Consider the following 54,812-nt stretch of genomic DNA (forward strand, 5'->3'; position numbering starts at 1 on the left):
TCTACCGCACCGTCCAGGAGGCGCTGACCAACGTCCGCAAGCACGCCCCCGGTGCCGCGGCGACCGTCCGCGTCAGGCACCGGGACGGCATCCTGTGCGCCACCGTGGCCAACACCGCCCCCACCCGGCCCGCCGTCGCCCTGCCGAGCGCCCAGAACGGTCTGGTCGGCCTGGCCCAGCGCGCGGAGCTGCTGGGCGGCACGGTCACGTCCGGTCCCACGGCCCAAGGGGGCTACGAGCTCCGCCTCGAACTGCCCGTCGAACGGAACCGGTGACCGGTGGCCGGTGACCGTACCGGTTCGGCCGGGCTGTGGGCAGGTCGTGTGGGGCAGGCCGGCCAGTCGGCGGGGTGGTTCCGGCCACCTGGCGGATGGTCCGGCCGGGGGGCCTGCGCCGACTCTGGAGCACGTGAGGCACCGCGTGGCCCAAGAAGGAGGCCGGTCCCATGTCGATCCACCTGACGCTTCTCTCCGCGCCTGGCGGTGACGCCACTCTGGACCCACTGCTCGGCGACGCCCCCCTGGGCGAGCGCGACCTGCGCCTGGCAGACGCCGCGAGAGCAGTGCTCTCTCTCCATGGGCAGGCTGTCCGGACGCCCTCGACCCGTTGCTCGCAGACCGCCGACGCCATCGGCCTGACGGCGGCACCCGAACCCATGCTCCGCGATCTCGACGTGGGCGCCTGGCGCGGCCGTACCGTCCGTGAGGTCGCCGCGGCCGACCCCGACGGGTTCAGCGCCTGGCTCACGGACCCGGATGCCGCGCCCCACGGCGGAGAATCCGTACGCGGGCTGTGCCGCCGGTCGGCGGACTGGCTGAACAGCGTGGCGCGCGGCTCGGGCCACACGGTGGCGGTCACCGAGGCGGCCGTCGTCCGAGCCGTGCTCATCCGCGCTCTGGCCATGCCGGCGAGAACGTTCTGGCATCTGTCCGTGCCGCCCCTGGACACGGTCCTCCTCACCTGGCGAGGCAGCTACTGGGACGTCCGGTTCGGGCACGGCTCCCTCCCGGAGGCACGGCGACGCCTGCTCTCTCGGCCGACGGCCGTCCGCCTGGACGACGGGGACAGCGGGGACGGCGGGGACGGCGGGGACGGCGGGGACGGCGGGGACGGCGGGAAGAAATGCCGTGAGTCGGGTGCGGGTGCGGCACCGTCGTGGCCGGTCGCACAGTTCCCCGCGCCCCCTCGGGGCGCCGTTCAACCGCAGCGGACTTCGCCGGACCCGCTCAGGGCCTGACCCAGAGGCCCCTGCGGGCCGACTCCGTCAGAAAGTGGCTGGGGGGACCAGGGGAACCGGCGCGGCCTGACCGCCGCCCCGCACCCCGGTCGCCCCCGCACTCCCGTGGCCCGGACGGTACGGTCTCCCGTCCTGGCCACGGAATCTGTCCGAGCCCCTCGAAGGCGGGCCCCGTCAGTACGGCCCGTGGGTCCAGCGGCCGGCCGTCATCGTGGCGTGCACCGGCATCGCGCGCAGCGTGTCCGGGGCCGCCGTCAGCGGATCCACGTCCACGACCACCAGGTCCGCGGGGTCCCCGACCCTGATGAGCCGGCGTCCGCGGGCCGCCGCGGCCAGCGCGTCGGGCAGCGGCAGGCGCTGCTCCGGGTGCCAGGCGGCCCGGTCGTCGTCGGTCCGGGTGACGGCCGACGCGACGGCGAGCCAGGGGTCCAGCGGCGAGACGGGGGCGTCGGAGCCGAACTCCAGCCGCGCCCCGGCGGCCAGCAGGCCGGCGTAGGCGAAGGCGCGTGCGGTGCGTCCGGCCCAGTACCGGTCCGCCACGTCGCGGTCGTCCGTCGCGTGCCGCGGCTGCACCCCTGCCGTGACCCCCAACCCGGCGAAACGCGGCAGGTCCTCGGGGCTCAGCAGCTGCGCATGCTCGATCCGGCCGCGGCAGCGCACCGCCTCGAAGGCGTCCAGGGCGACGGTGTTGGCCCGGTCGCCGATGGCGTGCACGGCCGGTTCGATGCCGTGGGCGGCGGACCGGCGCATGAGCCGTACCAGTTCGTCCGGCGCCGTCTGCTCGATGCCGTGCGAGCCCTCGGTGTTCTCGAGACCCGGGTAGGGGTCCCGGCACAGCGCGGTACGGGTGTTGAGCGAGCCGTCCGTGAAGAGCTTGAGCGGGCCGACCCGCACCAGGCCGCCGGACGCGCCGATCTCGGAGCCGGTGTGCAGCCCGCGCGCGACGGCCGCGTCCAGGTGGCTCGGGTAGACGGCGGCGGACACCCGTACGGCGGGCGGGGCCTGTGCCGAGCGCCGCTCCCAGGCGCCCACGGTGTCGCCGTACTGGAAGTCGATGACCCCGGTGACCCCGCGGGCGGCGGCGGCCCGGCAGGCGTCGGCGATCCAGGCGTCGAGTGTCGCGGCCGGCACGTCGGGCAGGGCCGAGAGGACCTCGTGGCCCTCCGCCTCCCGGATCAGTCCGGTCGGGTGGCCGGCGCGGCCGGCCAGCGCCAGGCAGGCGGAGTTCAGCCACACGGCGTGCAGGTCTGCGCTGACCAGGGCGACCGGCCGGTCCGGCAGGGCCGCGTCGAGAAGCCCCTTGTCCGGGGCGTCGGGCCAGAGGCCGTCCCGGAAGCCGTACCCGAACAGGACCGTTCCCGCGCCTGGCGCCGTACGGCCGTGCGCGCGCACCCGGTCGGCCACCTCGCGCGCGGAGGCGGTGCCGGAGAGGTCGAGCCGACGGCGCGCGCTCGCCCACTCGGCGAGGTGGACATGGGCGTCCCACAGGCCGGGCAGCAGGACGCGCCCGTCCAGGTCGAGGACCCGCTCGCCCGCGACCGGCCCGGCGGGCGGCGCGGCCCCCGGGTCCGGGACCACATGGGTGACCCTGCCGTCCGCCACCCGCACCCCGACCAGTGGTCCGCCCGCCCCCAGCCGCACCCGGCCAAGCGTCAGCGCCGGCCTGCGCGGTGTGCCTGCGACCTCCGTCATCGAGCCTCCGTCCGCCCTCAACAGCGACAGCAAAACAAACCCAGGGTTCCTTACTCGGCTGCGGTCTGTGCCGGACTCCCCTGGACCCGCCGAGTCCTTACGGAGATCTTTCGTGACCTCCTGGCGAGGAAAGGACCTCGCCGCCGGCGACGCAGATCCGGTGTGAGACCGAACCGGGTCCCACGTCACCGCCGGCGGCCGCTGTGCCGCCACGTCAACAGGAGCACAAGGGAAATGACGATGGGCAAGAAGTCGAAGACCGCCGCCGCGGTCGCCGTGACCGTGGCCGCCGCAGCGTCTCTCGCGCTGAGCACCCAAGCCGCGTCGGCCTACTCCGGCGGTGCCCACGGTGCCGTGTTCGTCCAGACGGACGGGGTGAACGGCAACGCCGTGGTGGCCTACAGCCGTTCCGCGGACGGAGAGCTGCGCCAGAGCGGCGTGTACCGGACCGGTGGGCTCGGCGGTGTCCTCGACGGGTCGGCGGTCGACCACCTCGCCTCACAGGGGTCGCTGACGTACGACAGGGCGCACGGCCTGCTCTACGCAGTGAACGCCGGCAGCGGCACGGTCACCGTGTTCGTGGTCCACGGCGACCGGCTGGTGCGCCGTCAGGTCGTCCCGTCGGGAGGCGACTTCCCGGTCGGCGTGGCCGTCCACGGCGACCTGGTGTACGTGCTCAACGCGCTGGGCGGCGGTTCGGTGCAGGGCTTCCGGAACGTGCGCGGCTCCCTGGTGAAGGTGGACGCCTGGCACCGCTCCCTCGGCCTGGACCCGGCCGCCACACCGCAGTTCACGCACACCCCCGGGCAGGTGGCCTTCACCCCGGACGGCCGCGCGCTGGTGGTGACCACGAAGGCCGGCGCGAACACCATAGACGTGTTCCCGGTGGGCCGGTCCGGCATCGCCGCCCGTCCCGTGGTCACCCCGACTCCCGGCGCGGTGCCCTTCGGCTTCACCTTCGACGCCCGCGGGCGGCTGGTGGTGACCGAGGCGGGCACCAACTCGGTCGCCACCTTCCAGGTCCGCGCGGACCTGCGGCTGACCAAGGTCTCCGAGGTGGCGACCGGCCAGGCGGCGACCTGCTGGATCGTCCGCGACGGCGGGCACGTCTACGCCTCCAACGCGGGCAGCGGCACCCTGTCCGGCCTGCGGGTCGGCGCGGACGGCACGCTCACGGCGGTCGGCACCACCGCGACCGGCGCCGGGACGGTGGACGCCGACGTCTCCTCGGACGGCCGGTTCCTGTACGCGCAGACCGGCAAGGAGGGCGGCGTCGACGAGTTCCGCGTCAACCAGGACGGCTCCCTGACCCGGCTCGGTTCGGTCGTCGTCCCCGACGCCGTCGGCGGCGAGGGCATCGCCGCCTCCTGACGGCAGGCTGCTCGCCGCCGCGCCCGGGAACCGGTCAGGTCTCCAGGACGGCGGCGAGCAGCCCCTCGTAGTCCTCGCCGCAGGGTCCGCAGGCGCGCAGGTGCGCGGCGACCCCCGGCCACCGGCGCTCGGGATCGCCTCCGGCCGCCTTCAGGTCCGCGTACACGTGGAGCAGACTCAGGGCCTCCGCACAGCCCACGTCCTGGGGGTCCGTGGTCAGGAACCGCTCCAGCGCCGCCCGTACGGAGAGCCGGTCCGGGTTCGTCATGACCGCCTCCCGGGGATCACGTCCAGGTAGCCGTGGGCCACGAGGTGGTCGCGCAGTCTGCGCCGGGCGTCGAACATCGTCTTGTAGACGGCGTTCCGGCTGCTCCCCAGTTCCAGGGCCAGCGCGTCCAGCGGCACGGCGTCCAGGACCAGCGCCACGAAGACCCTGCGCTGGTGGTCGGTCAGCACCTCGTCCGCCGCCGTGCGCACTGCGGCGGCCAGGGCACGCGCCTCGGACGACTCCGCGGGACCGGCCCCGAGCCGGTCGGGCAGCCGCTCCCAGTCCTCGCCGTCGAGTTCCACCCGCCGTGTGCCCCAGAAGTGACGGCCGGTCTTCGCCGACACCTCGAGGACGACGAACCGGTAGGCCCAGGTGGTGAAGCGGCTCTCCCCCCGGAAGTCACCGATCTTCCGGGTGATGGCCAGGAGGGCGTCCGCCGCGGCCTGGTGGGCGAGGTCGTCGGTCTCGGGGCCGTCGAAGCCGAACCGGGAGCGCCGCTTCGCCAGTTCGCGCTTCGCGATCCGCAGCAGTTCGCCGTGCAGCCGGGCGCACGCCGTCTCGTAGACCGTGCCGGTCGAGGACAGTTCCCGCACCCAGGACGCCGATTCGGGATCGAGGTCACGCGCACCGCCGGCCGGCGTCACGGGCGCGGTCCGCGCGGGCTCGCCCTGTTCGTGTCCGACCGCAGACGCCATGCGCCCCATCGTAGACGCGCCGGTGCCGGCCGCGGGCGGGGGCTCAGGGTCGCGGGTGTCCCGCCACGGTGACGGCCGATGCCACGTCGTCCTCGGCGTGGCCGGCCGAGATCGCCTCGTCCCAGCGCTTCAGCAGCGCCTCGGTGAGCGGCAGTTCCAGCTCCCGGTGGTCGGCGGCGGACAGGGCGAGGGCCGCGTCCTTGCCCGCGTGCCGCAGCGGGAATCCCGGGGCGAAGTCGCGTTCGACCATGGCCCGGCCCTTGGCGGTCGCGTAGGCGGAGCCCAGCGGGCTCTCGGCGAGGGTGTCGAGGACCAGGCCGGGATCCAGCCGGAGGGCGCCGGCCAGGCTGAGTGTCTCGGCCATGCCCTCGACCAGGACCGCGAGCCAGTTGTTGAGCACGATCTTGAAGCGGCTGCCGTCCCCGGGGCGGTCGAACCACAGCGTGCGGCGGCCCAGCTCGTCGAACAACGGCTGTACGCGGGGCCGCAGTGCGGGATCGCCGGAGGCGAGGACGAGCAGCTCGCCGCTGTCCGCGGGCCCGGAGCTCCCGGAGACGGGGGCGTCGACGAAGCCGACGGCCCCTCGCGCGAGTTCCGCCAGCCGCAGGGTCGCGGCGACGCCGACCGTGCTCATCTGGATCCAGACCGCGTCCGGGGCGAGCTCGGCCAGGGCGCCGTCCGCACCGGTCATGGCGCTCTCCACGGCGGCCCCGTCGGTGAGCATGGTGATCAGGTACTCCGCCCGCGCGGCCGCCGCGGCCGGGGAGCCTGCCACCTTCGCACCCCGGCCGGCCAGCGCCCCGGCCTTCTGCCGGGTCCGGTTCCAGACCGTCACGTCGAACCGGGCGCGCAGCAGGCTGCGGGCGATGGGGGCGCCCATGGCACCCGTGCCGAGCACCGCGACCCGCGTCCTGTCCGCCCGCGTCCTTTCCCTCCCCGCGCCGGTCCGCTGGGTCATCACACACTCTCCGGGGTCGGGCCGGCCACCGAGGTGGCCTCCGCCACGATCGCGTCGATGTCCTTGAGGTCGGTCTCGTCGAGCGAGAGGTCCGCCGCGGCGAGGCTGTCCTCGACGTGGTGGGGGCGTCGCGCGCCGACGATCGCGACGTCCACTCCCGGCTGGGCCAGCGTCCACGCGATGGCGAGCTGGCTGACCGTCATGTCGCGGAAGGCGGCGAACTCCTGGAGCGCGCGGACCACCGCGAGGTTGCGCCGGTAGGTCTCGCCGCGGAACACCCCGCTCTTCGCCCGCCAGTCGCCGGCCGGGAAGACGGTCTCCTCGCTGAGGGTGCCGGTCAGCAGGCCGTGCGCGAGCGGGCCGTAGACCAGGACGCCGATGCCGTGACCGCGGGTGTACGGCAGGACGGTGTCCTCGATCTCCCGGCGGAAGAGGTGGTACGGCGGCTGCAGGGTCTCCACCGGCAGGACGCGGGAGAACTCGGCCATCTGCTCGGCGGAGTAGTTGGAGACGCCCACGTGCCGGATCTTGCCGGCCTCGACCAGTTCCCGCAGTGCCCCGGCGGTCTCGGCGAGCGGCACCTTCGGGTCGGGCCAGTGGACCTGGTAGAGGTCGATGCGGTCGACGCCGAGCGCGGTCAGGCTGGCGTCGACGCCCGCGCGCAGGGCGGCGGGGCTCGCGTCCCGGGCGACACCGGTGCCGGTGTCGCGCAGGCCGCCCTTGGTGGCGATCACCAGCTCGTCGCGGTGCTCGCGCAGTTCCGTGCGCAGGGCGTCACCCAGCAGCCGTTCCGAGGCGCCGAATCCGTATCCCTGGGCGGTGTCGAAGAAGTTCACCCCGAGCTCGCGGGCCCGCCGGACGGCCTTCCTGGCGTCCTCCTCGGCGAAGGCACCCCAGTCCCCGCCGAGTTGCCAGGTGCCGAAGGCGATGCGGGAGACCCGCAGCCCGGTCCGTCCCAGTGCAGTGTCACGCATGATGTTCCTCCGTCTGTGATCCGTGTCCGATCCGTCTGTGATCCGTGTCTGATCCGTCTGATCCGTCTGATCCGTGCGTGGTGAGACGTGTGCTGTCGGCCGGTCCGGGGGGGGCCGGGCTCAGGTGACCCTGGCGCCGATCACGTGCCCGATCCCGTAGACGGCCGCGGCGGCGAGGGCGCCCACGAAGAGCTGGCGGGCCCCGGAGACCAGCGGCGACCGGCCGTTGAGCAGACCGATGGCACCGCCGACGGCGAACAGGGCGCTGCCGGCCAGGGCGACGGCGAGCAGCAGGGCGGCCGCTCCCGAGAGGAAGAGGTAGGGCAGCACGGCCATCAGCGCGCCGACGGCGAACGAGGCGAGGCTGGACAGCGCCGCCGACCACGGCGACCCCAACTCGTCCGGGTCCAGTCCGAGTTCCTCGCGGACCATGGTGTCCAGGGCGGTGTCGTGGTCCCGCATGATGGTCGTGGCGACATGCCGGGCGTCGGCCGCGTCCAGCCCCTTGGCCCGGTAGAGCCGGGCGAGCTTCGCCTCCTCCGCGTCCGGATCGGCGCGCAGCTGGTGGGCCGCCACCGCTATCTCCCGCTCGTAGGCCTCGCGCTGGCTGCGCATGGAGATGTACTCGCCGGCCGCCATGGAGAACGCTCCGGCGAGCAGCCCCGCGAGCCCGGCGAACAGGACGGCAAAACCCGGGACGCCGGACCCGGCGAAGCCCATCACCAGGGCCGTGTTCGAGACCAGGCCGTCGTTGACGCCGAACACCGCGGCGCGCAGTGCGCCGGACCGGTCGCCGGGGCGCGACCGGCCGGCACGGTCGGCGCCGCGCCCGCCCGCGTACTCGACGGCCTTCTCGTTCTGCACCGCCGCCGCACCCGCGGGCGCGGTGTACGACAGTTCACCCGATGTCAGCGACATGGCCGGCTCCGATCCTCGATGACGGTTATCGCGCTCGGTGAATACCCCTTCTTCCGTTATTCACCGTCGTACATAGCAACGCCCGAGATGTCCGCCGCTATCCCGCCTAATGGAGAAAGTCACAGATGGGGTTATCTCCGGAAGAGATGGGTCGCCGCGGTGGCGACCGTGCCCGGCGTGACTCCGGTCCGTGGCCGTGATGGCATGTCGGCATGGAGTTGCGGGAGTTGCGGGCGTTCGTCGCGGTGGTGGAGGAGGGCGGGCTGTCGGCCGCCGCCCGGCGGCTGCATGTGAGCCAGCCCGCGCTGTCCCAGACGATCAGCGGGCTGGAGCGGCAGCTGGGGGTGCGGCTGCTGGTGCGCGGGAGCAGCGGCGTGAAGGCCACCGAGGCCGGGACCACACTGCTGGGCGAGGCACGGGCGGTGCTCGCCCGGCACGACCAGGCGGTACGGGCGATGGCCGGGTACGCCGGTCCGGGCGGCGGGGCACTGCGCATCGGGATACCCCTGGAGCTGCCGTCCGGGCTGCTCGACCCGGCGCTGGCCGAGCTCGCCGCGGCGTATCCGGAGACGCGGGTGCAGGCCCGGCACCTGTCCACGGCGGAGCAGCTGGCCGCGTTGCGGGCCGGTGAGCTCGACGTCGGCTTTCTGCGGGAGCGGCCGTCAGGGCCGGAGTTCGACGCGCTGCTCGTCGTGCGGGAGAAGCTCGGCGTGCTGGTCGCCGCCGCGCAGGCCGCCGAGCTCGCCGGACCCGACGGCATCCCGCTCGACGCGCTCGGGACCCTGCGGTGGGTCGGGTTCCCGCGCGCCGGCAGTCCCGCCTGGTACGACGAGCTGACCGCGGTGCTGCGCGGCCACGGCCTGGATCTCGGCCCCGAGCCCCCCGAGGGACAGGCGCTGATCGCCGACGTGAAACTGGCCGCGGTCGCCTCCGGGCAGGCCTTCGCGCTGGCCCCGCCGGGCTGGCAGCAGCCGCTCCCCGAACACGTGACCTGGTCACCACTGGCCGGAACGCCGCTGGTGCGGCGCACCTGGGTGGTGTGGCCGGCCGACTCCCGCCGCCGGGACCTGGGCCGCTTCGTCGCCGCGCTGGACCGGTCGGCGGAGTCGGTGCGGTCGATGCGGTCGATGCGGGAGTAGGGAGCAGGGAGCAGTACGGGCGCGGGCGCCGGCGAGGAACGTCGGCACCCGCGCATCCCCTGGGGGTCAGATCCCCCCTGTGGGTCAGACGGCCGTACGGCCGCCGTCGACCGGAAGGATCGCGCCCTGCACGAAGCTCGCCGCGTCGCTCACCAGGTAGGCGATCGCCTCGGCGATCTCGCGCGCCTCCGCGGGCCTGCCGGCGGGGGCCTGGGCGGCCAGGGCGTCCAGGTCGTCGCCCATGACGGCCGTGCCCTCGGTGCGCGTGGGGCCGGGCTCCACGGCGTTGACGCGCACCCCCTGCGGGCCGAACTCGGCCGCCCAGGACTTGGTCAGCAGGTTGACCGCCGCCTTGCTCGACGAGTACAGCGCCATCCCCGCGAGCCCGTACTCGGCGACCATGGTGCTGACGTTGACGATGGCGCCCTGCCCGCGCTCGGCCATGGCCGGGGCGAGCTCGCCCACCAGGTAGAACGGCGCCTTCACGTTCAGGTCGTAGACGGTGTCCACCTGGTCGGCGGGCGTCTGTGCCGTCGGCCCGAACGGGAAGACGCCGGCGTTGTTGACGAGGATGTCGACGCGGCCGCCGCCCAGCGCGGTGGCCTCGCGGGCCAGGCGCCGTACCGAGTCGGCGTCCCTCAGGTCGGCCGCCAGGAAGTCCGCCTTGCCGCCGCGCTCCCGGACGGCGCCGACCACCCGCTCGCCACGGTCCGCGTCGCGCCCCGCGACCAGGACGTGCGCACCGCGCTCGGCGAGCAGTGCCGCGGTCGCGGCGCCGATACCGCTGGTCGCACCGGTCAGCAGGGCCACACGTCCGGTCAGGTCAGCAGAACTCATGAGGGGTCCTTAAAGTGTGGAAAGTGGGGCGAATCCATCGTCCCGCCACCTCGTCCGTGAGGCGACGGGAGTCCATAGCGGCAGCGGCGTTCCGGGGATTCCGCTCGCCCCATCGGCGGATCCGATGCCCCCTATAAGCGCCCCTTCCGGAGGCGGTGCTCATGGCGGCTCTTCGCCGGCCGTATGGCCGTGGCGCGACCGACCGCACACGTCCCGCGGTTACATGACCCGTACGGCTCGGGGCCCCGGCGGCCCGGAACAGTGCGGACCGGCACCGATCCTCAGGTGAGGCAGCGACGAGCGAACCGAACGCAGAACCGAACGCAGAACCGCACGCGAACACGGGCGCGGCGTCTCAGGCGGCGCCGAACGCGTCCGAGGAGAGCAGCACGTACGACGTGATCGTCCTGGGCGCGGGCCCGGTCGGGTCCGGGGTCAGCGAGCTGCTGCACGCGGCCACCATCGCGGTCGTCGGCGAGGTCCCCCTCACACGCCTCCGGCACGCGATCGCCCCGTTCCCCACGGTCAGCGAGATCTGGGTGTTCCTCGTCGCGGCGTACCGACGGCAGCGGGAGCAGTCGCACGCCTGAGTGGGGCGTGAGCGCCCCGGCAATGGGCGCTGGGGGTACCCGCGGCCGAAGGCTGGGGGAGGAACTGCGCGGCCAGCCGAGACGCGCCGCATCCCCCGACGGCACATCGTCGGCCCACCCGCCGGTGACGGGCCGTCATCTGTGGAAGAGCGCGTTCAGGTCCGTCTGCGAGATCTGGTTGTCGGCGTAGGAGAAGGTCCCCCGCTCCGCCAGCTCCCGGGCCGCGGCGAGCAGTCGGGCGTACATCGCGCGGGCGATGCTGCCGCCCACCGTGACCCGGCGCACGCCGAGTCCGCGGAGGTCGGCCAGCGAGAGGGCGCCGCCCGTCAGGCCCATCACCACGTTCAGCGGGCCGTCGATCTCCCGGACCAGGGTGCCGATCGTCCCGGCGTCGGCCGCGCCCGGCACGAACGCGCAGTCGGCGCCCGCCGCCAGATACGCGTTCGCCCGCCGTACCGCCTCGTCGAGCGGTCCGCCGGTGAGCAGCACGTCGGTGCGGCCGACGAGGACGAACGGCTCGCCGGCCGCGTCGACCGCCTCGCGCGCGGCGCGGATCCGCTCGGCCGCGAGCTCCGGGGCGTACAGCGGCCGGGAGCGGTCGCCGGTGAAGTCCTCAATGTTGCCGCCCGCCGCTCCCGCCGCGAGCGTCATCGCGATCGTCTCGGCCACGGTCCCGGGCGCCTCGCCGAACCCGTCCTCCAGGTCGGCGCTGACCGGGACGCGCACCTCGGCGGCGATCTCCCGGATCCGGTCCACCATCGTCGCGCGGTCGACCCGGCCGCCGCCGTAGTCGTGGTCCGCGCGGCCCAGGGAGAAGGCGATGCCCGCGCTGGTGGTGGCCACGGCCGGGAAACCGGCCGACTCCAGGACGCGGGCGCTCCCCGCGTCCCAGGCGTTGGGGAGCAGGAAGCAGCCCTCCCGGTGCAACTCCACGAAGCGTGCGGCCCGTTCCCGGCGTTGAGTCTCCACGCCGGACATCCTGTCAGCCGGCACTGACAATCGGGCGTCAACGGCCCGCGCCAACGGCTCTGCGTCAGCGGCTTGCGTCAGCGGCTCCCGGCGAGATCCAGGGCGATGTCGGTGATCATGTCCTCCTGGCCGCCGACCAGCTTGCGGCGGCCCACCTCGACCAGGATCGCCCGGGTGTCCAGGCCGTGCCGGCGGGCGGCGGCCTCGGCGTGCCGCAGGAAGCTGGAGTACACGCCGGCGTAGCCGAGGGTGAGGGTCTCGCGGTCCACCCGCACCTCGCGGTCCTGCAGCGGTCGTACGACGTCGTCGGCCGCGTCCATCAGCGGGAAGAGTGCGCAGCCGTGCTCCCAGCCCATCAGGTCGGCGACCGCGACGAACGCCTCCAGGGGGCAGTTGCCGGCCCCGGCGCCCTGCCCGGCCAGGGAGGCGTCGACGCGGGTGACACCGTTCTCGACGGCGACGACCGAGTTGGCCACGCCCAGGCCGAGGTTGTGGTGGGCGTGGATGCCGAGTTCGGTGGCCGGGTCGAGGAGGTCCCGGTAGGCGCGGACACGGTTCCGGACGCCGTCCATGGTCAGCCGGCCGCCGGAGTCGGTGACGTACACGCAGTGCGCGCCGTAGGACTCCATCAGCTTGGCCTGGCGGGCCAGTTCGGCGGGCTCGGCGAGGTGGGACATCATCAGGAAGCCCGCCACGTCCATGCCCAGCTCGCGCGCGGCGGCGATGTGCTGGGCGGAGATGTCGGCCTCCGTGCAGTGGGTGGCGACACGGACCGAGCGGACGCCCAGGGAGTGCGCCTGCTTGAGGTCGTGGAGCGTGCCGATGCCCGGCAGGAGGAGGGTGGTCGGGATGGAGTCCCGTACGGCGTCGACGACCGCCTCGATCCACTCCCAGTCGGTGTGCGCGCCGACGCCGTAGGTGACGCTGGAGCCGGACAGGCCGTCGCCGTGCGCCACTTCGACGGCCCGAACCCCGGCCGCGTCTAGGGCGGCGGCGATGGTGCGGGCCTGGTCGACGGTGTAGCGGTGGCGGACGGCGTGCATGCCGTCCCGCAAGGTGACGTCCTGGACGTACAGACGGGTACCGGTCATCGGGACGCCACCTCCGGGGCACGGTGGGCGGCCATGCGTTCCGCGGTGCGCAGCGCGGCCGAGGTCATGATGTCGAGGTTGCCGGCGTAGGCGGGCAGGTAGTGCGCGGCGCCCTCCACCTCCAGGAACACGGAGACCTTCACCGCGTCGCCGCCGGGGGCCAGGGTGCGCAGCGGGTCGTCGGCGCCCACCCGCTCGAACTGCACCTGCTGCTTGAGGCGGTAGCCGGGGACGTAGGCCTGCACCCGGGCGACCATCTCCGCCACGGAGTCGGCCACGCGCGCGTCGTCGCAGTCGCCGACCAGGCAGTGCACGGTGTCCCGCATGATGAGCGGCGGCTCGGCGGGGTTGAGCACGATGATCGCCTTGCCGCGGGCCGCGCCGCCGACCTTCTCGATGGCGGACGCCGTGGTCTCGGTGAACTCGTCGATGTTGGCGCGGGTGCCGGGTCCGGCGGAGCGGGAGGAGATGGACGCGACGATCTCGCCGTAGTGGACCGGTGTCACGGCGTTGACGGCGGCGACGACCGGGATGGTGGCCTGGCCGCCGCAGGTGACCATGTTGACGTTCGGGGCGTCCAGGTGGGCGTCGCCGTTGACGGGCGGCACGACGTACGGGCCGAGCGCGGCCGGGGTGAGGTCGACGACCGTGCGGCCGAGGGCGCGCAGCACCTCGTCGTGGCGGCGGTGGGCGCCGGCGGAGGTGGCGTCGAAGACGATCGACACGTCCTCGAACCCGTCCAGGCCGACCAGGCCGTCGACGCCCTCGTGGGTGGTGGCCACCTTCAGGCGCCGGGCGCGGGCCAGGCCGTCCGAGTCCGGGTCGATGCCGGCCATGGCGGCGATCTCCAGGCTCTCCGACAGCCGCAGGATCTTGATCATCAGGTCGGTGCCGATGTTCCCGGACCCGATGACGGCGGCCTTCGTGGTCATGCGCCGGCCCCTTCCGTGGTGAAGGCGACCCCGACCGTGCCGAGGCCCTCGATGCGGGCGGTGAACTCGTCGCCCTCGGCGGCGACCGCCATCGGGCCGAGTGCGCCGGTCAGGACGACGTCGCCGGCCCGCAGCGGGTCGCCGAGACCGGCCAGGGTGGCGGCGAGCCAGCGGGCGGCGGTGAGCGGGCTGCCCAGACAGTCCGCGCCGGTGCCCTGCGAGACGGTCTCGCCGTTCCTGGTCAGGGTCATCCGGACCCCGCGCAGGTCGACGCGGTCCAGCGGGACCGGGGTGCCACCGAGGACGAAGAGCCCGCAGGAGGCGTTGTCGGCGACGGTGTCGACGATGGTGATGTCCCAGTCGGCGATCCGGCTGTCCACGATCTCCAGCGCGGGCAGCGCGAAGGCGGTGGCCCGCAGCAGGTCGGCGACGGTCGGGTCGCGGTGGGGCAGGTCGGCGGCGAGCACCAGGGCGACCTCGGCCTCGACCTTGGGCTGGAGCAGCCGCCCGGCCGGGACCGGCTCGCCCTCGCCGACCGCCATGTCGGCGAAGAGGGCCCCGAAGTCGGGCTGCCCGACCCCGAGCTGGCGCTGTACGGCGGGCGAGGTCAGCCCGATCTTGCGGCCGACGAGCCGGCGGCCGGCGGCCACGCCCCGCTCGACGTGCAGCCGTTGCACCGCGTACGCGGTCTCGATGTCGCCCTCGGGGAGCAGGGCGCGGACGGGGGCGCAGGGGGTGCCGGTGCGGGTGGCTTCGTCGAGGACGTCGGCCACCTTGGTGACGAGGTCAGGGCTCATGCCGACAGGTATAGGCGGGTGCCCGGAAACGCGGCAAAATATGTTCCGTGGCACGGAACGGGAGTCCGGGAAACATGCTCGACAAGGCGGTGGCGCTGCTGGACTGCTTCCGCCCGGAGGGCGGTGCGTTCCGCCTGACGGAACTGGCGGCGCGCTCGAAGCTGCCCAAGACCACCGTGTTCCGGCTCTGCGCCGACCTGGTCAGGCTCGGCCTGCTGGAACGGGACGCGGACACCTACCGGCTCGGCGGCGCCCTCTTCGAACTGGGCTCGCTGGTGCCGCGCCGGCACGACCTGCGGGAGGCCGCGCTGCCGTTCCTCCAGGACCTGTTCGAGGCCACCCACGAGACCGTGCACCTCGGCGTGCGCGAGGGCCACGAGGTCGTCTACGTCGAGCGCATCCACGGCCACGACGCCCTGCGGCTGCCGTCCCGGATCGGCGGCCGGCTGCCGCTGACCTGCACCGGGGTCGGCAAGGCCCTGCTGGCGTTCTCGGGCGCCGAACTGGTCGAGGAGGTGCTGGCCGCGCCGCTGCCCCGCCTCACCCCGCACTCGATCACGGACCCCGGCCGGCTGCGCACGGCCGTCGAGCAGGCCCAGGTCGCGGGCCTCGCGTACGAGGAGGAAGAGGCCGCGCCCGGGGTCAGCTGCATCGCGGCCCCCGTCTTCGCCGGTTCCACCGCGGTCGCGGCGCTCTCGGTGGCCGTACCCTGCGGCCGCTTCCGCCCGGCACAGCTGGCCCCCGCAGTACGGACGGCGGCCCTGGGCCTGTCCCGGGCGCTACGCGGCGTCAGGCCCCCGACCGGAACGGCGTGAACACCGCCGTGACCGGTACTTCCCCCGCAGCCCCTAGACGATCTGCCAGGGGTTGGTCTCGTAGCAGTCCACGAGCAGGTCCGTGACGGCCGAGTCGACGACCAGCGCCGTCCCGTCGATGCTCGCGACCGGCACGGCGGGCGAGATCGAGTTGGCCAGGAACGCGGAACACCCCGCGAAGCCGGACGCGCCGTCCACGAAGTCCCCGAGCCGTACCTCACGCCGCTCGGTCGGGATGCCCTTGGCCTCCAGTCCCCGCTGCAGGAGCTGCATCGTGATGCCCGGGAGCATGGCGGCCTCGGGCCAGACGACCCGTTCACGGTCGTAGATGCCGATGTTGGAGAGCGACGCCTCGCTGATCCGGCCATATCGGTCGGTGAACAGCGCGTCGTCGTAGCCGGCGAGCACCGACTGCCGCCGTCGGTGCGTGAGCCCGAACGTCCCGGCGTGCTTGACGTGGGGCAGGTCCCGCTCGTACTCGACCGCCTGCAGTCGTACCGACCCGGTCTGTGCCTCCGCCGGGGCGCTCGTCAGCACGGCCAGGTCAGGTTCGACGGGCTCGCCGCGCACCACGTCACCGAGTCTTCCGGTGAAGGCGACCACCCGGACCGACACCGCTTCCGGGCCTCCGTCGAGGGCGTGCCGCACACAGCCCCGCACCCGTTCGGCGTCCAGCCCTCCGCCGAACAGTTCACGGGCGCTCTCGTCCAGCCGCGTCAGGTGCAGATCCAGTCCCCGGACCGCGCCGCCCCGCACCTGCATCGACGTGAAATGCGCGTAATTGGCCCGCGCGAGCAGCTTCAGATCCTCGCTGTCCGCTTCCGCACCGTTGATCTCCACCCGGTCGATGACGATCCCCCCTCCCGCCGCACGTCCGGCCCCTGGGCCGCATCCCGGCCACCATAGGTGAGTACAAAGCCGGTCCGGAAGCGAGCCGGTTCGGCTGCAGCACCGTCGCCCGACTCGACGCCGATGGCACGGCGTACTGTCGTGCCCGTCCGGCACCCCGCCGTCGCCGGTGCCCGTTGTACGACCGAGGAGGAACTTCCCCTGTGACCTGCCGAGTCGTCCTCGTGGCCCCCGCCATCACCCCCTCGCTGCGGCGGGCCCGATTCGACGACGGCGACTCGATCGAGAGGCCCGGGACGGTGGCGCTGTCCCTGCCGGCCGCGGGCGGGGAGGTCAGCTCGCCGAGTGTGCGCTGCCGGGAGACGGCGGCCGCGCTGGGCCTCGACGCCTCGGTGGAGCCCGAGCTCGCGGGCCTGGACGCGGGGCGCTGGCGGGGGCGGACGCTGGAGGAGGTCGGCACCGCCGAACCCGACGCGCTGCTCCAGTGGCTGACCGACCCGGCCGCCGCGCCGCACGGCGGCGAATCGGTAAGGGAGTTGTGCGCACGGGTCACCGGCTGGCTGGACCGGACGGCCCTGACCGCCGGCAGGACGATCGCCGTGGTGGAGCCGGAGGTGGTGCGGGCCGTGGTGCTGCACACGCTGGGTGCGCCCGAGGCCGCGTTCTGGCGCGTGGACGTCCCGCCGCTGTCGGCGACGGAGATCACGGGCGGGCCCGGACGCTGGAACCTGCGGCTCGGCCAGGCCGGCGGCTAGGTACTGGTCCGGTGGGACGCCGGAAATGCGGTGGAGCGGCGCGCCGCGTCCTGCCTAGGGTCGCGCCATGACCACCCGCACCTTCCGCGTCACCGTCCGCGGCGTCTTCGACGGCCTCAGCGCCGAGCAGCGCGCCGAACTGCTCTCCCGTGCCGCCGAGCACGACGTGCTGCGCGCGGCCTTCACGCCCGAGGGCCACCTCAGTTACGACATCACCGCCCGTCCGGCCTTCACCTTCCGCTTCCAGGACGCCGGGGAGGAAGAGGAGGACATCCGGGCGGCGACCGAACGCGCCGAGGAGGCGGCCGGGGCGTGGCTCACCGAGCGCGGCTACGGCTACAAGAACCTCAGGTCCAGCGCGGAGGACCTCTCCCAGGCGCCCCTGAGCAAGCGGCAGCGCCGGGCGGCCGCGCAGCGGCAGGACTGACCCTGGCTCCAACTCCCGTTCCAGCGCCGCCGGATACCGCCACGGCGGCCTGAAGTCACCGTGGTTCAGGTCACGTCGAGATGTGGGCGGATTGTGGGGAGCCTGTGCCGCGGGCGTGGCATGCTCGGGGGCCACACCGAGTTACCGACCGGTTCTACCCATCGGTAATAAAGATCGGTGTCTCTTCGCCACCCCCACCCTCAGGACTGACCTTGCGCAGACGCACAAGGCTCGGGCATGCCCTCATGCCCGGCTTCGCCATGACCGCCCTCCTCCTCGCCGCCGGCTGCGCCTCGCCGCCGCACCAGGCAGCCGCCGACGGCCGTGCACGGGAGGCCGCCCAGGTCTCCGACGGCTCCAGCGCCGCCGCCCACGCGGACGGCCGGACGCTCGCCGTCGCCGCCGCACCGGCCGCCGCGGCGACCACGGCCGCGGGCTCGACGGGTGCGGGCAGACCGGCACACCGCACCACGCTCACCGTCACCTCATACGACGGCAAGACCCGACGCGCCGTCATATCCGCCGTGAAACAGGGTCGTTCGGCGGGCAAGGGGAAGGCGGGCTCGCCCGCCGTCTCCCCCAGCCCCGCGGCGCCGTCACCGTCACCGTCGGCATCGGCATCGGCATCGGCATCGGCATCGGCATCGGCCCAGCAGGCCGCCGTCGGTGACGTCATCGCCAGCGCCCCCGCGCCCGGCGCCCCGGACGGGCTGCTCGCCAAGGTGACGAAGGTGCTCGGCGAGACCGACGCCGGCACCGAGGTGCAGACCGAGCCCGCGACCCTCGACGCCCTGCTCGGCGACGACACCGCGAAGGGCACCGTGCCCGTCGACCCGGCCGCCTTCGAGGTCGACAAGCTGCTGCCCGACGTCAAGGTCTCCTGGTCCAGGACCGGTGACGTGCACGTCGGCCCCGAGGGCGCCCACGTGCCGCTCGGCAGCCTCCGCCTGGACGTCAGCACGGAGGTGCCGGCCGCCGAGGGTGCGCCCGCCTCCGCCGCGGCCTCGGTCTCCGGCTTCGTCCAGGTCGCCCCGCAGGTCGACTTCGCCTACGGCGGCGCGGGCACCGGCACCGCGCCCGGCTCCGCCTACCTCGGGGTCTCCGGCGACTGGAACTCCGGCTGGGCGGTCAAGGGGCGGGCCGGGGCCACGGCGACCCCGCTGCGCATCCCGTTCGCCAAGCTGCACGCCGACCCCGTCCTCCAGGTCGGCGCGGTCCCCGTCGTCGTCAATCTCGACCTGACCTGCTACCTCCAGGTGAGCGGCGACGGCAGGATCACCGTCGACGTGGAGCAGAACCTGAAGGGCGGCTTCAAGGCGGGCGGCACCTTCGGCACGGCCCAGGGCTGGACGCCGGTCAGCAGCTCGACCATGACGAGCACGCCGATGCGCAGCTCGGTGACCACATCGGGAAGCGTCCGGACCACGCTGGGCGCCGAGGCCTCCGTCGGCCTCTACGGCAGCGTGGGCGTCACCGCCGACCTGGCGCCGTACCTGCGCGGCGAGGCCACCGGCACGGTCACCGCCACCTCGGCGACCCCGGGCGCGGATGCCCAGGGCGCCTGGAACCTGTACGGAGGTGTCGACCTGTCCGGCACCCTCCGCCTCCAGCTGTCGGTCTTCGGCACACCGGTACTGGAGCGGGGCATCCCGCTGGGCACCCTGCACCGCGAGTGGAAGCTGGCGGGCGGCACTTTCTGACCCAGGTCAGTCCGCGCCGCCCGGTATCCAGCCCTGGCCGCGCAGCACCGCCGAGACGTCCGGCGCCCGGTAGTGCTCCCCCTTGAGCACCTTGCCGTCGGCCCGGCGGGCCACCTGCCCGTCGGGCCCCAGCTTGCTCATGTTGGACCGGTGGATCTCGGCGAGCACCTCGTCGAGGTCGATCCCGTGCACCAGCGCGGTGCCGTACGCCACGTAGACCACGTCCGCCAGCTCGTGCGCGAGCCGGTCGAGCGGCCCCTCGACCGCGACCTCGGCGACCTCCGCGGCCTCCTCGGCGAGCAGCTCCCCGCGGTGCGCGGCCAGTTCGGGAGAGACCTCGGTCGGCGTGGTGCGGGCGGCCAGGCCGAAGGCGTGGTGGAACTCCCGGACGAGCCGGGCGGGCGAGGCACCGGGGACGGAACTGGTCATGCGAACGACTCTAATGCCCGCCACCGACAGTCCCGGTCCGACGCCGTGCCCCGGCCCCGGCCCTGGTCCCGAGCCCGGTCCCACCCTGGCCCCGACCCCGGCCCTGGTCAGGACGGTGCCCTGCTGGCAGGATCGCGCGCATGTCCAAGCTGCTCCCCCGTATCGGCAGACGCCGCGCCCTTCAGTGCGCGACCGCCGGCGTCGTCGCGTTCGGCCTGCTGCTGTGGTGGCTGCTGCCGCTCGGTGAGAAGCCGCCGACCGGGACGATCGTCTTCAGCACCGGAACGCTGCGCGGCGTCTACCAGGAGTACGGCGAACGGCTGCGCACCGAGCTGCGCAAGGACATGCCGGGCCTGAAGGTGAAGCTGGTGCAGAGCAACGGGTCGTACGAGAACGTACGGCGGGTGGCGACCGGCCACGCGGACTTCACCATCGCGGCGGCCGACGCGGTGGAGACGTACGAACTGAACGGCGGCCAGGACGCCGGACGGCTGCGCGGGGTGGCCCGGCTCTACGACGACTACGTCCAGCTCGTCGTACCCCGCGACTCGGGCATCACCGGCGTCGCGCAGCTGCGGCACAAGCGGGTGGCGATCGGGCTGCCCAACTCGGGGGTGCGACTGATCGCCGACCGGGTGCTCAGGGCCGCCGGAATGGACCCGGCCAAGGACATCACACCGGTGTCCGACGGCATAGACACCGGCCCGGACCAGCTGCGGGACGGCAAGATCGACGCGTTCTTCTGGTCGGGCGGCCTGCCGACCAAGGGGCTGCTCGACCTGGCGAAGAAGTTCAGCTTCACGTTCGTCCCGATCGGCGAGAGCCTCGTCACCAAGCTGCACACCGAGGGCGCGGCCTCGCTGTACTACCGGGCGACCAACATGCCGGAGTCGGCGTACCCGTCCGTGCAGCAGGGCACGACGGTGCCCACGATCGCGGTGTCCAACGTCCTGATGACCCGCAAGGACATCGACCCGCGGCTCACCGAGTGGGTGACCCGCACGGTCATCAAGAGCCGTGACGACATCGGCAACCACGTCCACTCGGCCCAGCTGGTGGACCTGCGAACGGCGATCTACACGGACCCGCTGCCGCTGCAGGAGGGAGCGCGCCGCTACTACCGCTCGGTGAAGCCCTGAGGCACCCCGTCAGGGGCACGGGGAAGAGCACGATCGGCCCGCCCCCGCCCGCAACTGGAACGCCACCGCACCCACCGCTCTCTCCCTTCCCTCTCTCACCCACCCCGCGGCACAGCCACCGTCACCCGCAACCCCCCCGGCTCATGGTGCTCGTAGGACAGCGAACCCCCGCCCGCCGCCAGCAACGCCCGCGTGATGGACAGCCCCAGCCCCGACCCCTTCACGTTCTGATGCCGCCCGCTCCGCCAGAACCGGTCCCCCACGCGCGCGAGTTCCTCGTCCGTCAACCCCGGCCCCGAGTCGGTCACCACGACCGTGGACACGTCGCCCTCGGCGCGTACGGTCACCTCCACCAGCCCCCCCTCCGGCGTGAACTTCACCGCGTTGTCGATCACCGCGTCCAGCGCGCTGGACAGCGTGACCGGGTCGGCCCACCCGGTGGTCGGTGTGCAGTCCCCGGTCAGCCGGACCCCCTTCGCCGCGGCGGCCGGCGCCCACGCGGCGATCCGCTCCTCGGCCAGCCTGCCGAGGTCGGTCGTCATCAGGTCGGCATCGGCGTGCTCGGCCAGCGCCAGGTCGAGCAGGTCGTCCAGGACCTGCGCGAGCCGCTTGCCCTCGGTGCGGACCGAGGCGATCTCCTCGTTGTCCTCCGGCAGTTCGAGGGCGAGCAGCTCGATGCGCAGCAGCAGCGCGGAGAGGGGGTTGCGCAGCTGGTGGGAGGCGTCGGCGACGAAGGCGCGCTGCTGCTCCAGCACGTCCTCGACGTTGTCCGCCATCTCGTTGAACGCCCGGGCAAGCCGTCTGAGTTCCGGCGGACCGCCGGCCGCCGCGACCCGGGACTTGAGTCGGCCGCTGGCGATCGCGTGCGTGGTGGCGTCGAGCACCCGGACCGGCCGCAGCACCCACCCGGTCAGCCGCAGCGCCGCGCCGACGGCGAGCAGCATCGCCGTGCACTCGCCGGCGCCGATGACCAGCCAGTCGCGCAGGGTGCGGGAACGCATCGGGCCGGTGGGCGAGTCGGTGACCACCACGGCGACGACGTCGCCGTCCCGGATCACCGGTGAGGCCACCACCAGCCGGCTGCGCTGCCACGGCCACACCTGTGCGGGATCGTGGCTGCGGCGGCTGAGCAGGGACTCGTCGAACGCCTCCCGGACCTCGCCGGTCGTCGGCAGCACCCAGTCGTCGGGCGCGTTGGCCATGGAGGACGCGTTCCGGTAGAAGACGCCCGCGCGGATGCCGTAGACGCCGTAGTAGCTGGCGAGTTCGCGGCGGAGGGTCTCCAGGCGGTCGTCCGTGCTCGTGGGGCGTGCGGTGGCGGGCGTGTCGGTCACGAACTGGGCGAGGGCGGCGAACCGCGCGGTGTCGTCGATGCGGTCGACGACGACCTTCTGCTGCTGCGCGGCGGCCGTGCTGACGGCGAGCGGAACGCCGAGCGCGAGCAGCACGGCCGCCATCAGGACGATGAGCAGCGGAAGGAGACGTGTGCGCACCCGTCCCCGCTACGCGGCCGGGGCGACGAGCCGGTAACCCACGCCGCGTACGGTCTCGATGAGCGCGGGCATGCGCAGCTTGGCGCGCAGGGAGGCGACGTGCACCTCCAGGGTGCGGCCGGTCCCCTCCCAGCTGGTGCGCCAGACCTCGCTGATGATCTGCTCCCGGCGGAAGACCACGCCGGGCCGCTGGGCGAGCAGCGCGAGCAGGTCGAACTCCTTGCGGGTGAGCTGGACGACCTTGCCGTCCACGCTGACCTGGCGGGTGGGCAGCTCGATGCGGACGGCGCCGAGCCGCAGCGCGCTGTCGCCGTCGGCGCCGGCCTGGCCGTCCTCGTGGTGGGTGCGCCGGCTGACCGCGTGGATCCGGGCGAGCAGTTCCCCGGTGTCGTACGGCTTCACCACGTAGTCGTCGGCGCCGAGGTTGAGGCCGTGGATGCGGGAGCGGACGTCCGAGCGGGCCGTCACCATGATGACCGGGGTGCTGGTGCGCTTGCGGATCTTGCCGCAGACCTCGTAGCCGTCCTGGTCGGGCAGGCCGAGGTCGAGCAGGACGACGTCGTAGCCGTCGCTCTCGGGGACGAGGGCGCGGAGAGCCTCCTCGCCGCTGCGGGCGTGGGTGACGGAGAACCCGTGCCGGGCCAGGACCGCGGAGAGTGCGGCGGCGACGTGGTTGTCGTCCTCGACGAGCAGCAGTCTCATCCCGGCCCCCTCCGGTTCAGCGGTCGTACGGTCGTGGTTCGTCGTCGGCTTGCCTGCGCAGAACCCACGCGTTGCAGAAAGCGTGCACGCGCGTGCACGAGGAGCAGTCACGCTGATGGACGCCGACGGCGTCAAGTGGGTTCCGGTGGCGCGCGGGTTCCGTTACGCGGCCGATACCCGGGCGGCCGCCGGTGCTACGAGCCGTGTCCGACTGCTACCGGATCGTGATGCTCAGATCTCCCTCAGATGTAATGACGCTGGTCATCCGCGAAAACTACATTCCTCCGCAACCGAGGAGGACGGAGCCCGAAAGCGATGACCGAAGTATCGGTGGCCGAGCAGGACGTGGCCGCGACCGGCGAACTGGTCGTCCTGAAGAGCGTCAACAAGCACTTCGGCGCGTTGCACGTGCTCCAGGACATCGACCTGACGATCGCCCGCGGTGAGGTCGTCGTGGTGATCGGGCCCTCCGGGTCCGGCAAGTCCACGCTGTGCCGCACCATCAACCGTCTGGAGACCATCGACTCCGGATCGATCACCATCGACGGCAGGCCACTGCCCCAGGAGGGCAAGGAGCTGGCCCGGCTGCGCGCCGACGTCGGCATGGTCTTCCAGTCGTTCAATCTCTTCGCCCACAAGACAGTGCTCGAGAACGTGATGCTCGGGCAGGTCAAGGTCCGCAAGGCGGACCGGAAGCAGGCCGAGGAGAAGGCCCGCGCCCTGCTGGACCGGGTCGGCGTGGGCACCCAGGCCGACAAGTACCCCGCGCAGCTCTCCGGCGGCCAGCAGCAGCGCGTCGCCATCGCGCGGGCGCTGGCCATGGACCCGAAGGTCATGCTCTTCGACGAGCCGACCTCGGCCCTCGACCCCGAGATGATCAACGAGGTCCTGGAGGTCATGCAGCAGCTGGCCAGGGACGGCATGACGATGATCGTGGTCACCCACGAGATGGGCTTCGCCCGCTCGGCCGCGAACCGGGTGGTCTTCATGGCCGACGGCCGGATCGTCGAACAGGCCACCCCGGACCAGTTCTTCAGCAACCCGAGCAGCGACCGGGCCAAGGACTTCCTGTCGAAGATCCTGCACCACTGAGGCGCGGCAGACCCCGCTCCCTTTTCACAGAGCTCTTCGCAGACCTCTTCGCAGACCTCTTCACCGAGCTCTTCACAGCCGTCTTCACCACAACGAGGGATGTTCATCATGCAGCTCCGCAAGGTCACCGCCGCCTCGGCCGCCGTGCTCGCGCTCGCCCTGTCCGCCACGGCGTGCGGCAGCGGCAACAAGGACGACAGCGGTTCCTCGGGCGGCGGCAAGATCAAGATCGGCATCAAGTACGACCAGCCCGGTCTCGGCCTCCAGGAGCCCGACGGTTCCTTCTCCGGCTTCGACGTGGACGTGGCCACCTACGTCGCCGGGCAGCTGGGTTACAAGCCGAACCAGATCGAGTTCGTGCAGACCAAGAGCGCCGACCGGGAGAACGCCCTCGCGCGCGGTGACGTGAAGTTCATCGCGGCCACCTACTCGATCACCGACGAGCGCAAGGCGAAGGTGGACTTCGCCGGCCCGTACCTGCTGGCCCACCAGGACCTGCTGGTCAAGTCCGGCTCGGGCATCTCCCAGGGCACGGACCTCAACGGCAAGCGGCTGTGTTCCGTGACCGGTTCGACGTCGGCGCAGAACGTGCAGAAGACGATCGCTCCGAAGGCGAAGCTCAAGGAGGTGAGTTCCTACTCGGAGTGCATCGCCGGTCTGCAGAGCGGTTCCGTGGACGCCCTGACCACCGACGACTCCATCCTCGCCGGCTTCGCCGCCCAGAAGCAGTACAAGGGCCAGTTCCAGCTCGCCGGTCTGAAGCTGAGCAACGAGAACTACGGCATCGGCGTCAAGAAGGGCGACACCGCGACCGTCGACAAGATCAACAAGGCGCTGGAGAAGATGGTCTCCGACGGCTCCTGGGACAAGGCCGTCACCAAGAACTTCGGCCCGGCCAACTACAAGAACGAGCCCGCCCCGAAGATCGGCGTGATCGTCAAGTAAGGCACGGGTCTCACGAGGACCCTCTCGGACGCGCCGCCCGCCACCGCTTCCCCGGCGGCGGCGCGCCACGCCCTCCACGTACGCCACACACCCGGAAGCGCGGGAAATCGTGTTCGACTTTCTTCAAGGCTACGACGTCCTAGGGGCGTTCTGGACGACGGTGGAACTGACCGTCCTCTCCGCCGTCGGCTCGCTGGTCTGGGGCACCCTGCTGGCCGCGATGCGGGTCAGCCCGGTCCCGCTGATGCGCGGGTTCGGCACCGCCTACGTCAACATCGTCCGGAACATCCCCCTGACGGTCATCGTCATCTTCACCTCGCTCGGCCTCGCCGACATCTTCGGCGTGACGCTGGGCGCCTCGGACTTCAAGGTCCAGGGCTTCCGCCTCGCGGTGCTCGGCCTGACCGCCTACACCGCCGCCTTCGTCTGCGAGGCGATCCGCTCCGGCATCAACACGGTGCCCCTCGGACAGGCCGAGGCAGCCCGCGCGATCGGCCTGAACTTCTCGCAGACCCTGCGGCTGATAGTGCTGCCGCAGGCCTTCCGCGCGGTGATCGGCCCGCTGGCCAACGTCCTGATCGCGCTGACGAAGAACACCACGGTGGCGGCCGCGATCGGCGTCGCCGAGGCCGCGGCCCTGATGAAGACCATGATCGAGAACGAGGCCCAGACGCTGGCCATCGGCGCGGTCTTCGCCCTCGGCTTCGTGGTCCTGACCCTCCCGACCGGCCTGTTGCTCGGCTGGCTCGCCAAGCGCCTGGCGGTGAAGCGATGAGCTCCGTCCTGTACGACACCCCCGGGCCCCGCGCCAAGCGGCGCAACGTGGTCCTCTCCGTCGTCTTCGTACTGCTCCTCGCCCTCGCGATCTGGTGGGTCTGGCAGAAGATGGACGACAAGGGCCAGCTCAAGTGGGCCCTGTGGCAGCCGTTCACCACCTCCGAGGCGTGGACCACGTACCTGCTGCCGGGCCTCGGCAACACGCTCAAGGCCGCGGCGCTCGCCATGGTCATCGCCCTCCCGCTGGGCGCGCTCTTCGGCATCGCCCGCATGTCCGACCACGCCTGGGTGCGGATACCGGCCGCCTGGATCGTGGAGTTCTTCCGCGCGATCCCGGTCCTGCTGCTGATGCTGTTCGCCAACGAGTTCTACGTCCGCTCCACCGGCGTCGGCAGCGACGAACGGCCGTTGTACGCGGTCGTCACCGGCCTGGTGCTCTACAACGCCTCGGTGCTCGCCGAGGTCGTACGGGCCGGCGTCCTCGCGCTCCCCAAGGGGCAGACGGAGGCGGCCTACGCGATCGGGCTGCGCAAGGGGCAGACGATGACCGGCATCCTGCTGCCGCAGGCGGTCACCGTGATGCTGCCCGCCATCGTGAGCCAGCTCGTGGTGATCGTGAAGGACACCGCGCTGGGCGGTGTGATGCTGCAGTTCACGGAACTGCTCACGGCACGCGGCACGCTCGCCGCCAACTACGCCAACGTCATCCCCAGCTTCGTCGTCGTCGGCGTCGTCTTCATCCTGCTGAACCTCGTCCTCACCACGTTCGCCTCCTGGCTGGAGAAGCGGCTGCGGCGCAGCAAGCGCGGCACCGGTGCGGTGCTGGGTGCCGAGGACGTCAGCGACCTGAACGCGGCGGAGATCAGCGGTACCTTCGCGACCGGGGCGGGCGGGGCCAACGCCTGACTCCCGGTCAACCCGAACGACGCACACGGAGGCAGCGGCCGCAGGGGCGCTGCCTCCGCCGTTTTCCCGGGCGCCACGGCACCCGCGCGCCCGCCATGCTGACGTGTCACCGGGTGCGCCGCTTGACCGGGTGGCGCCCAGTCTGTTGCATACGTTCTGTGATCGTGCACCCTGCTCCAACAATCTGTTCAACTGTGTCCGTCGGGACGTACGTACGGGCAGGGGGCGCCGCGCCGTGGACCCGGTGATCATCGTCGGAGCGGGGCCCGTCGGGCTCACGCTCGCCCTGGCGCTGGCCCGCCAGGAAGTGCCGTCCGTCGTCCTGGACGAGGGCCCGGGCAAGGACGAGCCGCGCCCGGCGCGCACGGTGGTGCTCCGCGAGGACACCGCCGCCCTGGTGACGCGCCTGTCCGGCACTCCGCTGGAGGACCTGGGCGCCCGCTGGACCGGCTGGCGGTCGATGCGGCGCCGGCAGCTGCTGCGCGAGGTCGTCTTCGACGACGCCGGCGAACCCTCCCCGCTGCACCTCGCCCAGCACGTGCTGACCAACGCCCTGCGCGCCGCGATCGCCGACGAACCGCTGGCCAAGGTCGCCACCGACAGCCGCCTTGACGCCGTCGAGCAGGAGCGCTCCGGCGTCACCGCGCACACCCGGGGCCCCAAGGGCACCTGGTGGCGCGGCAGTTACCTGGTGGGCTGCGACGGCCCCCGCTCGACCGTGCGCAAGCTCGTGGACATCCGCTTCCCGGGCCGTACGGCGGTGGAACGGCACGCGGTCGCCGCGCTGCGCACGGAACTTCCGTGGCCCGGCCAGGCGTTGCTCCATCGGACACCGCCGTGGCGGACGTCCGGGCCCTCGGCCGGGGAGGTGACCGCCCGCCCCCTCCCGGACGGCGTGTGGCGCCTGGACTGGCTGCTGCCGCCCGGCAAGGACCTGGTCACGCCCGAGCTGCTGGTGACCCGGATCCGCGAGACCCTCGCGGGCTGGACGGGCGGCACCACCCCGCCGTACGACCTGCTCGACACCGGCGTCCACACCGTGCACCACCGCCTCGCCCGCAGGTGGCGGGTGGGCCGGGTGTTCGTCGCCGGGGACGCCGCGCACCTGCTCGGCGCGCTCGGGACGCACGGTCTGGACGAGGGCCTGCGCGACGTGGACAACCTCGCCTGGAAGCTGGCCCCGGCCTGGCACCACGGCCCGCACGAGGCGCTGCTCGACAGCTACCAGACCGAGCGGCGCGCGGTGGTCGCCGCCCGGCTGCGCGCCGCCGACCAGGCACTGCCGGTGCTGCGCGGCGGTGGCGGGCTGCGCGGATTCGTCCCCGGCGCGTCCCGGGGGCGCGACGCGCTCCTCACCGAAGGTCACCTGGGGCAGGGTCCGCTCGGTGCGCCGGGGGCGTACGCCGACTCGCCCCTCGCCCCCCGGCACCTGGAGCACGAGATCCCGGTCGGCACCCCGCCGGGGACACCGGTCACCGATGTCCGGGTCACCGCGGAGGACGGCACCTTCGTGCAGCTGCGCTCGCGTCTCGGCCGCGGGGCGCTGCTCGTCGTCCTGATCGCGCCCGGCACGGGGGTCTGGGACCGCAAGCACTGGGTCTCCGCCGGGATCATGCCCCGGCTCGCGGCGGCCGTGACCGCGCTGCCGCACCCCGCCGAGCTGCTGGTCGCCGAGGCCTACCCGGGCGCCCCGGCGCACACGGTGCTGCTCGTGCGCCCCGACGGCCAGCTGGTCACTGCACTCAACGGAGTCCGCCCGGCCGACCTGTACGCGGCGGCCGAGGCGACGCTGGGCGGCAAGGACCGGGAGCAGAGCGAGCAGGCGGAGCAGAGGACGGAGACGGAAGCGCAGACCGGTTCCCCCGCCCGGTGACCGGGCCGTCCACATCGTGACGGTGAGTTGACCGGCCCGCACCGGCATGGTGTACTCCGCATCGTGAACGACACCACTGTGCGCCTGTGGCGGAAGGTCCATGTGGACCTGGTCCGCTATGCGGGCTGCGTGTGTCTTCCGTCCTGCTGACTTCGCATTCCTCTTTCTCTCTCCGGGCGCCGTCTGCGCCCGCTTCTGCGAACCCTCATCAGGATCGGTGCACGTGTCTGCCTCTCTCCCGTCGTCCTCCGTTTCCTCGTCCGCCCCCGCGCCCGGCGCCGCGCCCACCCAGGCGGACCTCCTCGACTTCGTCCGGCGTACGGCTGCCGACGCCGAGCTGATCGCCTCGCTCCCGCTGGACCCGGAGGGCCGCACCTGGGTACGGCTCGACGGCCCCGCCGGCAGCGAGGCCTGGCTGATCGGCTGGCCGCCCGGCTCCGGCACCGGCTGGCACGACCACGCCGAGTCGGTCGGCGCCTTCCTCACCGCCACCGGCGAGCTGAAGGAGTACTCCCTGGCCACCCGGCTGCCCACCGACGGCTGGAAGACCCTGGAACTCTCCGAGGGGGTCGACCGCGAGCGCCGGCTGCCGGCCGGAAAGGGCAGGTCCTTCGGCCGCGACCACGTCCACGAGGTACTCAACGAGTCCACCGAGCACCACGCGGTCTCCGTCCACGCCTACTACCCGCCGCTGCCGCGGATCCGCCGCTACAGCCGCACCGGACAGGTACTGCGCCTGGAGCAGGTCGAGCGCCCCGAGGACTGGCAGTGAGCGGCACGGAACCGGTGGAGGCACGTCCGGTGGGCATCGACGAGCTGCTGGAGCGGGTGCGCGCGGGCTACCGGCGCATCGAGGCGCAGGAAGCGTACGACGCGGCGCACACCGGCGAGGCCCTGCTCGTCGACATCCGCTACGCGGCGCTGCGCGAGCGGGACGGGGTGATACCCGGTGCGCTCGTCATAGAACGCAACGAACTGGAGTGGCGCCTGGACCCGCAGGGCAGCCACAAGACCCCGGAGGCCACCGGCCACGACCTCCAGGTCGTCGTGATCTGCAACGAGGGCTACGCCTCCAGCCTGGCCGCCGCCTCCCTGCACCAGCTGGGCCTGCACCGGGCGACGGACCTGATCGGCGGCTTCCAGGCATGGAAGACGGCAGGCCTGCCGGTCACACCCCCGTCGTCCTAGTCCCTACGGCTCGCCGGTCCCGGTCGGATCCGTACGGCTGTCGATGAGGGCGCCGAGACCGTGGAGCACCCGGCCGAGGCCGGACTCCCAGGCGTGACCGGGGCTGTACGCGGCACCGTGCGCGGTACCCGCCGCCGTGCACGCCGTGCGACACGGGCGCGCCCGGCGGCCGCTGAGGCGATCCGGCGACGGCGTCGCAGAGGGCAGACAGCAGAGGGCAGACAGCAGACGGCAGACGGCACATCGCGGCGCTTCCGGCGGAGCGCCTAGTCCTTCGCCGTCGCCGCCGTCACCGCCGGCACCCGCAGCGCCACCCGTCCGGGAAGGGCCGAAGCCGTCAGGGCGAGCAGACCGGCGGTTGCTACGACCGTCACGTACAGCAGTGGCGTGACGGTCGGCGCGGCGCGGCCCGTCATGCCGACACTGAAGGAGGTCAGTACGGCGAGCGCGATGCCGCTGCCGAGCGCCGTGGCGAGCGTCAGCACGGACAGCACCTCGGTGCGCAGCATGCGCAACACCTGACGGCGGGTGGCGCCGGCCAGCCTGAGCAGCGCGAACTCTCGCACGCGGTCCGCGATCGACATGGCGATCGTGTTGACGACGGCGATGGCGGTGAAGGCGAGGACCAGCCCCATGGCCAGGAAGTTGACCTCGGCGTTGTCCTGCCGGCGGTGGGCCTGGAGCGAGTCGGCGGCGGTCGGCGAAAGAATGTCGAGCCCTGGGAACTCACGCAGCGTAGTCGCGAGTTGTGCTTGTGTACGGGCGGTGCTGACGAGGACGGAGGAGGCGAGCGGGTTGTCCACGTGGTGCGCGACGAGGTCGTGGGCGAAGGTGAGGTCACCGAAGCCCAGACCCCGGGCGTAGACGGCGGCGACGGTGAGCGTGGCGGGCGTGCCGTCGCCGAGGGTGAGTTTCAGGATGCTGCCGGGCCTCAGACGGTGCTGATCGGCGGCGAGTTCGCTGACGGCGACGGTGCGGTCGGTGAGCCCGTCGAGGGAGCCGGCGGTGACCTCGGGGTCCCAGGTGCGGGCGAGGCCCTCGGGGGTTACGCCCTGGGCCGGGTACTTGTCGAGGCCGATGCGGACGGTCGTACGGACCACTTCGGTGACCGTGTCGTGGCGCGCGCGCAACTGCCGTGCCGCCGCAGCCGGTACGCCGGGTCCCCGGGCGGCGACGACCCAGTCGGCGGTGACCCCGGCGCGGGACTGGGCACGGGCGGCGTCGTCGAGGGTGGCCTGGACGAACAGCACGGTGCAGGTCATGCCGATGAGCAGGGTGAGCGGGGTGACGACGGAGGCCATCCGAGCGGCGTTGCCGCGCAGGTTGGCGGTGGCGAGCCGGCCTCCGTGACCGGTGAGCCGCAGCGGGCCGGCGAGCAGCAGTGCGGCCGCCCTGACCAGCAGCGGACCGAGCAGGGCGACGGAGGTGGCGAGGACCACGACGGCGAGGAAGGTGACGGGGGTCGAGGCGGGTTCGGTACGCAGGGAGGTGAGCAGCACGACGAGGACGGCTCCACCGGCGAGCAGCAGCAGACCGGCGGCGATCCTGCCCCGGGCGGGCCGGGCGGGCTCGACGCGGGACTCGGCCAGGGCCTCGGCCGGCCGGATCCGGGTGATGCGCCGCGAGGCGATGCGGGCGGCCGTCCAGGCGCCGGCCAGGGTCGCGGCGAGCGCGGCGAGGGGCGGAACGACTCCGGTGGTGTGCTGAAGCGTGGCGGGTACGGCGCCGAGTGCGACGAACCTGGCGTGCAGCCAGGCGCCCAGCGGCAGGCCGAGGAGTGCGCCGAGCGTGCCGGCGACCACGCCGATGATCAGGGCCTCGCGGCCGAGCACCCGGCGGATCTGTCCCGGCGTGGCGGCGATGGCGCGCAGCAGGGCGAGTTCCCGGTGGCGCTGCTGCACGGTGAGCGCGAAGGTGCCGACCACCACAAGGACCGCCACGAGCAGCGAGGTCCCTCCCATGGCACCGCCCATGCTGACCAGCCGGACCCGGGCGGCGGCCGCGTCCAGGAACTCGGCGGTGCCACGGGCGTCGCCCGTGGAGACCTGGGCCGTGGTGCCGCGCAGTGTCCGCGTCACGGCAAGCTTCAGCCGTTCCGGGTCCGTGCCGTGCGCGGGCAGCACGCCGAACGCGGTGACCTGCCCGGGATGTGCGGCCAGTCTTCGGGCCTCGGCGGCGGAGAAGAAGAGTGCCGTCTGGTGGCGCACGTCGGTGGCCGGGGCGGCGATTCCGGTGATCCGGTAGGCGCGCGGGGTCTGTGTCGACTGCACGGTGAGGGCGTCGCCGGTTCGCAGGTGGGCGCGTGCGGCGAGGTCGCGGTCGACGACCAGGTCGGTGGCGGCCTTCGGGGCCGTACCGGAGACCAGGCGGTACGGAGTGAGCGCGGCGGACTCCCAGGCGTGTCCGTAGGCGCTTCGGCCGCCGGTACCGGTCGGGGTCAACGGCTGGGCCAGGAAGGTCAGTTCGGGCACGACCCGGGCGACACCGGGCGTGCGGGCGAGTCTGGTTTCCAGGCCGGCCGGCAGCCAGGCGCGCTCGGCGATGGGCTTCGCCTTGTGCTTGACCTTGGTCTTGCCGTGCTTGTGCTTGACGGTGGTTCGGTGAACGTACTGGTCGGCGGAGACCACGACGGGGGTTGCCGCGTAGCGCTCGGTGCGGATCGTGCCGCGCAGTCCTGTGTCGAGGAGCGTGCCACAGGCGGAGATCAGCGCGGCCGCACACAGCAGGGCGAGTAAGGCACCGAGAAACCCGGCCTTGCGGGCGCGGACGGTCTTGAGGGCGTAGCGCAGCATCATGGCGTACACGCTCGTCCACGCAGGGCTGTGCGGGCACTGCGGCGGTCCGGCGTCTTGGGGTGGGGTTAACCCCACTCCCCTCAAGACTGTCGTCCCGTCAGAAGTCCCCGCCCTCCAGGAACTCCGTGTCCTCGCCCTCCTCCTCCAGCGCCCGCCGGACGACCCGGAGGGCCATGCCCTCGGAGTAACCCTTGCGGGCGAGCATGCCGGCGAGGCGGCGGATCCGTCTGTCGCGGTCGAGGCCCCGGGTGGAGCGGAGCCTGCGGGCGACGAGTTCGCGGGCCGTCTCCTCCTCCTGCTCGGAGTCGAGCTGGGCGACCGCCTCGTCGATGAGCGCCGAGTCGACGCCCTTGGTGCGCAGTTCCTGGGCGAGCGCGCGCCGGGCCAGTCCCCGGCCGTGGTGCCGGGACTCCACCCAGGCGTCCGCGAACGCGCTGTCGTTGATCAGCCCGACCTCCTCGAACCGGGACAGCACCTCCTCGACGACGTCGTCCGGGATCTCCCGCTTGCGCAGGGCGTCCGCGAGCTGCTTCCGGGTGCGCGGGGTCCCGGTGAGCAGGCGAAGGCAGATCGCCCGCGCCCGCTCAGCCGGGTCCGCTGGAGGTTCCCCCTGCTCGGCCCTCGACGAGGAGGAGGAACCTCCGACCTCACCGGACGGCTCCCCGAAGCCACGCCGGCGCCGCGTCCCGGGCCTCCGCGAGCCACGGCCGGGTGACCCGTGCCCGCGGGGCCTGCCCAGGCCGTCGCCGTACGTGCCGTCCGCCCCGTATCCCCCGTCGGCGCCGCTCGTGCCGTAGGTCTCGTCACCGTCCCCGGCGGAGCCCGGGTCGCCCCCGGTGCCCCTCCCCCGTGGGGCACCGGGGGACGCGTACTCGTGGTCGGCCCAGTCGGTTCGTCGTGTCACGGCGTCAGCTCTTGGCGGTGGCGGCCTTGGGCTTGGTGACCTTGGCGGCGGCCGGGGCGGGCACCGTCTTCGCGGCGTCGTCCGGGGCCGCGGTGGTGGTGACCGCCGCGTCCGCGCCCGGCTCGGCGGCGGGCGTCTCCGGGCGGACACCGACGCCCAGCTTCTCCTTGATCTTCTTCTCGATCTCGTTGGCCAGGTCGGGGTTGTCCTTCAGGAAGTTGCGCGCGTTCTCCTTGCCCTGGCCGAGCTGGTCGCCCTCGTACGTGTACCAGGCGCCGGCCTTGCGGACGAAGCCGTGCTCCACGCCCATGTCGATCAGGCCGCCCTCGCGGCTGATGCCGTGGCCGTAGAGGATGTCGAACTCGGCCTGCTTGAAGGGCGGCGCGACCTTGTTCTTGACGACCTTGCAGCGGGTGCGGTTGCCGACCGCCTCGGTGCCGTCCTTCAGGGTCTCGATGCGGCGGATGTCGATACGCACCGAGGCGTAGAACTTCAGGGCGCGGCCACCGGTCGTGGTCTCCGGGGAGCCGAACATCACGCCGATCTTCTCGCGGAGCTGGTTGATGAAGATCGCGGTGGTCTTGGACTGGTTGAGAGCGCTGGTGATCTTCCGCAGCGCCTGGCTCATCAGGCGGGCCTGGAGACCGACGTGGCTGTCGCCCATCTCGCCCTCGATCTCGGCGCGCGGGACGAGCGCGGCGACGGAGTCGATGACGATGAGGTCGAGGGCACCGGAGCGGACCAGCATGTCCACGATCTCCAGGGCCTGCTCGCCGTTGTCGGGCTGGGAGAGGATCAGGTTGTCGATGTCGACGCCGAGCTTCTTCGCGTACTCGGGGTCGAGGGCGTGCTCCGCGTCCACGAACGCGACCTGGCCGCCGGCCTTCTGGGCGTTGGCCACGGCGTGCAGGGTCAGGGTCGTCTTACCGGAGGACTCCGGTCCGTAGATCTCCACGACGCGGCCGCGCGGCAGGCCACCGACACCGAGGGCGACGTCGAGCGCGGTCGAGCCGGTCGAGATGACCTCGATGGGCTCCATCGACCGCTCGCCCATGCGCATGACCGCGCCCTTGCCGAATTGCCGTTCAATCTGTGCGAGCGCGGCGTCGAGCGCCTTCTCGCGGTCGGTTCCTGCCATGGGTTCCACCCGGTTTGCTTGAGTCGATCGCTTCACGTCAAAGACGCTAACGCCTGCCACTGACAATGCGCCCCGACGCCGGCTCGACCTGTGGACAACTCGGGGACATCTCCGCCGAAACCGTGTCGAACCGCAGCCGGGATCCCCGCCGTGAGCCGTTCCGGAGCCTCCATAAGAATGGATGTTCGATTTTTGTGTCAAGCGCACCACGCGGTACTCCCTCCACATCCCCGCAGGGCGCTCACCCACCGCTCACCCGCTGCCCGTCCCCGCTCCGTCACGGGCTCCGGGCGTACACGGCACGCGTGCCGGAGCGCGCGGCACGCCGGGGGCGGCAGCCGGAAGCGGGACCGCCGGGCGGTGGTCCGCACCACCCGGCGAGGCGTTCACCCGATCGTGAGTTTCCGCCTGCTCGCGCCCGTCGTGCGGCGATGCTCCAAGAGGCGGCCGGGGAGAGCGCCGCCCCTGTGTGCCGTGGGTGGGAGAGCGCATGACACGTGAGACGGGACGACGCGGCCTGGACGAGCAGGCCGTGCTGCTGGCGGCGGGGCTGGCCGACCTGGCCGTGAGCACGGTGGGCACCGCCTTCGGGACGTTACGGGGGCTGCTGCGCCGCTCGGACGCCGGCGCGCTGGCGGCGGAGGCCGAGCACGACCTCACCGCACGGGGGCGCCTGGTCCTGGACCGGTACGCGGCCGTGCCCCCGGCCCACCTGGAGATCCTCGCCCGGCACGCCCTGGCCCGGCACGCTCTGGCCCGGCGGACCGCCGACGATGACTGACCGCTGGGATCCGGCCGCCTTCAAGAGCCGAGTCGACGGCGTGCTGCGCCGGTTCGTCGCCGAGGAGGCCGGCCTGTTCGCGGCGGTCGACCCGCTCCTGGGCCCGGTGGCCGAGCAGCTGGAGGCGGCGGCCGCGGACGGCAAACGGCTGCGGGCGGCGTTCTGCTACTGGGGCTGGCGCGCGGTGGGCCAGCCGGACAGCGACGCGCTGGTGCGGGCGGCGGCCTCCATGGAACTGGTGCACGCCGCCGCCGTCGTCCACGACGACCTCATCGACGACAGCCCCCTGCGGCACGGCCGCCCCACCCCGCACGTCGCCCTGCGTGCCGCCGTACAGGACCGTCCGCGCGCCGACGACACCGCGCGGTCGCTGGCGATGCTCGTGGGCGATCTGCTGATGTCACTGGCCGGGCAGCTGTTCGCGACCTGCGGGCTGCCCGCCGCCTACCTCGCCCGGGCCCGCCCCCTGTGGTCGGTGCTGGCCAGGGAGCTGATCGCGGGCGAGTGCCTGGAGATCCTGCGCACCGGAGCCGGTCCGGACACCACGGCCTCACTGAAGGTGATCCGCTACAAGGCCGCCAAGTACACCGTCGAGCAGCCCCTGTTGATCGGCGGCGCCCTGGCCGGGGCCGGCGAGCGGCTGCGCGAGGGGTACTCCGCGTACGGGCTGCCGCTGGGCGAGGCCTTCCAGCTCCGCGACGACCTGCTCGGCCTGTTCGGGGCACCGGAGCACACCGGCAAGGCCAACGCGGACGACGTGCGCGGGCACCGGCCCACCGCCCTGCTCGCGGAGACCTGGCGCCTCGCCCGTGCCGACGACCGGGAGCGGCTGGGCGCGCTGCTCGGCTGCCGTGATCTGGACGCGGACGGCCTGGACGCGGTCCGCGAGGTGATGTGCCGGCTCGGGGCACCCGACCGGATCGAGCACATGATCGGCGCGCGGGTCACGGAAGCCCTCGACGCCCTCCACAACCTGAATGTGCCGGCCCCCGCCGCCGGCGCCCTGACCTCGCTGGCCCACTCGGCCGCGACCCGGCTGTCCTGAACCCCACGGGTGGCCCGGACCACACCCGCGACGACCCGCGACCACCCCGCGACCTGCGCGACCCGCGATGACAAGGAGCCCTGCCGTGATGCACACCGAGGCCTCGCTGGACACCCTGCGGCACGCCGGTGACGAACTCGCCGACGCCACGGTCGCCGCACTCTTCGAGCGCGGGGAGGTGGGCACGTTCAACACCCTGATGCGCTACGTCTCCACCGCCGGCGCGCCCCTGCCGGACGGGCTGCCCGAGGTCGCACGGGAGTACCTGGAGGCCACCCGGGTACCGCCGTCCTGGGTGGACTGGGGCGAGATGGAGAAGGCCCGGCTGTTCTTCATCGACAACAGCGTGCACATCTCGACCGCGCTCTCCTTCGCCGCCATGCCCGCCTGTTACGTCGTCCCGCGCGTGGCGAAGCTGCTGTCGGCCACCCACGGGCTGAAGTACCCGTCCAAGCGCATGGCGGAGACCGGTCAGTTCACCGTCTACCTCATGCGCCCCGACGCCTTCGAGGCCGGCAGCCGCTTCGTCCCGGCTGCCCAGAAGGTGCGCCTGCTGCACGCCTCGATCCGGCGCCACCTCAAGCGCGAGAACCGCTGGGACACCGAGGCGCTCGGCATGCCGATCTGCCAGGAGGACATGATCGGGGGCCAGATGTTCTTCTCCATGCTGGTCCTCGACAGCCTGCACCGGCTGGGCATCCACCTGTCCACGGAGGGCGCGGAGGCGTACTACTACGCGTGGCGGGTGGTGGGCGCCATGCTCGGCGTCGACCAGGAGGCCGTCCCTGAGACCCTCGAAGAGGCACGCGCCTTCCTCGACCTGTACATGGTCCGGCACATGGGCCCCTCCGAGGAGGGCGCGGTCCTGACCCGGCAGCTCATCGACCTGTACGAGGAGGTCGTTCCCGGCACCTTCTTCGACCCGGTCGTCTCCGCCCTGATCCGCCACCTGGTCGGCGACACCTGCGCCGACTGGCTGGAGGTGCCGCGCACCCGGTGGGACACCGTCGTCAAGGCCGTACCGCACCTCCTCGGCGTCCTGGAGACCGTCGAGGACCGCTCCCCGCTGGGCGCCTGGGCCCTGGACCGCCTCGGGCACCTCACCACCGTTCTGGAACTGTCCTCGCTCACCCGTGGCCGCGTCATGCACTACGCCATCCCCGAGCACCTCAAGAAGGACTACGGCGTCGCGGGCACGGTCCCCCGCACCCGGCGGTGGACCCCGCCGGCCGCCACGGTCTCCTGACCGCCCCGTGCGCCCCTACTCCGCGAGGCGTACGGCGGGTGTCTTCGGCCGGACGACGACCGCGCGGGCGGGCGCCGGGAGGCTGGGCGCATGTCCTCCTCCCTGCAGAGTCCGCCCCGCAGGCCACCGGCGAACCCGCTGGCCGGGATCCTGGCCCGGGTGCGCCCCGCCGAGCGTCTGTGTCACGTGACCGGCGTGCTCCTCGTCCTCTCCGGTCTGGCGCATCTGGGGGTGTTCGCGGTCGACGGCGGCCCCTGGTACGGGCCGGTCTCCTGGCGCAAGCCCGTCACCTTCGGGCTCTCCTTCGGTCTGACGCTGATGGCGGTCACCTGGGTCACCTCCTACCTGAGGGTCGGGGAGCGGCTGCGGACCGTCCTGCTGCTCGTGTTCGCCGCCGACTGCGTGGTCGAGGTCGGCGGGATCACCCTGCAGGCGTGGCGCCGGGTGCCCTCGCACCTCGACATGGAGACGCCCTTCGACACCGCGGTGTCCATGATGCTCGCGGTGGGCGGCGGGGTCCTGGTGGTGCTGCTCACCGTCTTCGCGGTGGCGTCCTTCCGGCACCGGCCGACCGGTCCCGTGGGCATGGCGCTCGCCGTGCGCTCCGGGTTCGCGGTGCTGCTGGTGGCGCTGGCCTCGGGAGCGGCGATGATCGCGCGCGGGGTGGTGCTCGTCCGGACCGGACACCAGGAGGCGGCGTACGACTCGACGGCCCCGCTCAAGCCGCTGCACGCGGTCAGCCTGCACGCGGTGCTGGTCCTGCCGGCCCTGGCCTGGCTGCTGTCGCGCACCGGGTGGAGCCAGCGGACCCGGTGGCGGGTCGTCGCCGCGGCGGTGGGCTGCTACACGGCGGCCGTGGCCGCCGCCGGGGTGTGGGCCGTTCTCACCTACTGATCGCGACTCACCTGGCGACCGCGACGCACCTGGCGACCGCGCAGGCCGTCAGGCCGAGCCCCCCTCGGACTCCGGTTCCTCGGCCGGCCGCTGCCATATCAGGCGCTGCGTCAGGCGCCGCGCGCGCGTGCGCAGCCCGGGGCCGCCCGCGCTCCGCCGGCGGTGCCCCTGCACCCGCGGGTCGTCCGTGACGTCGTACCGCTTCACATAGGCGCTCAGGAACGCCTGGAGCGTGGCGACCGCCGGGATGGCGATCAGTGCGCCGACCGCGCCGAGGAGCGCGGTGCCGGCGATGACCGAGCCGAAGGCGACCGCCGGGTGGATGTCGACCGACTTGGAGGTCAGCTTGGGCTGCAGCATGTAGTTCTCGAACTGCTGGTAGATCACGACGAACACCAGCACCCACACCGCGTACAACGGGTTGACGGTGAACGCGATCAGCATCGGCAGCGCGCCCGCGAGATAGGTGCCGATGGTGGGGATGAACTGCGACACAAGACCGACCCACACGCCCAGCACGGGCGCGTACGGCACGCCGAGGGCCTGCAGCAGGATGTAGTGCGCGATTCCGGAGATCAGCGCCATCACACCGCGCGAGTACAGGTAGCCACCGGTCTTGTCGACGGCGATCTCCCAGGCGCGCAGCACCTCGGCCTGGCGGGCGGGTGGCAGCACGGAGCACAGGGTGCGGCGCAGCCGGGGGCCGTCGGCGGCGAAGTAGAAGGCGAACAGCGTGATCGTCAGCAGCTGGAAGAGGCCGCCGAGCACCTGCCCGGACACGTCGAGCGCACCGGCCGCGCTGTTCTGCGCGTACTTGCGCAGCCAGTCGGAGTGCAGCAGGCCCTCCTGGACGTCGACCCGCTTCACTTCGGTGTGGAAGGTGTGGTTGACCCAGTTGATGACCGAGTCCAGGTAGTCGGGGAAGTCTTCGACGATCTTGATGATCTGCCCGGCCAGCATCGAGCCGAGCAGTGTGATGAACCCCGCGGTGGCGATCGCCAGGCCGAGGAAGACCAGGAAAGTCGCGAAGCCCCGGCGCATGCCGCGGGAGGCCATCCAGCTCACCGCGGGCTCGATGGCGAGCGCCAGGAAGAACGCGATGAGGATGTTGATCAGCAGTCCGGTGAGCTGGTGGAAGGCCCAGCTGCCCAGCTGGAAGGCAGCGACGAGGGCGAGGGCCAGCACCATGGCGCGCGGCAGCCAGCGCGGCATGCGGGCGCCCGGTACCGCGGCGCCGGCGGCCGGTGATCCGGCGCGCGGCGTCGTGTCGGCCGGGGATGCGTCCTGGGCGGTCCGCCCGTCCTCGTCAGTGGATACCACGGTGCAAGTCTCGCCTACGCCACTGACAACACGTGGCCCGTCTCCGATCTTCGCGCACGGTCAGCGCCTCTCCCCCGGAACGTTCATGACCGTGCAGACCACGCGCCACACGTCCTTGGCCTCCCAGCCGGCGTCCAGGGCCTCGTGCACCGTCAGCCCGCCGAGCTCCGTCATCACGTGATCGCGCGCGAAGGTGTCGGCGTACCCGGAACCGAAGTGTTCCGCCATCCGCTGCCAGAAAACCGTCAACCGCATGAAACCAGTATCCCGCCCCTGAGAGTGGGCCCTGCCCGGGAACGCCTGCCGAGACCGCTTTCCGCCCTACGGTCTTGCGCATGGCCGAATCCGGAGCTTCCCCACTCCCCCCTACGCCCCCGGCGCACTCCCCGCTCTTCCGCGCCGAACGGTTCATGTGGCTCACCGCCCGCGTGCTGGAGCAGCGTCTCTTCGCGTACCACTTCCTGAACGGCGGCCCCGACCCGGTGGAGACCGCGCTGGACGCCTACCGCAACGAGGACGGCGGCTACGGACACGCGCTGGAGCCCGATCTGCGCGGCCCGGTGAGCCAGCCGCTGCACGCCGGGCACGCGCTACGCGTCCTGGACGCCATCGGGCGGTGCGGCGGGCAGCGGGTGGAGCGCGTGTGCCGCTATCTGACAGCGGTCTCCACCGCGGACGGGGCGCTGCCGGCGGTCCTTCCCGGCCAGCGCGGCTACCCGGCGGCGCCGTTCCTCCCGGTCGTCGACGACCCTCCCAGTGAGCTCCTCGCCACCGGTCCTGTGGTGGGCCTGCTGCACCGCAACGAGGTCTGGCACGCGTGGCTGTTCCGGGCCACCGACTTCTGCTGGCAGGCGATCGAAGACCTGGAGAAGTCACACCCTTACGAGATCGAGGCCGCGGTCGCCTTCCTGGACACGGTGCCCGACCGCTCGCGCGCGGAGGCGACCGCCGACCGGCTGGGCCGCCTGGTGCGCGAGCAGCGACTGGCCGCGCTGGACCCGGAGCGCCTCGACACGTACCCGGTCGCACCCGGCTACGCCCCGCGCGAGCACCACTTCCCGCACGACTTCGCGAGGTCTCCGGACTCGCTCGCGCGCGCGTGGTTCACCGACGAGGAGATGAGCCGCTCGCTCGACTTCCTCACCGCCGAGCAGGAGGCGGACGGCGGCTGGCCGATCCGCTGGCGCCAGTGGGCACCCGCCGCTGCCCTGGAGGCGCGCCCCGTGGTGACGATCGAGGCCCTCCAGACGCTCGGGGCGTACGGCCGCTTCGTGGGCTGACGGAAGTCTCAGCCGGTCATGGCGCGCAGCCCCGCCGTGACCACCACGGCGACCCCGACGACGACCAGGAAGGGCGCCCGCAGCACCAGCGCCACGGCGGCCGCCCCGAGGCCCGCGGCCCGGGCGTCCAGCACGAGCGCGTGCCCGTCCGCGAACGTCTGCTGGGCCGTGAGAGCGGCGAGCAGGGCCACGGGCAGCAGGGCGGACAGCCGTCGCACCACCGGCCGCTCCAGCAGACCGGCGGGCACCAGCAGACCGGCGAGCTTGACGGCGTAGCAGCCGAGGGCGGTCGCGCCGATCGCGATCCAGAAGTTCACCGGGTCTCCTCGGGTGCCTCGTCGCGGGTACGGTCACGGCCGCAGCGGATGCCGGAGACGAACAGGGCGACCGGCGCCGCCAGCGCGGCCACCAGGACCGGCACCCCGGCCGGCAGCACGGGCAGCAGGCCGAGCCCCAGCAGCACCGCGAGGGCGGCGACCGCGCGATCGGTCGTGGTCTTCAGCATGGGGGCGAGCAGGGCCAGGAAGACGGCGGGTCCGGCCGCGTCCAGGCCCCAGGCGCCGGTGTCCCCGACGGCCTTGGCGCCGAGCGCGCCGAGCAGGGTGGTGAGGTTCCACAGGACGTACAGGCTGAGCCCGGTGACGGTGAAGCCGATCCGGGCGGCGCGCCGCGTCGGCTGGGCCAGGGTGACCGCGGTGGTCTCGTCGATCACCCACTGGGCGGCGAACGGCCGCACCACGCTCGGGAGGGACAGCACCTGGGAGAGACGCAGCCCGTAGAACGCGTTGCGCACCCCGAGGAAGAAGGCGCCGGCCGCCGCGGTGAACGGGTTGCCGCCGGCCGCGAGCGCGCCCACCAGGGCGAACTGGGAGGCGCCGGTGAACACCAGGAGGCTGAGCGCGCAGGTCTGGAGCAGGCCGAGCCCGCTGCCTGCCGAGGTCACCCCGAAGGCGAACCCGGAGAGTCCCACGGCGACCCCGACCCCGAGGGCGTCCCTGACGACGGCGGAGTCCGGCTTGGGCTCACCGTCGCCGCGTATGTCTGCGAGTGCTGTCTGTTGTGCCACTCCCAGGACGCTACGGACGGCCGCGCCGTGCGTCTTGTACGTTCTTGCGCTCGCGCTGGTAGGCGCCCGGCGGGACGCCGACGATCCGGGCGAAGTGCCGGTTGAGGTGCGGCTGGTCGGTGAAGCCCACGGCGACGGCCGCCTCGGCGGGTGCCGTGCCGGCGTCCAGCAGCAGCCGGGCGCGGCGCACCCGGGCGTCGGTCAGCCAGGTGTGCGGCGGCATGCCGTAGGCGTCGCGGAACGCCCGCAGCAGCGCGAAGGGGCTGGTGCCGAGGTCGGTGGCGAGCAGCTCCAGGGTCGGCGGCTCGGCCATCCGCTCCTCCAGCACCGCACGCGCGCGTGCGGCGAGCCGGGCCCCGGCAGTACGGACCTGCCGCTGCGGCAGCGGGCCGCCGTTCAGCCGCAGGAGTCTGGTGACCGCGACGCGCAGCAGGGTGTCGGCGGCGAGCGCGTTGCCCTCGTCGGCGGCGCGCAGCACCCGGTGCACGAGGGCCACGCTGTACGGGTCGTCGAGCACGGGACTGACGAAGCCGGGGGCGCCCCGGATCGCGGTGGTCTCGGCGGCGATGCCCGCCACGAGGTCCGGCGCCGGGTAGACCGCCCCATACCGCCACCCCTCGGGCACCCCGGCCCGCCCGGTGTGCGGGGTGTCCGGGTTGACCAGCGCGAGCGCCCCCGCCCCCGCCGACACGTCGGAGCCGCGGTGGTGGAAGACCTCGACACCGTCCGCGATGGCGGCGATCACGAAGTGCTCGTGGGTGTGCCGCACGAACGTCTTCCTGATGTACCGGGCACGCAGCAGATCGACACCGGGCAACGCCTCGTACCGCCAGTGCCGCGCCCGCTCGTCCGATCCCGCCATGCACCCATTGTCGACCACCCTCAGCCGCCACCCCGCTTCATGACTCCGCGAGGGCAGCGCCCCTGAAAGGGGCGCGGGGAACTGCGCGACAAGCCCCCACCGGCCCGCACTCGAAATGACGCCCGTCCGACTCCCCGAGCCGCTGCCCTCGCCCGACTCCCCGAGCCGCTGCCCTCCCCCCGCTGCCCTCGCCCGCCGTCCTCGCGCAGCCGCCAACGGCGAACCCGCCCCACAGGGGCCACCCGCAACCCGGTCACCCGCACCCGCACCCGCACCCGCACCCGCACCCGCACCCGCACCCGCACCCGCCACGAGCCCGTCACGGGTGTGCGGGTGGGAAACACACACGCCGAAGGCGGAGCCGAGGCCACGGCCCCCGCATCTCCGCAGGTCAGCCCCGTTTGTCAGTGCTCGGGTGCAGGATGGACCCATGGCGAAATCCGCACACCGGGCCCTCGACGGCTTCTCCCCCGCGACCCGCGGCTGGTTCACGGGGGCGTTTTCCGCGCCCACCGCGGCCCAGGCGGGCGCGTGGCAGGCCATCGGCGCGGGCTCGGACGTGCTGGTGGTCGCCCCGACCGGCTCCGGCAAGACGCTGGCCGCCTTCCTCGCCGCCCTGGACCAGCTGACCGCCACGCCAGCCCCGGCCGACCCGAAGAAGCGCTGCCGCGTGCTGTACGTGTCGCCGCTCAAGGCCCTCGCGGTCGACGTCGAGCGGAACCTGCGCAGCCCGCTGACCGGCATCCGCCAGGAGTCCGTGCGCCTGGGCCTGCCCGAGCCGGAGGTGCGGGTCGGTATCCGCTCCGGCGACACCCCGGCCGCCGAGCGCCGCGCCCTGTCCACCCGCCCGCCGGACATCCTGATCACCACCCCGGAGTCCCTGTTCCTGATGCTGACGTCGGCCACGCGCGACGCGCTGACCGGCATCGAGACGGTGATCCTGGACGAGGTGCACGCGGTCGCCGGCACCAAGCGCGGCGCGCACCTCGCGCTCTCACTCGAGCGGCTGGACGAGCTGCTGCCGAAGCCGGCCCGCCGGATCGGCCTGTCGGCGACCGTCCGCCCGGTCGACGAGGTGGCCCGCTATCTCTCCCCGCGCCGCAAGGTGGAGATCGTCCAGCCGAAGTCCGGCAAGGAGTTCGACCTCTCCGTCGTCGTCCCGGTGGAGGACATGGGCGAGCTGGGCGGCTCCCCGGCCACCGACGGCAGCGAGGGCGCGGAGAAGCCGTCGATCTGGCCGCATGTGGAGGAGCGGATCGCCGACCTGGTGCAGGCCCACCGCTCGACGATCGTGTTCGCGAACTCCCGCCGGCTGGCGGAGCGGCTGTGCAACAGGCTCAACGAGATCGCCTACGAGCGGGTGACCGGCGAGCCCCTGGACGAGCACCACTCCCCGGCCGAGCTGATGGGCGGCTCGGGCGCGGCCCACGGCGCCCCGCCGGTCCTCGCCCGTGCGCACCACGGCTCGGTCTCCAAGGAGCAGCGGGCCCTGGTGGAGGAGGACCTGAAGGCGGGCCGGCTCCCCGCCGTGGTGGCCACCTCCAGTCTCGAACTGGGCATCGACATGGGCGCGGTGGACCTGGTCGTCCAGGTCGAGTCCCCGCCGTCCGTCGCCTCCGGTCTCCAGCGCGTCGGCCGCGCGGGACACCAGGTCGGTGCGGTCTCCACCGGCGTGGTCTTCCCCAAGTACCGGGGCGACCTGGTGCAGGCGGCCGTCGTCACCGAACGGATGCGCACCGGCTCCATCGAGTCCCTGAAGGTCCCGGCCAACCCGCTGGACGTCCTCGCTCAGCAGCTCGTTGCGATGACGTCGCTGGACACCTGGCAGGTCGACGACCTGCTCGCCACCGTGCGCCGCGCGGCCCCCTTCGCCTCGCTCCCGGAGTCGGCGTTCACCGCGGTCCTCGACATGCTCGCGGGCCGTTACCCGTCGGACGCGTTCGCCGAGCTGCGCCCGCGCGTGGTCTGGGACCGGGTCGCGGGGACGGTCACGGGCCGCCCCGGCGCCCAGCGGCTCGCCGTCACCTCGGGCGGCACGATCCCCGACCGCGGCCTCTTCGGCGTCTTCCTGGCCGGTGCCGACCCCAAGAAGGGCGGCGGCCGGGTCGGCGAGCTGGACGAGGAGATGGTGTACGAGTCCCGGGTGGGCGATGTCTTCACCCTGGGCACCAGCTCCTGGCGTATCGAGGACATCACCCGCGACCGTGTGCTCGTCTCCCCCGCCCCCGGCGTCCCCGGCCGTCTCCCCTTCTGGAAGGGCGACCAGCTGGGCCGCCCGCTCGAACTGGGCCGTGCGGTCGGCGCGTTCCTGCGCGAGGTCGGCGCGCTTTCCAAGGACGACGCCCGGCTGCGCCTGCTGGCGGCGGGCCTGGACGCGTGGGCGGCGGACAACGTGCTGTCGTACCTGGACGAACAGCGCGAGGCCTGCGGCCATGTCCCCGACGACCGCACGATCGTGGTCGAGCGCTTCCGTGACGAGCTGGGCGACTGGCGGGTCGTCGTCCACTCCCCCTTCGGCGCCCAGGTGCACGCCCCCTGGGCGCTCGCCCTCGGTGCCCGGCTCTCCGAGCGGTACGGCATGGACGCCCAGGTCATGCACGCCGACGACGGCATCGTGCTGCGGCTGCCGGACGCCGACCTGATGGGCCTCGACCTGCTCGACCAGGCCCCGATGAAGGCCGGTACGGAGTACGACGCCGAGCAGGCCCCCGTGGGCGCGGCGGACGTCGCCTTCGACAAGGGCGAGGTCGACCAGATCGTCACCGACCAGGTCGGCGGCTCGGCCCTGTTCGCCTCCCGCTTCCGCGAATGCGCCGCCCGCGCGCTGCTGCTGCCGCGCCGCAACCCCGGCAAGCGCACCCCGCTGTGGCAGCAGCGCCAGCGCGCCGCCCAACTGCTCCAGGTGGCGAGCGAGTTCGGGTCGTTCCCGATCGTCCTGGAAGCCGTCCGCGAGTGCCTCCAGGACGTGTTCGACGTCCCCGGGCTCGTGGAGCTGATGGGCGACCTCGAATCCCGCAAGGTCCGCCTGGTCGAGGTCACCACCCCGGAGCCGTCCCCGTTCGCCCGCTCTCTCCTCTTCGGCTACGTCGCCCAGTTCCTGTACGAGGGTGACTCCCCGCTCGCCGAGCGCCGCGCGGCCGCGCTCTCCCTGGACTCCCGGCTGCTGGCCGAGCTGCTGGGCCAGGCGGAGCTGCGCGAGCTGCTCGACGCGGAGGTGCTGACCGAGCTGGAGCGCGAGCTGCAGTGGCTGGCCGAGGACCGCCGGATCAAGGACCCGGAGGGCGTCGCCGACGTGCTGCGGCTGCTCGGGCCGCTCACGGACGCCGAGTTGGCGGAGCGGGGCGCCGAACCGCAGTGGGCGGCGGAGCTGGCGGGCGCCCGGCGGGCCATCAAGGTCCGGATCGCCGGGGCCGAGCACTGGGCGGCGGTCGAGGACGCGGGCCGGCTGCGCGACGCCCTCGGCACGGCCCTGCCCGTGGGCGTCCCCGAGGCCTTCACCGAGCCGGTGAAGGACCCGCTCGGCGATCTCCTAGCGCGGTTCGCGCGCACCCACGGCCCGTTCACGTCGGCCACCGCGGCGGCCCGCTTCGGGCTCGGGGTGGCGGTCACGGAGGGCGCGTTGCAGCGGCTCGCCGCGGGCGGGCGGGTGGTGCAGGGCGAGTTCCATCCGGCGGGCATCGGCCAGGAGTGGTGCGACGCGGCGGTGCTGCGCAGGCTGCGCCGCCGTTCGCTGGCCGCGCTCCGGCACGAGCTGGAGCCGGTGGCACCGGCCGCGCTCGCCCAGTTCCTGCCGCAGTGGCAGCACATCGGCAAGGGGTACGGGCTGCGCGGCGTGGACGGACTGGTGCGCGCCGTGGAGCAGTTGCAGGGCGCTTCCGTACCGGCGTCGGCCCTGGAGAAGCTGGTCCTGCCGTCCCGGGTGGCGAACTACTCGCCGGCGATGCTCGACGAACTCACCGCGGCCGGCGAGCTCGTGTGGGCCGGCGCGGGTGCCCTGCCCGGCAAGGACGGCTGGGTCTCGCTGTATCTGGCGGACGCGGCCCCCGTGCTGCTCCCGCCGCCGCACCCGTTGGAGCTCACCGCCCTCCACCAGTCCGTGCTCGACGCCCTCTCCGGGGGCTACGGCCTGTTCTTCCGGCAGATCGCCGACCAGGTCCGCGCCACCACCCACCCCGACGCCACCGATCCCCAACTGGCCGACGCCGTCTGGGACCTGGCCTGGTCCGGGCGGCTGACCAACGACACGCTGGCCCCGATGCGCGCCCTGCTCGGCTCGGGCCGTACCGCCGGCTCCACCGCCCACCGCGCCAAGCGCACCGTCCCGCGCGGCCGCTACGGCTCCCTGACGGCCGCCGCCCGCCCCGCCTCCCGCACCGGCCCGCCGACCGTGGCCGGGCGCTGGTCGCTGCTGCCGCAGCGCGAGCCGGACACCACCGTGCGCGCCCACGCCCTGGCCCGCACCCTCCTCGACCGGCACGGTGTGGTGACCCGGGGCGCGGTCGCGGCGGAGGGCGTCGAGGGCGGCTTCTCGGCGGTGTACCGGATCCTGTCGGCGTTCGAGGAGAGCGGCCAGGCGCGCCGGGGTTACGTGGTGGAGGGCCTGGGCGCGGCCCAGTTCGCGATGGACGGCGCGGTCGACCGGCTGCGCGCGGTGTCCAACGCCCGCGAGCGCGGCGAGGCCCTGCCGGGCACCGGCTTCGGAACCGGCGGCGCTTCAGCGCTTTCAGGCCCGGACGGCGGGCACGGCACACCCACCGACTCCCTCGATCCGCTGGGCCCCTTCGACACGGCCGGCTTCCCCGACCTGGACGGCGACTTCACCTGGCCGCCCGAGCCGCCCGCCGCTCCCGGCGACTACGTCTCCCCCAAGGACCTCGCCCCCGCCGACCCGTTCGCCGCCCCCGGCTACGGCGGCCCCCGAGGCGGCAGCCCCGCCAACCCCTACGGCGCGAACCCCTACGCCTACGGCAGCCGCCACACCCGGACCGCTGCGGCCCCCGACCCCAGAGCCGTGGTCCTCGCCGCCGCCGACCCGGCGAACGCCTACGGCGCCGCCCTCCCCTGGCCCGAGCCCCCGACCGGAGCCGGGCACAAACCGGGCCGCAAGGCCGGCTCGCTGGTGGTCCTGGTCGAGGGCGAGCTGACCCTCTACATGGAGCGCGGCGGGAAGACCCTGCTGGCGTGGCCCGCCGCCCCGGACACGGCCGCCACCGACGACACCCGGCTCCGCACGGCGGCGGAGGCCCTCGCGGCCGCCGCCCGCGCGGGCACCCTCGGCACGGTGACGGTGGAGCGCGTCAACGGCGCCTCGGCGCTGACCTCCCCGCTGGGCACCCTCCTGGAGGCGGCGGGTTTCATCGCGACCCCGCGCGGCCTGCGGCTGCGGGCGTGAAGCACGGTGCGCACCTCACCTCCCGCCCCCTCCGTGCCACCCTTGAGCCATGCCCGAAGGTGACACGGTCTGGCTGGCCGCGAGGCGCCTGCACGACGCGCTCGCCGGCCAGGTGCTGACCCGCAGCGACTTCCGGGTGCCCAAGTACGCCACGGTCGACCTCAGCGGCCGTACGGTCCTCGGCACCACGCCGCGCGGCAAGCACCTGCTGACCCGGTTCGAGGGCGGCCTGACCCTGCACACGCACCTGCGGATGGAGGGCGCCTGGAAGGTCTACGGCACCGGTGAGCGCTGGCGGGGCGGTCCCGCACACCAGATCCGGGCGGTGCTCGCCACCGCCGACCGCACGGCCGTCGGGTACCGCCTCCAGGTTCTGGAGTTCCTGCGCACCGGCGAGGAGGAGCGCGCCGTGGGCCACCTCGGTCCCGATCTGCTGGGTCCCGACTGGAACCCCGACCGCGCCCTGGCCAACCTCCTCGCGGACCCCGCCCGCCCGCTCGGCGAGGCCCTGCTCGACCAGCGCAACCTCGCCGGGATCGGCAACATCTACAAGAGCGAGCTCTGCTTCCTGATCGGCGCGACCCCCTGGCTCCCGGTCGGCGCGCTCCCCGCCGACCGCGCCGCGATCCTCCCCGGCCTCGCCCAGCGCCTCCTGGAGGCCAACCGCGACCGCGTGGTCCGCCGGACCACCGGCCTGCGCGACCACGACCTCTACGTCTACGGCCGCGCGCCCCGCCCCTGCCTGCGCTGCCGCACCCCGATCCGCCTCGCCGACCAGGGCGACGGCTCCCGCGAACGCCCCACCTACTGGTGCCCGACCTGCCAGACCGGCCCGGCCCCCGCCCCGGGTTCCCGGCACGCCCACGGAACCAGCCCACGCACGACCAATTGACGACCCGTCAGAAACGCTCGTACCGTCCCTTCATGCCCCTCAAGGCGTACGACCTCACCGGACGCACCGCATTCGTCACCGGCGCCGCCGGCGGCATCGGCCGGGCGTCCGCCGTACTGCTCGCCGAGGCGGGCGCGTCCGTGCACTGTGCCGACCGGGACGCGGACGGCCTGCACGAGACGGCGGCGCTGATCAAGGACGGGGGCGGCACCGCCCGTACCCACACCCTCGACGTCACCGACCGGGAACGGCTCGGGGAGGCCGTGCGGTCCTGCGGGCGGCTGGACGTCATGGCGGCGATCGCCGGGATCATGCACCGCAGCCCGGTGCTGGAGACCAGGGACGGGGACCTCGACCGGGTGCTGGGCGTCAACTTCAAGGGCGTGCTGTACGCCTGCCAGGAGGCGGCCCGGCTGATGCTGGCCGGGCGGAGCGGGGGCAGCATCATCACCATGGCCTCCGGGGCGATCGACACCGGCGGGCCCGGCCTGCTCTGCTACGGCGCGGCCAAGGCGGCCGTGGTCCAGCTGACCAGGACGCTCGCCAGCGAGGTCGGCCGGCAGGGCATCCGCGTCAACGCGGTCGCCCCGGGCTGGACCCGCACTCCCATGACCGACCGCGACGACAGGGCGGAACAGCAGCAGACGGAGGCCCGGATGGCCCGGATGTCGCCGCTGGGCCGGGTCGGCGAGGCCGCGGACGTCGCGCACGCCGTGCTCTACCTGGCGTCCGACGCCTCCTCGTTCACGACGGGCCAGATCCTGCGCCCGAACGGAGGGGTGGCGATGCCCTGGTAGCCCCCGGCGTCCGCCAGGCCGTCCGCCAGCGGGCCGGCCCCAGGGCCCCCGCCGCCCGGCTCCTCGGCACGCAGTTCACCGGCAGCAGGCTCAGTCCCCACCCGCCGGCGGCCACGGTGCCCTCGAGCGCCCCGGCGCCGTCGGCGAAGGTGATCCGCAGCACGGCCCACCACCACACCGCCGCGAACCCCAACGCAACCCCCCAGCGCACTATCCGCCCCACCATGGCCGCCACCTCCAGCCGGACGCTAGAACGCCGCCCGGCCCACTGGGGAGGCGCACCGAGGGCTCACCGATGCAACGGCCGTGGACCGGCATCGGCGTCTGCTACGCGTTCTCCACGAGGGCGCCCCACGCCGCCTCGGGCACGGTCTTCGGGTCCGCGTCGGACAGCGGGCTCTTCACGACGTACATGCGTTGTCTCCGGTCGTCAGCCCCCGGTAAGCGTTCCTCCACCATGACCGGATCGGCGGACACCGGCAAATGGACGCATGCCGTCCACGGACGCACGAAAGCCCCGGCCGCCCCCTCCCAGGTCTCCCCAGGGAGGGGCCCCGGCCGGGGCCTCGCGCACTTCTTCGACGCCGGGTCGGCGCCGCGTCGGTCTATCTCCGCGCAGGGGTCACGCGGCGACCACGTCCACCGCCTCGGCGGGCGCCTTGATGGTCACCCGTTCCGGTGGCACACCCGTCACCGAGACGGTACCCAGCATCGGGCGAACCGGCGTGGGCACGGGCTCGGTGGCCTGGGCGGACTGGGCCAGCTCGGCAAGGGCGAGCTCGTCGCTCACTTCTCGCATGAGCTCGGACATCCGTACGTCCAGCGCGTCGCAGATGGCGGAGAGCAGTTCGGAGGAAGCCTCCTTCTGCCCCCGCTCCACCTCGGAGAGATAGCCGAGTGAGACTCGGGCGGACGAGGAGACTTCGCGCAGAGTACGGCCCTGGCGCTGGCGCTGCCGACGCAGCACGTCACCCAGCAGGCGACGGAGCAGAATCATCGGTGGCTCCCTCCTCGGACCGCGTAGCCGCATCCTTCACGCCCCACCGTACCGCCTCGCGCCGCGGCCGTGCGGGGAGCGATGTCGTGTTCACTCAGGGCTGCAAACATCAAAACCCCCCGTTCTGTTCCGTATCCTGTGCCCGCTCATTCCCAGTCTGTTCGCTCGCAAGCTCCCTCAGAAGCAGTGCGAGTACGCTCCGTACACTCTCTCTACGAATTTCCGCGCGGTCGCCGTTCAACCTCAGGGCCTCCACTTTTCCGCCAGCGGCAGAACCGGAACCAGGGCCGAACGGCCCGTCCACGGCCACGAAGACCGTCCCGACCGGCTGGCCGTCCTGTGGTTCCGGTCCGGCGACTCCGGTGGTCGCGAGGCCCCAGTCGGCACCCAGCACCTTGCGCACTCCGGCGGCCATCTGGGCCGCGACCTGCGGATCCACCGCGCCCCGCTGGGCCAGCAGAGTGGCGTCGACGCCCAGCAGCGCGTGCTTCAGCTCGGTCGCGTAGGCGGTGACCGAGCCCCGGAACGCCTTGGACGCCCCGGGCACCGTGGTGATCTCCGCCGCTACCAGGCCGCCGGTCAGCGACTCGGCGACAGCGAGGGTCTGACCCCTCACCGTCAGTAGTCGCACCAGTTGGGCGGCCGTGGAACTCACGCTTCCGTCTCCTCCAACGCTGCCGCGCGCTCGGCGATTCCCTGCCGCCGCAGCACAATGGCCTGTCTCACATAGTCGAGGCCGGTGACGACGGTCAGGACGACGGCCGCGGCCATCACCCAGAACCTCAGGGTCGCCAGCCACCCCGTCAGTGCCAGCACGTACATCCCTACGGCCACGCCCTGGGTGAGGGTCTTGAGCTTGCCGCCGCGGCTGGCCGGGATCACGCCGTACCGGATGACCACGAAACGCATCAGCGTGATGCCGATTTCCCGGGCGAGGATCACGATCGTCACCCACCAGGGCAGGTCGCCCAGCCCGGACAGGCAGATCAGCGCCGCTCCCATGATCGCCTTGTCGGCGATGGGGTCGGCGATCTTCCCGAAGTCGGTGACGAGGTTGTAGGTGCGGGCCAGATGCCCGTCGAACAGGTCGGTGATCATGGCGATGGCGAAGGCCGCCCAGGCGAGCGAGCGCCACGCCGGGTCGTAGCCGCCGCCGGCCAGCATCAGGGCGACGAAGCCGGGCACCAGGACCAGCCGGAGCATGGTCAGCAGATTGGCGACGTTCCACAGGCTGGCCTGGTTGACGGCGGCAGCGGCGATCTTCCCGCCGCGCACGGGCCGCTCGCCGTCGTGGGAACCGGAGCCGTGGGAACCGGAATCCGGGGCGGCACCGGAGGTGGCGGCGGAGCCCGGGGCGCCGTGCGCGCCGGAGGGGCCGCCCGCGGCGGACGCCGGGACTCCGGTCATCTGCCCGCCTCCTCGCTCCATGCGGGCGAGCCCTGCAGCGGCTCGGCCACCAGGTCGACACCCTCCGTACCGACCACCTTCGCCTCGACCATACGACCGACGCGCAGTCCCGCGCCGCTGGTCAGCAGCACCTGTCCGTCCGTCTCGGGCGCCTGGTGGGCCGCCCGGCCGTGGACGCCGTCCTCGTCGTCCACGGACTCCACGAGGACGTGCACGGTCTCGCCGAGGCGCTCCTCGGCCCGCTGCGAGACGAGTTCCTCGGCAAGCCGGGAGATGTGCGCGAGGCGCTCGTCGACGGCCTCCTCGGGCAGCTTGTTCTCGTAGGTGGCCGCCTCGGTGCCCTCCTCGTCGGAGTAGCCGAAGACACCGATGGCGTCCAGCCGGGCGCCGTTCAGGAAGCGCTCCAGCTCACCGAGATCGGACTCCGACTCACCGGGGAAGCCGACGATGAAGTTGGAGCGGACACCCGCCTGCGGCGCCTTGCTCCGGATGGTGTCGAGCAGCTCCAGGAAGCGGTCGGTGTCGCCGAAGCGGCGCATGGACCGCAGCACCCCCGGCGCGGAGTGCTGGAAGGACAGGTCGAAGTACGGGACGACCTTCGGGGTGGAGGTCAGTACGTCGATCAGGCCGGGGCGCATCTCGGCGGGCTGGAGGTAGCTGACGCGCACCCGTTCGACGCCGTCCACCTCGGCCAGCTCCGGCAGCAGGGACTCCAGGAGACGGATGTCACCCAGGTCCTTGCCGTAGGAGGTGTTGTTCTCGGAGACCAGCATGATCTCCTTCACGCCCTGTTCGGCCAGCCACCGGGTCTCGTTCAGCACGTCGCTCGGGCGGCGTGAGATGAAGGAGCCGCGGAAGGAGGGGATGGCGCAGAAGGAGCAGCGGCGGTCGCAGCCGGAGGCGAGCTTGACCGAGGCGACGGGGGCGCCGTCGAGGCGGCGGCGCAGGGGCGCACGCGGCCCGGAGGCGGGCGCGACGCCGTCGGGGAGGTCGGCGGGGCCGTGCCCCGGGAGCGCCACCGCTGCGGCCGAGTCCTGCCGCTCCGCGGGGCTGATGGGCAGCAGCTTGCGCCGGTCACGCGGGGTGTGCGAGGCGTGGATGCCGCCGTTGAGGATGGTCTGCAGGCGGTCGGAGATGTCGGAGTAGTCGTCGAAGCCCAGCACGCCGTCCGCCTCGGGCAGCGCCTCGGCGAGCTCCTTGCCGTACCGCTCGGCCATGCAGCCCACCGCCACGACGGCCTGGGTTCTGCCGTGCCCCTTGAGGTCGTTTGCCTCCAGGAGGGCGTCGACGGAGTCCTTCTTGGCGGCCTCGACGAATCCACAGGTGTTGACGACGGCGACGTCCGCGTCCGATGCGTCCTCTACGAGCTGCCAGCCGTCCGCCTCCAAACGGCCTGCGAGCTCCTCCGAGTCCACCTCGTTACGGGCGCAGCCGAGAGTGACGAGTGCGACGGTACGGCGTTCAGGCATGGGCTCAAGACTACTTTGTCTCGCTGACAGCCCACGTCGAAGGGGCTGGCCGATCATGGCCAACCCCTTGTGTACGCGCATAATCCGAACGATTATCCGACTTCCGGGTCACCCTTGGTGTACGTCAGGCGCTCCACCGCGCCGGGCCGGAACTGGTCCTCGATCTTCTTTCCGTTGACGTAGAGCTGGATGGCCCCGGCGTCACCGAGGATCAGGTTGATCTTGGAGTTGTCCTGGAAGGTCTTGGACTCGCCCTTCTTCAGGAGCCCGTCGAAGAGCATCCGGCCGTTGTGGTCCTTGGCCGAGATCCAGCTGCGTCCGTTGACCGCGCTGACCTGGACGGTGACCTTGTCCTGGGGCGCGGCGGCGATCGCGCTGTCGGAGGGGCCGGGGGTCTTGTCGGGCTTGCTCTCCTTCGGGGTCGGCGAGACCGGCTTGCTGGTCGACGGGGCGGGGCCCTCGGCGACCGACTGCTTGGCGTCGTCGCCGCCACCGCCCTTGAAGGCGGTGAAGCCGACGAAACCGATCACGACGACGATCGCGGCGACCATGGCCGCCGTCCAGTTGGGTCCGCGACGCTCGGGGCGGATACGTTCCGCCTCGAACAGCGGCGCGGCGGGCGTCGGCGCGGGCCGCCCACCACCGTGGTCCGCCGCGAACTGCGCGAGCAGCGGCTCGGGGTCGAGGCCGACGGCCTTCGCCAGGGTCCGGATGTGCCCGCGGGCGTAGACGTCGCCGCCGCAGGGGGCGAAGTCGTCGGCCTCGATGGCGTGCACGATGGCGATACGGACCCGGGTGCTCCCGCTGATGTCGTCGACGGTCAGCCCGGCGGCGATGCGGGCCTGCTTGAGGGCTCGGCCTACGGAGGGGCGGTTTTCCTCGGACACGTCTGGGAACGGACGCTCGTCTTCAGGGGAGTTGCTGCCGATGGACACGGGGGCGCCTTTCGAGCGTGTAGCCACCTGTGCT

At 73.0% G+C, this 54,812-nt stretch carries 53 protein-coding genes and 2 pseudogenes (1 of these 55 only partly in view); 26 read left to right on the forward strand and 29 right to left on the reverse strand.

From position 1 onward, the window contains the following. A protein-coding gene (locus ACFY0K_RS40540; protein ID WP_390644071.1) for a sensor histidine kinase crosses the window boundary here: on the forward strand, positions 1-275 show its 3' end. Its footprint begins 838 nt before the window's first position; the window shows 275 of its 1,113 coding nt (coding positions 839-1,113); the start codon falls outside the window, past its left edge; its stop codon occupies positions 273-275. 170 nt (positions 276-445) lie between these two features. Next, complete coding sequence (locus tag ACFY0K_RS40545; RefSeq protein WP_390644072.1) at positions 446-1,237, forward strand: histidine phosphatase family protein; 792 nt, start codon at positions 446-448, stop codon at positions 1,235-1,237. A 174-nt stretch (positions 1,238-1,411) separates the two neighbouring features. Here the strand turns inward: ACFY0K_RS40545 and ACFY0K_RS40550 are convergent, their stop codons facing one another. Further along, a complete protein-coding gene (locus tag ACFY0K_RS40550) occupies positions 1,412-2,929 on the reverse strand; it encodes an amidohydrolase (RefSeq protein ID WP_390644073.1) in 1,518 nt (505 codons plus the stop codon). 234 nt (positions 2,930-3,163) lie between these two features. On the opposite strand from ACFY0K_RS40550, the gene ACFY0K_RS40555 reads away from it, so the two are divergent. After that, on the forward strand, positions 3,164-4,300 hold the full coding sequence (locus ACFY0K_RS40555; protein ID WP_390644074.1) for a lactonase family protein: 1,137 nt from the start codon (positions 3,164-3,166) through the stop codon (positions 4,298-4,300). Between the two features lie 34 nt (positions 4,301-4,334). On the opposite strand, the gene ACFY0K_RS40560 is transcribed toward ACFY0K_RS40555, so the two are convergent. The 5 genes from ACFY0K_RS40560 to ACFY0K_RS40580 all read right to left on the reverse strand — a co-directional run bounded on the left by ACFY0K_RS40560 (position 4,335) and on the right by ACFY0K_RS40580 (position 8,113). Further along, a complete protein-coding gene (locus ACFY0K_RS40560) occupies positions 4,335-4,568 on the reverse strand; it encodes a hypothetical protein (protein ID WP_352366872.1) in 234 nt (77 codons plus the stop codon). Beyond that, complete coding sequence (locus ACFY0K_RS40565) at positions 4,565-5,263, reverse strand: RNA polymerase sigma factor (protein ID WP_390644075.1); 699 nt, start codon at positions 5,261-5,263, stop codon at positions 4,565-4,567. The genes ACFY0K_RS40560 and ACFY0K_RS40565 overlap by 4 nt, the downstream gene beginning before the upstream one ends. 43 nt (positions 5,264-5,306) lie before the next feature. Then, positions 5,307-6,221 carry an NAD(P)-dependent oxidoreductase gene (locus ACFY0K_RS40570; protein WP_390644076.1) on the reverse strand — a complete coding sequence of 305 codons (915 nt, stop codon included), beginning with the start codon at positions 6,219-6,221 and terminating at the stop codon, positions 5,307-5,309. After that, entirely contained in the window at positions 6,221-7,195 is a 975-nt protein-coding gene (locus ACFY0K_RS40575) for an aldo/keto reductase (RefSeq protein WP_390644077.1), read from the reverse strand. Before ACFY0K_RS40575 ends, ACFY0K_RS40570 begins: the two co-directional genes overlap by 1 nt. Before the next feature lie 120 nt (positions 7,196-7,315). Beyond that, positions 7,316-8,113 (reverse strand): VIT1/CCC1 transporter family protein, encoded by a 798-nt coding sequence (locus ACFY0K_RS40580; protein ID WP_390644078.1) that lies wholly within the window; start codon positions 8,111-8,113, stop codon positions 7,316-7,318. A 212-nt stretch (positions 8,114-8,325) separates the two neighbouring features. Here ACFY0K_RS40580 and ACFY0K_RS40585 point away from each other — a divergent pair, with 212 nt between their 5' ends. After that, positions 8,326-9,252, forward strand: a complete 927-nt coding sequence (locus tag ACFY0K_RS40585) for a LysR substrate-binding domain-containing protein (RefSeq protein WP_390644079.1) — start codon at positions 8,326-8,328, stop codon at positions 9,250-9,252. An 84-nt stretch (positions 9,253-9,336) separates the two neighbouring features. Here the strand turns inward: ACFY0K_RS40585 and ACFY0K_RS40590 are convergent, their stop codons facing one another. Next, the gene (locus ACFY0K_RS40590) at positions 9,337-10,089 is read right to left on the reverse strand and encodes an SDR family NAD(P)-dependent oxidoreductase (protein ID WP_390644080.1); all 753 of its coding nucleotides are present in this window, start codon (positions 10,087-10,089) and stop codon (positions 9,337-9,339) included. Positions 10,090-10,487: 398 nt separating this feature from the next. Here ACFY0K_RS40590 and ACFY0K_RS40595 point away from each other — a divergent pair, with 398 nt between their 5' ends. Beyond that, positions 10,488-10,679, forward strand: coding sequence for a hypothetical protein (locus ACFY0K_RS40595; RefSeq protein WP_390644081.1), 192 nt, complete (start codon positions 10,488-10,490; stop codon positions 10,677-10,679). Positions 10,680-10,814: 135 nt separating this feature from the next. On the opposite strand, the gene ACFY0K_RS40600 is transcribed toward ACFY0K_RS40595, so the two are convergent. The 4 genes from ACFY0K_RS40600 to mhpD all read right to left on the reverse strand — a co-directional run bounded on the left by ACFY0K_RS40600 (position 10,815) and on the right by mhpD (position 14,468). Then, positions 10,815-11,657: an isocitrate lyase/phosphoenolpyruvate mutase family protein gene (locus tag ACFY0K_RS40600; protein WP_390644082.1), complete on the reverse strand. Its 843-nt coding sequence runs from the start codon at positions 11,655-11,657 to the stop codon at positions 10,815-10,817. 68 nt (positions 11,658-11,725) lie between these two features. Next, the gene (gene dmpG / locus ACFY0K_RS40605) at positions 11,726-12,739 is read right to left on the reverse strand and encodes a 4-hydroxy-2-oxovalerate aldolase (RefSeq protein ID WP_390644083.1); all 1,014 of its coding nucleotides are present in this window, start codon (positions 12,737-12,739) and stop codon (positions 11,726-11,728) included. After that, positions 12,736-13,671, reverse strand: a complete 936-nt coding sequence (locus tag ACFY0K_RS40610) for an acetaldehyde dehydrogenase (acetylating) (protein WP_390644084.1) — start codon at positions 13,669-13,671, stop codon at positions 12,736-12,738. Before ACFY0K_RS40610 ends, dmpG begins: the two co-directional genes overlap by 4 nt. Continuing rightward, positions 13,668-14,468 (reverse strand): 2-keto-4-pentenoate hydratase, encoded by an 801-nt coding sequence (gene mhpD / locus ACFY0K_RS40615; RefSeq protein ID WP_390644085.1) that lies wholly within the window; start codon positions 14,466-14,468, stop codon positions 13,668-13,670. The genes ACFY0K_RS40610 and mhpD overlap by 4 nt, the downstream gene beginning before the upstream one ends. 74 nt (positions 14,469-14,542) lie before the next feature. Between mhpD and ACFY0K_RS40620 the strand changes: the two genes are divergently transcribed. After that, entirely contained in the window at positions 14,543-15,283 is a 741-nt protein-coding gene (locus tag ACFY0K_RS40620; protein WP_390644086.1) for an IclR family transcriptional regulator, read from the forward strand. Between the two features lie 33 nt (positions 15,284-15,316). Here the strand turns inward: ACFY0K_RS40620 and ACFY0K_RS40625 are convergent, their stop codons facing one another. Beyond that, positions 15,317-16,123 carry an aminotransferase class IV family protein gene (locus tag ACFY0K_RS40625; protein ID WP_390644087.1) on the reverse strand — a complete coding sequence of 269 codons (807 nt, stop codon included), beginning with the start codon at positions 16,121-16,123 and terminating at the stop codon, positions 15,317-15,319. Positions 16,124-16,335: 212 nt separating this feature from the next. Between ACFY0K_RS40625 and ACFY0K_RS40630 the strand changes: the two genes are divergently transcribed. The 3 genes from ACFY0K_RS40630 to ACFY0K_RS40640 all read left to right on the forward strand — a co-directional run bounded on the left by ACFY0K_RS40630 (position 16,336) and on the right by ACFY0K_RS40640 (position 19,014). Next, complete coding sequence (locus tag ACFY0K_RS40630) at positions 16,336-16,887, forward strand: histidine phosphatase family protein (RefSeq protein WP_390644088.1); 552 nt, start codon at positions 16,336-16,338, stop codon at positions 16,885-16,887. A 67-nt stretch (positions 16,888-16,954) separates the two neighbouring features. Continuing rightward, on the forward strand, positions 16,955-17,314 hold the full coding sequence (locus ACFY0K_RS40635; RefSeq protein WP_390644089.1) for a DUF6204 family protein: 360 nt from the start codon (positions 16,955-16,957) through the stop codon (positions 17,312-17,314). A gap of 245 nt (positions 17,315-17,559) precedes the next feature. Further along, entirely contained in the window at positions 17,560-19,014 is a 1,455-nt protein-coding gene (locus ACFY0K_RS40640; RefSeq protein ID WP_390644122.1) for a hypothetical protein, read from the forward strand. A gap of 6 nt (positions 19,015-19,020) precedes the next feature. Here the strand turns inward: ACFY0K_RS40640 and ACFY0K_RS40645 are convergent, their stop codons facing one another. Next, entirely contained in the window at positions 19,021-19,443 is a 423-nt protein-coding gene (locus tag ACFY0K_RS40645) for a MazG nucleotide pyrophosphohydrolase domain-containing protein (protein WP_390644090.1), read from the reverse strand. Between the two features lie 140 nt (positions 19,444-19,583). Here ACFY0K_RS40645 and ACFY0K_RS40650 point away from each other — a divergent pair, with 140 nt between their 5' ends. Further along, positions 19,584-20,582 (forward strand): TAXI family TRAP transporter solute-binding subunit, encoded by a 999-nt coding sequence (locus tag ACFY0K_RS40650; protein WP_390644091.1) that lies wholly within the window; start codon positions 19,584-19,586, stop codon positions 20,580-20,582. 95 nt (positions 20,583-20,677) lie between these two features. Here the strand turns inward: ACFY0K_RS40650 and ACFY0K_RS40655 are convergent, their stop codons facing one another. Next, a complete protein-coding gene (locus ACFY0K_RS40655; protein ID WP_390644092.1) occupies positions 20,678-22,075 on the reverse strand; it encodes an ATP-binding protein in 1,398 nt (465 codons plus the stop codon). Between the two features lie 9 nt (positions 22,076-22,084). After that, positions 22,085-22,777 (reverse strand): response regulator transcription factor, encoded by a 693-nt coding sequence (locus tag ACFY0K_RS40660; RefSeq protein ID WP_293999046.1) that lies wholly within the window; start codon positions 22,775-22,777, stop codon positions 22,085-22,087. Positions 22,778-23,092: 315 nt separating this feature from the next. Here ACFY0K_RS40660 and ACFY0K_RS40665 point away from each other — a divergent pair, with 315 nt between their 5' ends. The 8 genes from ACFY0K_RS40665 to ACFY0K_RS40700 all read left to right on the forward strand — a co-directional run bounded on the left by ACFY0K_RS40665 (position 23,093) and on the right by ACFY0K_RS40700 (position 29,558). Next, positions 23,093-23,869, forward strand: a complete 777-nt coding sequence (locus tag ACFY0K_RS40665) for an amino acid ABC transporter ATP-binding protein (RefSeq protein WP_382732530.1) — start codon at positions 23,093-23,095, stop codon at positions 23,867-23,869. A 108-nt stretch (positions 23,870-23,977) separates the two neighbouring features. Then, the gene (locus ACFY0K_RS40670) at positions 23,978-24,814 is read left to right on the forward strand and encodes a glutamate ABC transporter substrate-binding protein (protein ID WP_388604500.1); all 837 of its coding nucleotides are present in this window, start codon (positions 23,978-23,980) and stop codon (positions 24,812-24,814) included. Between the two features lie 109 nt (positions 24,815-24,923). Further along, positions 24,924-25,589: an amino acid ABC transporter permease gene (locus ACFY0K_RS40675; protein WP_390644093.1), complete on the forward strand. Its 666-nt coding sequence runs from the start codon at positions 24,924-24,926 to the stop codon at positions 25,587-25,589. Next, entirely contained in the window at positions 25,586-26,497 is a 912-nt protein-coding gene (locus ACFY0K_RS40680) for an amino acid ABC transporter permease (RefSeq protein ID WP_390644094.1), read from the forward strand. Before ACFY0K_RS40675 ends, ACFY0K_RS40680 begins: the two co-directional genes overlap by 4 nt. A 235-nt stretch (positions 26,498-26,732) precedes the next feature. Continuing rightward, positions 26,733-28,370: an FAD-dependent monooxygenase gene (locus ACFY0K_RS40685; protein WP_390644095.1), complete on the forward strand. Its 1,638-nt coding sequence runs from the start codon at positions 26,733-26,735 to the stop codon at positions 28,368-28,370. Positions 28,371-28,472: 102 nt separating this feature from the next. Next, positions 28,473-28,520, forward strand: a complete 48-nt coding sequence (locus ACFY0K_RS40690; RefSeq protein WP_372496870.1) for a hypothetical protein — start codon at positions 28,473-28,475, stop codon at positions 28,518-28,520. Positions 28,521-28,593: 73 nt separating this feature from the next. Beyond that, positions 28,594-29,142, forward strand: a complete 549-nt coding sequence (locus ACFY0K_RS40695) for a cysteine dioxygenase (RefSeq protein ID WP_390644096.1) — start codon at positions 28,594-28,596, stop codon at positions 29,140-29,142. Further along, complete coding sequence (locus ACFY0K_RS40700) at positions 29,133-29,558, forward strand: rhodanese-like domain-containing protein (RefSeq protein ID WP_390644123.1); 426 nt, start codon at positions 29,133-29,135, stop codon at positions 29,556-29,558. The genes ACFY0K_RS40695 and ACFY0K_RS40700 overlap by 10 nt, the downstream gene beginning before the upstream one ends. Before the next feature lie 266 nt (positions 29,559-29,824). Here ACFY0K_RS40700 and ACFY0K_RS40705 read toward each other — a convergent pair whose 3' ends face one another. The 3 genes from ACFY0K_RS40705 to recA all read right to left on the reverse strand — a co-directional run bounded on the left by ACFY0K_RS40705 (position 29,825) and on the right by recA (position 34,395). Beyond that, positions 29,825-32,353, reverse strand: coding sequence for an FtsX-like permease family protein (locus ACFY0K_RS40705; RefSeq protein WP_390644097.1), 2,529 nt, complete (start codon positions 32,351-32,353; stop codon positions 29,825-29,827). 97 nt (positions 32,354-32,450) lie between these two features. After that, the gene (gene recX, locus ACFY0K_RS40710) at positions 32,451-33,257 is read right to left on the reverse strand and encodes a recombination regulator RecX (protein ID WP_390644098.1); all 807 of its coding nucleotides are present in this window, start codon (positions 33,255-33,257) and stop codon (positions 32,451-32,453) included. A 4-nt stretch (positions 33,258-33,261) separates the two neighbouring features. Next, positions 33,262-34,395, reverse strand: coding sequence for a recombinase RecA (gene recA / locus ACFY0K_RS40715; RefSeq protein WP_390644099.1), 1,134 nt, complete (start codon positions 34,393-34,395; stop codon positions 33,262-33,264). Positions 34,396-34,885: 490 nt separating this feature from the next. Here recA and ACFY0K_RS40720 point away from each other — a divergent pair, with 490 nt between their 5' ends. The 4 genes from ACFY0K_RS40720 to ACFY0K_RS40735 all read left to right on the forward strand — a co-directional run bounded on the left by ACFY0K_RS40720 (position 34,886) and on the right by ACFY0K_RS40735 (position 38,361). Further along, positions 34,886-35,176 carry a polyprenyl synthetase gene (locus ACFY0K_RS40720; RefSeq protein WP_390644100.1) on the forward strand — a complete coding sequence of 97 codons (291 nt, stop codon included), beginning with the start codon at positions 34,886-34,888 and terminating at the stop codon, positions 35,174-35,176. Further along, a complete protein-coding gene (locus ACFY0K_RS40725; protein ID WP_390644101.1) occupies positions 35,169-36,221 on the forward strand; it encodes a polyprenyl synthetase family protein in 1,053 nt (350 codons plus the stop codon). Before ACFY0K_RS40720 ends, ACFY0K_RS40725 begins: the two co-directional genes overlap by 8 nt. A gap of 85 nt (positions 36,222-36,306) precedes the next feature. Beyond that, positions 36,307-37,467: an oxygenase MpaB family protein gene (locus tag ACFY0K_RS40730; protein ID WP_390644102.1), complete on the forward strand. Its 1,161-nt coding sequence runs from the start codon at positions 36,307-36,309 to the stop codon at positions 37,465-37,467. A gap of 90 nt (positions 37,468-37,557) precedes the next feature. Beyond that, positions 37,558-38,361 (forward strand): hypothetical protein, encoded by an 804-nt coding sequence (locus ACFY0K_RS40735; RefSeq protein ID WP_390644103.1) that lies wholly within the window; start codon positions 37,558-37,560, stop codon positions 38,359-38,361. A gap of 48 nt (positions 38,362-38,409) precedes the next feature. Here the strand turns inward: ACFY0K_RS40735 and ACFY0K_RS40740 are convergent, their stop codons facing one another. Together ACFY0K_RS40740 and ACFY0K_RS40745 are read right to left on the reverse strand one after the other, a co-directional pair. Next, complete coding sequence (locus ACFY0K_RS40740) at positions 38,410-39,681, reverse strand: AI-2E family transporter (RefSeq protein WP_390644104.1); 1,272 nt, start codon at positions 39,679-39,681, stop codon at positions 38,410-38,412. Positions 39,682-39,741: 60 nt separating this feature from the next. Beyond that, positions 39,742-39,936, reverse strand: coding sequence for a DUF3046 domain-containing protein (locus tag ACFY0K_RS40745; RefSeq protein ID WP_293999007.1), 195 nt, complete (start codon positions 39,934-39,936; stop codon positions 39,742-39,744). 80 nt (positions 39,937-40,016) lie between these two features. Here ACFY0K_RS40745 and ACFY0K_RS40750 point away from each other — a divergent pair, with 80 nt between their 5' ends. Further along, positions 40,017-40,961, forward strand: coding sequence for a hypothetical protein (locus tag ACFY0K_RS40750; RefSeq protein WP_390644105.1), 945 nt, complete (start codon positions 40,017-40,019; stop codon positions 40,959-40,961). Between the two features lie 8 nt (positions 40,962-40,969). On the opposite strand, the gene ACFY0K_RS40755 is transcribed toward ACFY0K_RS40750, so the two are convergent. From ACFY0K_RS40755 to ACFY0K_RS40765, 3 genes and pseudogenes are all read right to left on the reverse strand, one after another. Then, entirely contained in the window at positions 40,970-41,278 is a 309-nt protein-coding gene (locus ACFY0K_RS40755) for an AzlD domain-containing protein (RefSeq protein ID WP_390644106.1), read from the reverse strand. Then, the gene (locus tag ACFY0K_RS40760) at positions 41,275-42,027 is read right to left on the reverse strand and encodes an AzlC family ABC transporter permease (RefSeq protein ID WP_390644107.1); all 753 of its coding nucleotides are present in this window, start codon (positions 42,025-42,027) and stop codon (positions 41,275-41,277) included. The genes ACFY0K_RS40755 and ACFY0K_RS40760 overlap by 4 nt, the downstream gene beginning before the upstream one ends. Continuing rightward, positions 41,931-42,889, reverse strand: a pseudogene (locus ACFY0K_RS40765) (AraC family transcriptional regulator); the annotation flags it as partial. The gene ACFY0K_RS40760 and the pseudogene ACFY0K_RS40765, both read right to left, overlap by 97 nt. Before the next feature lie 430 nt (positions 42,890-43,319). Between ACFY0K_RS40765 and ACFY0K_RS40770 the strand changes: the two are divergent. Genes ACFY0K_RS40770 through ACFY0K_RS40780 form a run of 3 tightly spaced genes read left to right on the forward strand, consistent with a single transcriptional unit; the run spans position 43,320 to position 49,970 of the window. Further along, a complete protein-coding gene (locus ACFY0K_RS40770; RefSeq protein ID WP_390644108.1) occupies positions 43,320-48,281 on the forward strand; it encodes an ATP-dependent helicase in 4,962 nt (1,653 codons plus the stop codon). Positions 48,282-48,330: 49 nt separating this feature from the next. Next, positions 48,331-49,173 carry an Fpg/Nei family DNA glycosylase gene (locus ACFY0K_RS40775; protein ID WP_390644109.1) on the forward strand — a complete coding sequence of 281 codons (843 nt, stop codon included), beginning with the start codon at positions 48,331-48,333 and terminating at the stop codon, positions 49,171-49,173. A 32-nt stretch (positions 49,174-49,205) separates the two neighbouring features. After that, positions 49,206-49,970, forward strand: coding sequence for an SDR family NAD(P)-dependent oxidoreductase (locus ACFY0K_RS40780; protein WP_390644110.1), 765 nt, complete (start codon positions 49,206-49,208; stop codon positions 49,968-49,970). 336 nt (positions 49,971-50,306) lie between these two features. On the opposite strand, the pseudogene ACFY0K_RS40785 reads toward ACFY0K_RS40780, so the two are convergent. The 6 genes and pseudogenes from ACFY0K_RS40785 to ACFY0K_RS40810 all read right to left on the reverse strand — a co-directional run. Then, positions 50,307-50,384: pseudogene (locus tag ACFY0K_RS40785) on the reverse strand (DNA starvation/stationary phase protection protein); the annotation flags it as partial. Positions 50,385-50,592: 208 nt separating this feature from the next. Next, the gene (locus ACFY0K_RS40790; protein WP_351484950.1) at positions 50,593-50,967 is read right to left on the reverse strand and encodes a helix-turn-helix transcriptional regulator; all 375 of its coding nucleotides are present in this window, start codon (positions 50,965-50,967) and stop codon (positions 50,593-50,595) included. Positions 50,968-51,076: 109 nt separating this feature from the next. Then, complete coding sequence (locus tag ACFY0K_RS40795) at positions 51,077-51,622, reverse strand: CinA family protein (protein ID WP_390644111.1); 546 nt, start codon at positions 51,620-51,622, stop codon at positions 51,077-51,079. After that, complete coding sequence (gene pgsA, locus ACFY0K_RS40800) at positions 51,619-52,374, reverse strand: CDP-diacylglycerol--glycerol-3-phosphate 3-phosphatidyltransferase (protein ID WP_351961744.1); 756 nt, start codon at positions 52,372-52,374, stop codon at positions 51,619-51,621. Before pgsA ends, ACFY0K_RS40795 begins: the two co-directional genes overlap by 4 nt. Continuing rightward, positions 52,371-53,843: a 30S ribosomal protein S12 methylthiotransferase RimO gene (gene rimO / locus ACFY0K_RS40805; RefSeq protein WP_390644112.1), complete on the reverse strand. Its 1,473-nt coding sequence runs from the start codon at positions 53,841-53,843 to the stop codon at positions 52,371-52,373. The genes pgsA and rimO overlap by 4 nt, the downstream gene beginning before the upstream one ends. A 92-nt stretch (positions 53,844-53,935) precedes the next feature. Next, entirely contained in the window at positions 53,936-54,778 is an 843-nt protein-coding gene (locus tag ACFY0K_RS40810; protein WP_388604467.1) for a helix-turn-helix domain-containing protein, read from the reverse strand. Positions 54,779-54,812: the final 34 nt, after the last annotated feature.

Source organism: Streptomyces sp. NPDC001507 (assembly GCF_042894765.1).
In the GTDB taxonomy this organism is placed as follows: domain Bacteria; phylum Actinomycetota; class Actinomycetes; order Streptomycetales; family Streptomycetaceae; genus Streptomyces.

Excerpts from the sequence above, each read along its gene's own strand:
- ACFY0K_RS40660 (WP_293999046.1), bottom strand. The coding sequence starts at position 22,777 with ATGAGACTGCTGCTCGTCGAGGACGACAACCACGTCGCCGCCGCACTC.
- ACFY0K_RS40790 (WP_351484950.1), bottom strand. The coding sequence starts at position 50,967 with ATGATTCTGCTCCGTCGCCTGCTGGGTGACGTGCTGCGTCGGCAGCGC.
- mhpD (WP_390644085.1), bottom strand. The coding sequence starts at position 14,468 with ATGAGCCCTGACCTCGTCACCAAGGTGGCCGACGTCCTCGACGAAGCC.
- ACFY0K_RS40570 (WP_390644076.1), bottom strand. The coding sequence starts at position 6,221 with ATGACCCAGCGGACCGGCGCGGGGAGGGAAAGGACGCGGGCGGACAGG.
- ACFY0K_RS40590 (WP_390644080.1), bottom strand. The coding sequence starts at position 10,089 with ATGAGTTCTGCTGACCTGACCGGACGTGTGGCCCTGCTGACCGGTGCG.
- ACFY0K_RS40775 (WP_390644109.1), top strand. The coding sequence starts at position 48,331 with ATGCCCGAAGGTGACACGGTCTGGCTGGCCGCGAGGCGCCTGCACGAC.
- ACFY0K_RS40665 (WP_382732530.1), top strand. The coding sequence starts at position 23,093 with ATGACCGAAGTATCGGTGGCCGAGCAGGACGTGGCCGCGACCGGCGAA.
- ACFY0K_RS40545 (WP_390644072.1), top strand. The coding sequence starts at position 446 with ATGTCGATCCACCTGACGCTTCTCTCCGCGCCTGGCGGTGACGCCACT.
- ACFY0K_RS40635 (WP_390644089.1), top strand. The coding sequence starts at position 16,955 with ATGACCACCCGCACCTTCCGCGTCACCGTCCGCGGCGTCTTCGACGGC.
- ACFY0K_RS40725 (WP_390644101.1), top strand. The coding sequence starts at position 35,169 with ATGACTGACCGCTGGGATCCGGCCGCCTTCAAGAGCCGAGTCGACGGC.
- ACFY0K_RS40750 (WP_390644105.1), top strand. The coding sequence starts at position 40,017 with ATGGCCGAATCCGGAGCTTCCCCACTCCCCCCTACGCCCCCGGCGCAC.
- ACFY0K_RS40585 (WP_390644079.1), top strand. The coding sequence starts at position 8,326 with ATGGAGTTGCGGGAGTTGCGGGCGTTCGTCGCGGTGGTGGAGGAGGGC.
- ACFY0K_RS40770 (WP_390644108.1), top strand. The coding sequence starts at position 43,320 with ATGGCGAAATCCGCACACCGGGCCCTCGACGGCTTCTCCCCCGCGACC.
- ACFY0K_RS40780 (WP_390644110.1), top strand. The coding sequence starts at position 49,206 with ATGCCCCTCAAGGCGTACGACCTCACCGGACGCACCGCATTCGTCACC.
- ACFY0K_RS40550 (WP_390644073.1), bottom strand. The coding sequence starts at position 2,929 with ATGACGGAGGTCGCAGGCACACCGCGCAGGCCGGCGCTGACGCTTGGC.
- ACFY0K_RS40650 (WP_390644091.1), top strand. The coding sequence starts at position 19,584 with ATGTCCAAGCTGCTCCCCCGTATCGGCAGACGCCGCGCCCTTCAGTGC.
- ACFY0K_RS40555 (WP_390644074.1), top strand. The coding sequence starts at position 3,164 with ATGACGATGGGCAAGAAGTCGAAGACCGCCGCCGCGGTCGCCGTGACC.
- rimO (WP_390644112.1), bottom strand. The coding sequence starts at position 53,843 with ATGCCTGAACGCCGTACCGTCGCACTCGTCACTCTCGGCTGCGCCCGT.
- ACFY0K_RS40575 (WP_390644077.1), bottom strand. The coding sequence starts at position 7,195 with ATGCGTGACACTGCACTGGGACGGACCGGGCTGCGGGTCTCCCGCATC.
- ACFY0K_RS40705 (WP_390644097.1), bottom strand. The coding sequence starts at position 32,353 with ATGATGCTGCGCTACGCCCTCAAGACCGTCCGCGCCCGCAAGGCCGGG.
- recA (WP_390644099.1), bottom strand. The coding sequence starts at position 34,395 with ATGGCAGGAACCGACCGCGAGAAGGCGCTCGACGCCGCGCTCGCACAG.
- ACFY0K_RS40610 (WP_390644084.1), bottom strand. The coding sequence starts at position 13,671 with ATGACCACGAAGGCCGCCGTCATCGGGTCCGGGAACATCGGCACCGAC.
- ACFY0K_RS40560 (WP_352366872.1), bottom strand. The coding sequence starts at position 4,568 with ATGACGAACCCGGACCGGCTCTCCGTACGGGCGGCGCTGGAGCGGTTC.
- ACFY0K_RS40640 (WP_390644122.1), top strand. The coding sequence starts at position 17,560 with ATGCCCGGCTTCGCCATGACCGCCCTCCTCCTCGCCGCCGGCTGCGCC.
- ACFY0K_RS40645 (WP_390644090.1), bottom strand. The coding sequence starts at position 19,443 with ATGACCAGTTCCGTCCCCGGTGCCTCGCCCGCCCGGCTCGTCCGGGAG.
- ACFY0K_RS40620 (WP_390644086.1), top strand. The coding sequence starts at position 14,543 with ATGCTCGACAAGGCGGTGGCGCTGCTGGACTGCTTCCGCCCGGAGGGC.
- ACFY0K_RS40735 (WP_390644103.1), top strand. The coding sequence starts at position 37,558 with ATGTCCTCCTCCCTGCAGAGTCCGCCCCGCAGGCCACCGGCGAACCCG.
- ACFY0K_RS40580 (WP_390644078.1), bottom strand. The coding sequence starts at position 8,113 with ATGTCGCTGACATCGGGTGAACTGTCGTACACCGCGCCCGCGGGTGCG.
- dmpG (WP_390644083.1), bottom strand. The coding sequence starts at position 12,739 with ATGACCGGTACCCGTCTGTACGTCCAGGACGTCACCTTGCGGGACGGC.
- ACFY0K_RS40670 (WP_388604500.1), top strand. The coding sequence starts at position 23,978 with ATGCAGCTCCGCAAGGTCACCGCCGCCTCGGCCGCCGTGCTCGCGCTC.
- pgsA (WP_351961744.1), bottom strand. The coding sequence starts at position 52,374 with ATGACCGGAGTCCCGGCGTCCGCCGCGGGCGGCCCCTCCGGCGCGCAC.
- ACFY0K_RS40565 (WP_390644075.1), bottom strand. The coding sequence starts at position 5,263 with ATGGCGTCTGCGGTCGGACACGAACAGGGCGAGCCCGCGCGGACCGCG.
- ACFY0K_RS40600 (WP_390644082.1), bottom strand. The coding sequence starts at position 11,657 with ATGTCCGGCGTGGAGACTCAACGCCGGGAACGGGCCGCACGCTTCGTG.
- ACFY0K_RS40680 (WP_390644094.1), top strand. The coding sequence starts at position 25,586 with ATGAGCTCCGTCCTGTACGACACCCCCGGGCCCCGCGCCAAGCGGCGC.
- ACFY0K_RS40720 (WP_390644100.1), top strand. The coding sequence starts at position 34,886 with ATGACACGTGAGACGGGACGACGCGGCCTGGACGAGCAGGCCGTGCTG.
- ACFY0K_RS40745 (WP_293999007.1), bottom strand. The coding sequence starts at position 39,936 with ATGCGGTTGACGGTTTTCTGGCAGCGGATGGCGGAACACTTCGGTTCC.